47 protein-coding genes and 1 riboswitch (1 of these 48 running past the window's edge) are annotated in these 42860 nt (G+C 75.1%); of the genes, 23 read left to right on the forward strand and 24 right to left on the reverse strand.

Translation table 11 applies throughout. From position 1 onward, the window contains the following. A protein-coding gene (locus ABZ493_RS11925) for an ABC transporter ATP-binding protein (RefSeq protein WP_430582383.1) crosses the window boundary here: on the reverse strand, window positions 1-397 show its 5' end (the start). Its footprint begins 1418 nt before the window's first position; the window shows 397 of its 1815 coding nt (coding positions 1-397); the start codon lies at window positions 395-397; its stop codon lies beyond the left edge, outside the window. Between the two features lie 54 nt (window positions 398-451). On the opposite strand from ABZ493_RS11925, the gene ABZ493_RS11930 reads away from it, so the two are divergent. Beyond that, complete coding sequence (locus ABZ493_RS11930; RefSeq protein ID WP_430582384.1) at window positions 452-841, forward strand: DUF3817 domain-containing protein; 390 nt, start codon at window positions 452-454, stop codon at window positions 839-841. Next, window positions 838-2070: a ThiF family adenylyltransferase gene (locus ABZ493_RS11935; RefSeq protein WP_430582385.1), complete on the forward strand. Its 1233-nt coding sequence runs from the start codon at window positions 838-840 to the stop codon at window positions 2068-2070. The genes ABZ493_RS11930 and ABZ493_RS11935 overlap by 4 nt, the downstream gene beginning before the upstream one ends. On the opposite strand, the gene ABZ493_RS11940 is transcribed toward ABZ493_RS11935, so the two are convergent. The 4 genes from ABZ493_RS11940 to thiO form a co-directional block, all read right to left on the reverse strand. Then, window positions 2067-2501, reverse strand: coding sequence for an NUDIX domain-containing protein (locus ABZ493_RS11940; RefSeq protein ID WP_430582386.1), 435 nt, complete (start codon window positions 2499-2501; stop codon window positions 2067-2069). The two genes, ABZ493_RS11935 and ABZ493_RS11940, sit on opposite strands and share 4 nt — an antisense overlap. A 40-nt stretch (window positions 2502-2541) precedes the next feature. Further along, window positions 2542-3384, reverse strand: a complete 843-nt coding sequence (locus tag ABZ493_RS11945) for a thiazole synthase (RefSeq protein ID WP_430582387.1) — start codon at window positions 3382-3384, stop codon at window positions 2542-2544. 30 nt (window positions 3385-3414) lie between these two features. After that, entirely contained in the window at window positions 3415-3660 is a 246-nt protein-coding gene (gene thiS / locus ABZ493_RS11950) for a sulfur carrier protein ThiS (protein WP_430582388.1), read from the reverse strand. Beyond that, entirely contained in the window at window positions 3657-4907 is a 1251-nt protein-coding gene (gene thiO, locus ABZ493_RS11955; protein ID WP_430582389.1) for a glycine oxidase ThiO, read from the reverse strand. Before thiO ends, thiS begins: the two co-directional genes overlap by 4 nt. Then, window positions 4897-4999: riboswitch (TPP riboswitch) on the reverse strand. It overlaps the preceding gene by 11 nt. A 31-nt stretch (window positions 5000-5030) precedes the next feature. Here thiO and thiE point away from each other — a divergent pair. From thiE to guaA, 4 genes are all read left to right on the forward strand, one after another. After that, window positions 5031-5690 carry a thiamine phosphate synthase gene (gene thiE / locus ABZ493_RS11960; protein ID WP_430582390.1) on the forward strand — a complete coding sequence of 220 codons (660 nt, stop codon included), beginning with the start codon at window positions 5031-5033 and terminating at the stop codon, window positions 5688-5690. Between the two features lie 137 nt (window positions 5691-5827). Next, entirely contained in the window at window positions 5828-6496 is a 669-nt protein-coding gene (locus ABZ493_RS11965) for a hypothetical protein (RefSeq protein WP_430582391.1), read from the forward strand. After that, entirely contained in the window at window positions 6493-7155 is a 663-nt protein-coding gene (locus ABZ493_RS11970; protein WP_430582392.1) for an OmpA family protein, read from the forward strand. The genes ABZ493_RS11965 and ABZ493_RS11970 overlap by 4 nt, the downstream gene beginning before the upstream one ends. A gap of 50 nt (window positions 7156-7205) precedes the next feature. After that, window positions 7206-8789 (forward strand): glutamine-hydrolyzing GMP synthase, encoded by a 1584-nt coding sequence (guaA, locus tag ABZ493_RS11975; RefSeq protein WP_430582393.1) that lies wholly within the window; start codon window positions 7206-7208, stop codon window positions 8787-8789. Window positions 8790-8926: 137 nt separating this feature from the next. On the opposite strand, the gene ABZ493_RS11980 is transcribed toward guaA, so the two are convergent. Together ABZ493_RS11980 and ABZ493_RS11985 are read right to left on the reverse strand one after the other, a co-directional pair. Beyond that, on the reverse strand, window positions 8927-9478 hold the full coding sequence (locus ABZ493_RS11980) for a hypothetical protein (protein WP_430582394.1): 552 nt from the start codon (window positions 9476-9478) through the stop codon (window positions 8927-8929). Between the two features lie 126 nt (window positions 9479-9604). After that, a complete protein-coding gene (locus ABZ493_RS11985) occupies window positions 9605-10777 on the reverse strand; it encodes a glycosyltransferase family 4 protein (RefSeq protein ID WP_430582395.1) in 1173 nt (390 codons plus the stop codon). A gap of 129 nt (window positions 10778-10906) precedes the next feature. Between ABZ493_RS11985 and ABZ493_RS11990 the strand changes: the two genes are divergently transcribed. Then, complete coding sequence (locus tag ABZ493_RS11990; RefSeq protein ID WP_430582396.1) at window positions 10907-11620, forward strand: hypothetical protein; 714 nt, start codon at window positions 10907-10909, stop codon at window positions 11618-11620. A 62-nt stretch (window positions 11621-11682) separates the two neighbouring features. Here the strand turns inward: ABZ493_RS11990 and ABZ493_RS11995 are convergent, their stop codons facing one another. After that, entirely contained in the window at window positions 11683-12222 is a 540-nt protein-coding gene (locus ABZ493_RS11995; protein ID WP_430582397.1) for a hypothetical protein, read from the reverse strand. After that, window positions 12219-13727 carry a PspC domain-containing protein gene (locus tag ABZ493_RS12000; protein WP_430582398.1) on the reverse strand — a complete coding sequence of 503 codons (1509 nt, stop codon included), beginning with the start codon at window positions 13725-13727 and terminating at the stop codon, window positions 12219-12221. The genes ABZ493_RS11995 and ABZ493_RS12000 overlap by 4 nt, the downstream gene beginning before the upstream one ends. A gap of 137 nt (window positions 13728-13864) precedes the next feature. On the opposite strand from ABZ493_RS12000, the gene ABZ493_RS12005 reads away from it, so the two are divergent. Both ABZ493_RS12005 and ABZ493_RS12010 read left to right on the forward strand, forming a co-directional pair. Further along, complete coding sequence (locus ABZ493_RS12005; protein WP_430582399.1) at window positions 13865-15178, forward strand: PspC domain-containing protein; 1314 nt, start codon at window positions 13865-13867, stop codon at window positions 15176-15178. A 68-nt stretch (window positions 15179-15246) separates the two neighbouring features. Then, window positions 15247-15861 (forward strand): LuxR C-terminal-related transcriptional regulator, encoded by a 615-nt coding sequence (locus tag ABZ493_RS12010; protein WP_429728764.1) that lies wholly within the window; start codon window positions 15247-15249, stop codon window positions 15859-15861. Here ABZ493_RS12010 and ABZ493_RS12015 read toward each other — a convergent pair. The 5 genes from ABZ493_RS12015 to ABZ493_RS12035 are packed head-to-tail and all read right to left on the reverse strand — an operon-like array spanning window position 15827 to window position 20731. Continuing rightward, window positions 15827-16570 carry a CbiX/SirB N-terminal domain-containing protein gene (locus ABZ493_RS12015; protein ID WP_430582400.1) on the reverse strand — a complete coding sequence of 248 codons (744 nt, stop codon included), beginning with the start codon at window positions 16568-16570 and terminating at the stop codon, window positions 15827-15829. The two genes, ABZ493_RS12010 and ABZ493_RS12015, sit on opposite strands and share 35 nt — an antisense overlap. 56 nt (window positions 16571-16626) lie before the next feature. Next, entirely contained in the window at window positions 16627-17976 is a 1350-nt protein-coding gene (gene cobA, locus ABZ493_RS12020) for a uroporphyrinogen-III C-methyltransferase (RefSeq protein WP_430582401.1), read from the reverse strand. Next, window positions 17973-18824: a phosphoadenylyl-sulfate reductase gene (locus ABZ493_RS12025; RefSeq protein ID WP_430582402.1), complete on the reverse strand. Its 852-nt coding sequence runs from the start codon at window positions 18822-18824 to the stop codon at window positions 17973-17975. The genes cobA and ABZ493_RS12025 overlap by 4 nt, the downstream gene beginning before the upstream one ends. Further along, window positions 18821-20551 carry a nitrite/sulfite reductase gene (locus ABZ493_RS12030; RefSeq protein ID WP_430582403.1) on the reverse strand — a complete coding sequence of 577 codons (1731 nt, stop codon included), beginning with the start codon at window positions 20549-20551 and terminating at the stop codon, window positions 18821-18823. The genes ABZ493_RS12025 and ABZ493_RS12030 overlap by 4 nt, the downstream gene beginning before the upstream one ends. Window positions 20552-20602: 51 nt before the next feature. Further along, the gene (locus ABZ493_RS12035; RefSeq protein WP_430582404.1) at window positions 20603-20731 is read right to left on the reverse strand and encodes a hypothetical protein; all 129 of its coding nucleotides are present in this window, start codon (window positions 20729-20731) and stop codon (window positions 20603-20605) included. Between the two features lie 224 nt (window positions 20732-20955). Between ABZ493_RS12035 and ABZ493_RS12040 the strand changes: the two genes are divergently transcribed. Together ABZ493_RS12040 and ABZ493_RS12045 are read left to right on the forward strand one after the other, a co-directional pair. Further along, window positions 20956-21327 carry a hypothetical protein gene (locus tag ABZ493_RS12040; RefSeq protein WP_430582405.1) on the forward strand — a complete coding sequence of 124 codons (372 nt, stop codon included), beginning with the start codon at window positions 20956-20958 and terminating at the stop codon, window positions 21325-21327. 28 nt (window positions 21328-21355) lie between these two features. Next, window positions 21356-21838 (forward strand): DUF456 domain-containing protein, encoded by a 483-nt coding sequence (locus ABZ493_RS12045; protein WP_430582406.1) that lies wholly within the window; start codon window positions 21356-21358, stop codon window positions 21836-21838. Window positions 21839-21877: 39 nt separating this feature from the next. On the opposite strand, the gene ABZ493_RS12050 is transcribed toward ABZ493_RS12045, so the two are convergent. The 4 genes from ABZ493_RS12050 to ABZ493_RS12065 all read right to left on the reverse strand — a co-directional run bounded on the left by ABZ493_RS12050 (window position 21878) and on the right by ABZ493_RS12065 (window position 24438). Next, a complete protein-coding gene (locus tag ABZ493_RS12050; protein ID WP_430582407.1) occupies window positions 21878-22345 on the reverse strand; it encodes an HNH endonuclease signature motif containing protein in 468 nt (155 codons plus the stop codon). Between the two features lie 44 nt (window positions 22346-22389). Further along, the gene (locus tag ABZ493_RS12055; RefSeq protein ID WP_430582408.1) at window positions 22390-23598 is read right to left on the reverse strand and encodes a DUF222 domain-containing protein; all 1209 of its coding nucleotides are present in this window, start codon (window positions 23596-23598) and stop codon (window positions 22390-22392) included. A gap of 66 nt (window positions 23599-23664) precedes the next feature. Continuing rightward, on the reverse strand, window positions 23665-24006 hold the full coding sequence (locus tag ABZ493_RS12060; protein ID WP_430582409.1) for a YnfA family protein: 342 nt from the start codon (window positions 24004-24006) through the stop codon (window positions 23665-23667). Between the two features lie 48 nt (window positions 24007-24054). Continuing rightward, entirely contained in the window at window positions 24055-24438 is a 384-nt protein-coding gene (locus tag ABZ493_RS12065) for a VOC family protein (RefSeq protein WP_430582410.1), read from the reverse strand. Window positions 24439-24570: 132 nt separating this feature from the next. On the opposite strand from ABZ493_RS12065, the gene ABZ493_RS12070 reads away from it, so the two are divergent. From ABZ493_RS12070 to ABZ493_RS12085, 4 genes are all read left to right on the forward strand, one after another. Next, on the forward strand, window positions 24571-25113 hold the full coding sequence (locus tag ABZ493_RS12070) for a GNAT family N-acetyltransferase (protein WP_430582411.1): 543 nt from the start codon (window positions 24571-24573) through the stop codon (window positions 25111-25113). Further along, entirely contained in the window at window positions 25110-27812 is a 2703-nt protein-coding gene (pcrA, locus tag ABZ493_RS12075; protein WP_430582412.1) for a DNA helicase PcrA, read from the forward strand. Before ABZ493_RS12070 ends, pcrA begins: the two co-directional genes overlap by 4 nt. A gap of 43 nt (window positions 27813-27855) precedes the next feature. After that, entirely contained in the window at window positions 27856-28458 is a 603-nt protein-coding gene (locus ABZ493_RS12080) for a hypothetical protein (protein WP_430582413.1), read from the forward strand. Between the two features lie 201 nt (window positions 28459-28659). Next, on the forward strand, window positions 28660-29313 hold the full coding sequence (locus tag ABZ493_RS12085; protein ID WP_430582414.1) for a hypothetical protein: 654 nt from the start codon (window positions 28660-28662) through the stop codon (window positions 29311-29313). 14 nt (window positions 29314-29327) lie between these two features. Here ABZ493_RS12085 and ABZ493_RS12090 read toward each other — a convergent pair whose 3' ends face one another. Together ABZ493_RS12090 and ABZ493_RS12095 are read right to left on the reverse strand one after the other, a co-directional pair. Continuing rightward, window positions 29328-29882, reverse strand: coding sequence for a Clp protease N-terminal domain-containing protein (locus ABZ493_RS12090; RefSeq protein WP_430582415.1), 555 nt, complete (start codon window positions 29880-29882; stop codon window positions 29328-29330). Continuing rightward, the gene (locus ABZ493_RS12095) at window positions 29882-30091 is read right to left on the reverse strand and encodes an RNA polymerase subunit sigma-70 (protein WP_429727962.1); all 210 of its coding nucleotides are present in this window, start codon (window positions 30089-30091) and stop codon (window positions 29882-29884) included. The genes ABZ493_RS12090 and ABZ493_RS12095 overlap by 1 nt, the downstream gene beginning before the upstream one ends. A 337-nt stretch (window positions 30092-30428) precedes the next feature. Between ABZ493_RS12095 and sucC the strand changes: the two genes are divergently transcribed. The 4 genes from sucC (at window position 30429) to purN (ending at window position 34607) form a co-directional block, all read left to right on the forward strand. Then, window positions 30429-31598 (forward strand): ADP-forming succinate--CoA ligase subunit beta, encoded by a 1170-nt coding sequence (gene sucC / locus ABZ493_RS12100; RefSeq protein ID WP_430582416.1) that lies wholly within the window; start codon window positions 30429-30431, stop codon window positions 31596-31598. 37 nt (window positions 31599-31635) lie between these two features. Next, on the forward strand, window positions 31636-32532 hold the full coding sequence (gene sucD / locus ABZ493_RS12105) for a succinate--CoA ligase subunit alpha (RefSeq protein WP_429766179.1): 897 nt from the start codon (window positions 31636-31638) through the stop codon (window positions 32530-32532). A gap of 113 nt (window positions 32533-32645) precedes the next feature. Beyond that, the gene (locus tag ABZ493_RS12110) at window positions 32646-33893 is read left to right on the forward strand and encodes a DUF6350 family protein (protein ID WP_430582417.1); all 1248 of its coding nucleotides are present in this window, start codon (window positions 32646-32648) and stop codon (window positions 33891-33893) included. A gap of 57 nt (window positions 33894-33950) precedes the next feature. After that, window positions 33951-34607 carry a phosphoribosylglycinamide formyltransferase gene (gene purN, locus ABZ493_RS12115; protein WP_430582418.1) on the forward strand — a complete coding sequence of 219 codons (657 nt, stop codon included), beginning with the start codon at window positions 33951-33953 and terminating at the stop codon, window positions 34605-34607. A gap of 9 nt (window positions 34608-34616) precedes the next feature. Here purN and ABZ493_RS12120 read toward each other — a convergent pair whose 3' ends face one another. Continuing rightward, window positions 34617-35198 carry a helix-turn-helix domain-containing protein gene (locus tag ABZ493_RS12120; RefSeq protein ID WP_430582419.1) on the reverse strand — a complete coding sequence of 194 codons (582 nt, stop codon included), beginning with the start codon at window positions 35196-35198 and terminating at the stop codon, window positions 34617-34619. 83 nt (window positions 35199-35281) lie between these two features. Here ABZ493_RS12120 and ABZ493_RS12125 point away from each other — a divergent pair, with 83 nt between their 5' ends. After that, window positions 35282-36595, forward strand: coding sequence for an MFS transporter (locus tag ABZ493_RS12125; RefSeq protein WP_430582420.1), 1314 nt, complete (start codon window positions 35282-35284; stop codon window positions 36593-36595). Between the two features lie 57 nt (window positions 36596-36652). Here the strand turns inward: ABZ493_RS12125 and ABZ493_RS12130 are convergent, their stop codons facing one another. Continuing rightward, window positions 36653-37690 carry an SDR family NAD(P)-dependent oxidoreductase gene (locus tag ABZ493_RS12130; RefSeq protein WP_430582421.1) on the reverse strand — a complete coding sequence of 346 codons (1038 nt, stop codon included), beginning with the start codon at window positions 37688-37690 and terminating at the stop codon, window positions 36653-36655. 81 nt (window positions 37691-37771) lie between these two features. Here ABZ493_RS12130 and ABZ493_RS12135 point away from each other — a divergent pair, with 81 nt between their 5' ends. Together ABZ493_RS12135 and purH are read left to right on the forward strand one after the other, a co-directional pair. Next, a complete protein-coding gene (locus ABZ493_RS12135) occupies window positions 37772-38344 on the forward strand; it encodes a helix-turn-helix domain-containing protein (protein WP_430582422.1) in 573 nt (190 codons plus the stop codon). A 150-nt stretch (window positions 38345-38494) separates the two neighbouring features. Further along, on the forward strand, window positions 38495-40129 hold the full coding sequence (gene purH / locus ABZ493_RS12140) for a bifunctional phosphoribosylaminoimidazolecarboxamide formyltransferase/IMP cyclohydrolase (RefSeq protein ID WP_430582423.1): 1635 nt from the start codon (window positions 38495-38497) through the stop codon (window positions 40127-40129). Between the two features lie 74 nt (window positions 40130-40203). Here purH and ABZ493_RS12145 read toward each other — a convergent pair whose 3' ends face one another. Then, the gene (locus ABZ493_RS12145; RefSeq protein ID WP_430582424.1) at window positions 40204-41514 is read right to left on the reverse strand and encodes an FAD-dependent oxidoreductase; all 1311 of its coding nucleotides are present in this window, start codon (window positions 41512-41514) and stop codon (window positions 40204-40206) included. A gap of 73 nt (window positions 41515-41587) precedes the next feature. On the opposite strand from ABZ493_RS12145, the gene ABZ493_RS12150 reads away from it, so the two are divergent. Further along, window positions 41588-41950 (forward strand): DUF3017 domain-containing protein, encoded by a 363-nt coding sequence (locus ABZ493_RS12150; protein WP_430582425.1) that lies wholly within the window; start codon window positions 41588-41590, stop codon window positions 41948-41950. Between the two features lie 9 nt (window positions 41951-41959). Here the strand turns inward: ABZ493_RS12150 and ABZ493_RS12155 are convergent, their stop codons facing one another. Next, window positions 41960-42625: a hypothetical protein gene (locus tag ABZ493_RS12155; protein WP_430582426.1), complete on the reverse strand. Its 666-nt coding sequence runs from the start codon at window positions 42623-42625 to the stop codon at window positions 41960-41962. Window positions 42626-42860 lie beyond the last annotated feature (235 nt).

Genomic DNA, 42860 nt, shown 5'->3' on the forward strand with positions numbered 1-42860 from the left:
TGGGGAGCTTGCGGGTGATGGCGTGCCCGGCCCGCGAGGCCTTGTAGCCCACGAGCTGGGAGAACGACAGCGAGGCCCGCACCCAGTTCTCGACGTCCCAGATGTGGTTGAAGACGCCCGCGACGACGATCACGGCGGCGGCGCCGAGCATCGCGCCGCACCACGCGAACAGCGGGCCGCCGAAGCCCGGCGACAGGCCCTCGTCGATGGCGCGGCCGATGAGCAGCGGGGCCGCGGCCGACGCGAGCATCGCCACCACGCCCGCCACCAGGGACTTCGCGAGCACGTCGCGTTGCCGCCACCCCTGCCAGGCCAGCAGCCGGGCGGGGGACGTCAGGGGAGGGCTGCCCACGTCGGGCAGGGGGAGGGGACGCACGGTCGTCCAGCCTACGAACATTCCCCGACGCCCTGCCACGAATTAACCGCACCGTTTCGCGCCTACGATGCTGGGGTGAGCACCCCGCAGCAGACCCCCACGACCAGCCAGGCCGAGGCCGCCATCCGCAAGGCGCGCGGCGCCCTGAAGCGGTACCGGTTCATGGCGATCCTCACCGGTGTGATGCTGCTGATCCTGTGCGTCGAGCTGTTCTTCAAGTACGTGGTGCCGGTCGAGCTCGTCGTCGACTACCTGGGCTGGGTGCCGTTCGCGCACGGCTGGATCTACGTGGTGTACCTCGTCACGGTGCTCGACCTGTGGTCCAAGATGCGCTGGGGCTTCGGCCGTCTCGCCACCATGGTGTTCGCCGGTGTCGTGCCGGTGATGTCGTTCATCCTCGAGAAGCGCGTCCACGCCGACGCCGACGCCAAGCTCGTGGCGCTCGAGGAGCGGTACGCGGCATGACGTCGCTCGCCCCCCTCGTCGCCGCGGGCCCGGAGCTCGACGCCGCGCGGCTCGCCCGGTACGCCCGGCACCTGCCGCTGCCCGGCGTCGGGCCCCAGGGGCAGCGCCGGCTCGCCGCCGCGCGCGTGCTCGTCGTGGGGGCGGGGGGCCTCGGCAGCCCGGCCCTGCAGTACCTCGCCGCGGCGGGCGTGGGCACCCTCGGGGTCGTGGACGACGACGTCGTGGACGTCTCCAACCTGCAGCGCCAGGTGGTGCACGGGACCGCCGACGTCGGCCGGCCGAAGGTCGAGTCGGCGCGCGACCGGCTCGCTGACCTCGCGCCCGACGTCGAGGTGGTGGCCCACGCGGTGCGGCTCACCCCCGAGAACGTGCTGGAGATCGTCGGCGGGTACGACGTCGTGCTCGACGGCGCGGACAACTTTCCGACCCGCTACCTCGTCTCCGACGCGGCCGAGATCCTCGGCGTGCCGGTCGTGTGGGGCGCGATCCACCAGTTCGACGGCCAGGTCGCCGTCTTCTGGGGCGCGCCGGTGCTGGCCGACGGGGCCGGTGAGGAGACCAGGGACCGCGGCGTCACCTACCGCGACGTCTTCCCCGTCCCCCCGCCGCCGGGCACCGTGCCCGACTGCGCCACCGGCGGCGTGCTCGGCGCGCTGTGCGGCACCGTCGGCTCGGTCATGGCCACCGAGGCGGTCAAGCTCATCACCGGCGCGGGCACCACGCTGCTCGGCCGCATCGCCGTCTACGACGCCCTCGAGCTGTCGTGGCGGCAGCTCGCCGTCCGCCCTGACCCGACGCGCGAGCCCGTGGCGGAGCTGCTGGCCGACGACGCCGCGTACGCCGCGTTCTGCGGCCTGCCCGCCCCGGTGGGCGGGTCGGCCGACGTCGACGCCACGGCTGGTGGCCTGGGGCCCGCCAGCATGACCGCCGTCGACGCCGCCGCGCTGCTCGCGGGCGAGGCTCCCGTGGCGCTCGTCGACGTCCGCGAGGACTGGGAGGTGCAGGCGCTGCCGGTCGCGGGCGCGACGGTGTCGCCGAGCGGCGCCTTCCTCGGCGGGGGAGCCGGCGCCGCGGCGGCGATCTCCGCGCTGCCCGCCGACCGCCCGGTGCTGCTGGTCTGCGCCGCCGGCGCCCGCTCGGCCCGCGTGGCCGACGTCGCGCGCGCCGCCGGCGTCGACGCCCGCTCCGTCGAGGGCGGTGCGCCCGCGCTGCTGCTGGCGGCGCGCTAACGCCCCGCGGGTGCGTCCCCGGCGCCCTCGGCCGCGATCCTGAGGAGGGACCGGGCGTCGGGCTCGCGCCACGCGCCGAGCTCGGGCGCGGGGACCCACTCGAGGCCCACCATGCGCGGGCACGTGCAGTCGAGCTCCGGGTCGACACCGAGCGTGGGGTCGCCGGCCGCGACCGCGGTGGCGAACACCGTCGTCGTGCCGCCCGGTTCGGCGATGTCGGCGACGTGCTGCGCGCTCAGCACCGTGAGGCCGACCTCCTCCCGGACCTCCCGTGTCACGGCCTGGGCGGGCGTCTCGCCCTGCTCGATTCCTCCGCCGGGCGGCGTCAGGTAGGCGGGCCCGTCGTGCCGACCGTGGGGTCCCCGGGACCGTTGCCGGACGACGAGGAGCCGGCCCTCTCGCTGGATCAGTGCCGCGACACGGTGACGCACGCCGGCAGTCTTCCACGGCAGCGGGGCTGTCGGCGCTCGCTCAGAGCGCCAGGTCGAGGCGGCCGTCGGGGGAGGAGCTGGCCAGCGCGCCCTCGCGGCGGGGGATGCGGCCGGCCCCCGCGGCGAGGCGGCCGGACTCGACGGCGAGGCGCATGGCGTGCGCCATGCGGACCGGGTCGGCGGCGCGCGTGACGGCGGTCGCGAGCAGGACGCCGTCGCAGCCGAGCTCCATCGCGAGGGCGGCGTCGGACGCCGTGCCCACCCCGGCGTCGAGGATGACCGGCACGCGCGCGGCGGACGCGATCGCCTCGATGTTGCGCGGGTTGAGGACTCCCAGGCCGGTGCCGATGGGGGCGCCGAGCGGCATGACGGCGGCGCAGCCGACGTCCTCCAGCCGGCGCGCGAGGATCGGGTCGTCGTTCGTGTACGGCAGGACGACGAACCCGTCGCGCACCAGCCGGTCGGCCGCCTCGACGAGGCCGAGGGGGTCGGGCAGGAGCGTCACGTCGTCGGCGATCACCTCGAGCTTGACCCAGTCGGTGCCGCACGCCTCGCGCGCGAGCTGCGCCGTGAGCACGGCCTCGGCGACCGAGAAGCAGCCCGCCGTGTTGGGCAGCGCGCGGATGCCGAGCCGCTCCAGCAGCCCCCAGATGCCGCCGTCCTCCGCGCCCGTGCCGCCGGGGCGCACCGCGACGCGTCGCATCGCCACCGTGGTGAGCCCGGTGCCGGACGCGACCAGCGCGTCCTCGAGCGTCATGAGGTTCGACGCGCCGCCCGTGCCCATGACGAGGCGCGAGCCGATCTCCGTGCCGGCGACCACGAGCGGGTCGACGAGCGGGTGCGCGACAGGGGCGGACGTCGCCGCGGCGGGCGTGCTGGTCATGCTTCCTCCATACCTTCTGCGTGCTTCAGGTCAGCCGCCCTGGACGGCGGTGACGATCTCGACCCGGTCGCCGGGCGCGATCCGGGTGCCGGCCCACAGGCCGCGGGGGACGACCGCGTCGTTCACGGCCACGGCGATGCCCTGCACCGTGCCGTCCGCGACGAACGCGGGGACGAGGGCCGCGACGACGGCCTCGACGCCGTCACCGTGCGGCCCGTCGAGCGCGTAGGCCTCGCCGTTCACGACGGCGGTGCGGGCGGCGGGGATGGCGGTCATCGGGCGGCTCCTTCGGGGAGTGGACTGTCGGCGGGACGGTCGGCGGGCGCGAAGCGGCGCGGGTCGGCGGCGGACAACGCGTCGTCGGGGGGAGGAGCTCCGGTCAGCGCGGCGAGCACGGCGTCGGCGGTGAGCGGCGCGAGCAGCACCCCGTTGCGCCCGTGCCCGACGGCGGCGAGCAGGCCGGGCACGGCGGTGGCGCCGACGAGCGGCAGGTTGTCGGGGGTCGCCGGGCGGGCGCGCGGCGTGACGTCGACCAGCGCGGCCTCGTCGATCCCGGGCACGAGGGCGCGTGCGTCGCGCAGCAGGGCGAAGACGCCGCCGGCCTCGGCGCGGCGGTCGTCGGGACGCTCCTCGCTGGTGGCGCCCACGACGATCTCGCGGTGCTCGGGCCCGCTGCCCGGTCCCGTGCCGGTGCCGGCCGCCCGCGGCACGACGTACACCGACCGCCCCTGCACCGTGCCGCGTACCACGTGCTCCAGCGCCAGGCCCGGCGGGGCGTCCAGGCGCACCGTCATGCCCTTGACGGGGCGCACCGGGACGCGGACCTCGGGCACGCCGTCGAGCAGCGACGCCGTCATCCCGTGACCGGTCGCGAGCACGACGGCGCCCGTGGCGTGCCGCGCACCGGCGCCGTCGTGCACCGCCACGACCCGGCCCGCGGCGTCGCGCTCGAGACGCACCGCGGCGCGGCGGACCAGGGCGGGGCCGAGTGCCGCGCACAGTGCCGCGTGCGCCGCTCGCGGGTCGACGGCCAGGTCGCCGTCGACGACGGCCGCACCGGCGAGCCGTGGCCCGAGGTACGGCTCGCGCCGTCGCGCGTCGGCGACGGGGACCTCCGCGGACGCGAGGCCCCACTCCCGGTGCAGCGCCAGCACGCGGCGCAGCAGCGCGAGGTCGTCGGCGTCGTACGCGACGGCGAGAGACCCGGCGCGCAGCAGCGGGACGTCGTGGCCGGTCGCGGCGGCCAGGTCGGCGGCGAACGCGGGCCATCGGGCGGCCGACGCGACGTTGAGGCGGGCGAGCTCCCGCTCGCCGAAGTCGGCCTCGCTGACGGCCGCGAGCATCCCCGCGGCCGCGCGGGTGGCGCCGTCGCCGGGCGACGGGTCGAGCACTGTGACCGCGAGGCCGGCGTCCGCGGCCCGCCAGGCCACGGCGAGGCCGACGATCCCGCCGCCCACGACGACGACGTCGCGGGCGGACGCGCCCGCGGGAACGGATCCCGGAGCGGGTGCAGAGGTGGGCATGTGCGCTCCCTTCGCTGGCATGACCCAGATCAGGTTCGACGGTCGGCTCCTACGCCCTCTCAGCCCCGAGCGGGGCTCCCGTGCGCGGCCACTGTAACCCGGGCCGTGGTTACCCTGGCCGGCGTGACCACGACCACGCCCGCTGCCGACGCGGCCCGCGCCCGCCTCGCCGACGCCCGCCTCTACCTGTGCACCGACGCCCGCGAGGACCGGGGCGACCTGGAGGACTTCCTGCACGCGGCGCTCGCGGGCGGCGTCGACGTGGTGCAGCTGCGGGACAAGACGCTCGACGTCGCGCGCGAGCTCGAGCTGCAGGGGATGGTCGCCCGCGTCGCCGCGGAGCACGGCGCGCTCTGGGCCGTGAACGACCGGGCCGACGTCGCGCAGCTCGCCGGCGCGCCCGTGGTCCACATGGGGCAGCGCGACCTGCCGGTGCCGGCGGTGCGTTCGCTGCTGGGACCGGACCCGGTGCTGGGCCGCTCGACCCACTCCGCCGCGCAGGCGGCCGAGGCGGAGGCCGATCCGGACGTCGACTACTTCTGCGTCGGCCCCCTGTGGGCCACGCCCACCAAGCCCGGCCGCGCGGCGGTCGGCCTCGACCTGCTGCGCGAGGTCGCCGCGACCCGCCCGACGACGCCGTGGTTCGCCATCGGCGGCGTCGACGCCGAGCGCCTGGACGCCGTGCTCGACGCCGGCGCGTCGCGCGTCGTCGTCGTGCGTGCCATCACCCAGGCACCGGACCCCGAGCGCGCCGCTCGGAAGCTGCGCGAGCGGCTGGGCTGACCCCGGCGCCCGAGGCCTGTGACCTGGGGAGTTCTCCCCATGGATGCCCCGGGCGGACCCCTGCCGGCGCGTGCCAGAGTGGGGCCCCTGCCCCCACCACGGCCGGGTACTGGCCGTGCCCCGACCCTGGAGGACGCATGTCCGCACGGACCGCACGCGCCCGCACCACCGCAGCACTCGCCCTCGCCGGCACGCTCCTGCTCGCCGGCTGCACCGGCAGCCCGAGCGACGACGAGGCCGGCGCGACGGGCGAGGCCGCCACCGCGGAGCAGGCCGCCGCCGACCCGGGCACCGCCACCGTCGCCGACCAGGTGATGGCGGAGCAGAAGATCGCCACGCCGCACGGCGGCGGCGACGCGTGGGGTGGCGAGCTCACCGTGACGCTGCGCTCCGTCGAGGTCGGCGCCGAGAACATGACCGTGCGGTGGGCGCTGCGCTGGGACGACGACGAGTCGCCCGCCGACGCCGGCGCCAGCTACTACGACCTGGGCGTCGTGCCCGCGACGACCGTGACCGACCGCACGGCCCTCAAGGCCTACAAGCCCTACTGCACCGAGGGGGCCTGGCAGCTGGACAGCGACGACGCGGCGCAGGCGTCGCTCGCGCAGCTCAGGTGCCGCGAGTCGATGCTGGTGTCGCCGCTCGAGAACATCACCTTCAAGTTCCCCAACCACGGGACGATCGAGGCGTCCGCCGTGCTGCCCGCCCCGGACGGCGAGCCGGCGACCGTGGACGTGCTGCCCGCGGAGGGGCTGCCGCTGTTCACGGACGCGACGGTCACCTACGGCGACGGGGCCGCGCAGTGACGCTCCGGGCCCGGGGAGCCGCCGTCGCGGCGCTCGCCGTGCTGCTCGCGGCGGTCGCCGCGGGACCGGCCGGCGCGGAGACGAGCCCGAGCGCGTCGTCGGACACCACGACCTCGGCCGACCCGGAGCTGATGATGGCGGCGCACGAGGCGCTCGCGGAGCAGGACGCGAAGGTCGAGGCGGCCGAGCTCACCGACGCGATGCGCGCGGACTCGACGCTCGACCTGCGCGCGCCGGACTCGACGTTCGACCTCCGGCCGGACGACTCCACGACGGTGCTGGAGAAGACGCAGGAGAAGGAGGACGACACGGTCGTGACGCTCACCTCCGACCTGCTGTTCGACTTCGGCAAGGCGGAGCTGACGCCGGAGGCGGAGAAGGCGGTGGCCGACCTGGCCGCAGACATCCCGCAGGACGCGACGGTCCGGGTGGACGGGTACACCGACTCGATCGGCACGGACGCGAGGAACCTCAAGCTCTCCGAGCAGCGCGCGAACGCGGTCGCCGACGTGCTCGAGGCGGAGCGGCCGGACCTGGCCCTGAAGGTCAAGGGCCACGGCGAGGCCGACCCCGTCGCGGACAACGAGGTGAACGGCGAGGACAACCCCGCAGGGCGCGCCCTGAACCGGCGCGTCGAGGTGACCTACCCCACCGCGTGACCCCGTGGACGGGCCGGGGAGGGGGAGCGTCCGGCGGCTAGGATGAGCCGGTGACGTCTCCCGCCACCACCCCCACCCCGCGCCCGGTCCTCGTCGTCGACTTCGGCGCCCAGTACGCGCAGCTCATCGCGCGCCGCGTGCGCGAGGCCAGCGTCTACTCCGAGATCGTGCCGCACACGTTCACCACGGAGCAGATGCTCGCCAAGAACCCGGCGGCGATCATCCTGTCCGGCGGCCCGTCGTCGGTGTACGCCACGGGCGCGCCGTTCGTGGACCCGGCGCTGTTCGAGGCCGGCGTGCCCGTGCTCGGCATCTGCTACGGCTTCCAGGCGATGGCGCAGGCGCTCGGCGGCACCGTCGCGCAGACGGGGCAGCGGGAGTACGGCGGCACCGAGGTCGAGGTCTGCGAGGCGGGCGTGCTGCTGGCCGGCACCCCCGACCACCAGACCACCTGGATGAGCCACGGCGACTCCGTGCACGCCGCGCCCGAGGGGTTCCAGGTGCTCGCGACGTCGTCCGGCTCGCCCGTCGCCGCGTTCGAGGACACCGGCCGCCGCCTGTACGGCGTGCAGTGGCACCCCGAGGTCAAGCACTCCGCCCACGGGCAGGCCGTCCTGGAGAAGTTCCTCTACGAGGGCGCGGGCCTCAAGGCCGACTGGACGCCCGGCAACGTCATCGCCGACCAGGTCGCCGCGATCCGCGCCCAGGTGGGCGACGCGCGCGTCATCTGCGCCCTGTCCGGCGGCGTCGACTCCGCCGTCGCCGCGGCCATCGTGCAGCGCGCCGTCGGCGACCAGCTCACCTGCGTGCACGTGGACCACGGCCTGCTGCGCGAGGGCGAGGTCGAGCAGATCGAGCGCGACTTCGTCGCCTCCACCGGCGTGCGGCTCATCATCCGCGACGAGAAGGAGCGGTTCCTCACCGCCCTCGCCGGCGTGAGCGACCCCGAGACGAAGCGCAAGATCATCGGCCGCGAGTTCATCCGCGTCTTCGAGGACGCGCAGCGCGACATCGTCGCCGAGGCGGGAGCCCACGGCGAGGAGGTCAAGTTCCTCGTGCAGGGCACGCTGTACCCGGACGTCGTCGAGTCCGGCGGCGGCGAGGGCGCGGCCAACATCAAGAGCCACCACAACGTGGGCGGCCTGCCCGACGACCTGCAGTTCGAGCTCGTCGAGCCGCTGCGCACCCTGTTCAAGGACGAGGTCCGCGCGGTGGGCCGCGAGCTCGGCGTGCCGGAGGAGATCGTCGCCCGCCAGCCGTTCCCCGGCCCCGGCCTCGGCATCCGCATCGTCGGCGAGGTCACCGCCGAGCGCCTCGAGACGCTGCGCAAGGCGGACGCCATCGTCCGCGAGGAGCTCACCAAGGCAGGCCTGGACGACGAGATCTGGCAGTGCCCCGTCGTGCTGCTGGCCGACGTCCGCTCCGTCGGCGTGCAGGGCGACGGCCGCACCTACGGCCACCCGATCGTGCTGCGCCCGGTGTCCTCCGAGGACGCCATGACCGCCGACTGGACGCGCCTGCCCTACGACGTGCTGTCCGTCATCTCCACCCGCATCACCAACGAGGTGAGCGAGGTCAACCGCGTGGTGCTCGATGTGACGAGCAAGCCGCCGGGCACGATCGAGTGGGAGTGAGGGTGTCGGGCGTGGTGCGCGGCGGGTGTCGTTCGTTCGAATGATTCGCTCGTGCCTCGCTCGGCTCTCACGAACGACACCCGCCGCGCATCACGCCTGCAGGTAGCGGCGGGAAGCCGGCTCCCGTCGCGTCCCCGTCAGGAGATGGCGAACGAGCTGGCCCGGTTGTTCAGCGAGCCCAGCCGGCTGTTCACGTCGATCCAACCGGTGCTGGCGCCGTTCTTCGACGCGCCGTCGAACAGCTTCACGTCGCAGCGGTTGTAGGTCCGCACGGAGCTCACCTTGTTCGACATCGCGCCGAGGACGGAGCCGCCCTCGTTGTCGGTGGTCTTCGCCGTGCAGCCCACGCGGTACTTCGGGTTGTAGATCACGACCTGGCGGCCGCTGAAGCTGGCGCCGTCGTAGAGGCGGGCCACGACCAGGCCCTTGCCGATCGGGTAGTCCTTGCAGCCGAACGTCCCGTCGACGACGGCGCAGTACAGCGTGCCGGCGGCGGCGGTCGCCCGGACCTCCTGGACGGTGACCGGCGAGTCGCTGGTCACCCTCTCGACCTGGACGGGTGCGCCGCCGTCGTCGGGCGCCGCGGTGGCGGTCGGGGCGGTCATGCCCAGGGCCGCGATCGCCGCGAGCCCGCCCACGACGGCGGCGAGCCGTGCGCGGCGGGTGCGGGTGTGTGTCGTGATGGTCATCGTTGCTCCTCACGTCAGCCGGCGATCCCCTCGTCGCCGGTCATGGTGTGACGAGGAGTCGCACGGCGACGGTGATACGCCGAGGCACCGATCCGTCCGTGACCATGCCCGACGGCGGCCGGTCGGTCAGCGCGTGAGCGAGGCCGCCGTGCGGTACGCGGCGTCGACGTCCGTGAGGACGCGGGGCCAGGACGTCGCGAGCTCGGCCGTGCGGTTGTGGGCGATGATCGCGTCGAGCAGGGCGGGGTCGTCGGCGAGGCGGACGAGCGCGTCGGCCATCGCGGCGTCGTCGTCCACCAGCAGGGCGTCGCGCCCGTCGACCAGGCGCTCCGCGACGCCCGACTGCGAGCGACTGACGACGGCGAGGCCCGCGGCCTGCGCCTCGAGCGCGGCGATGCCGAACGCGTCCTGGACCGCCGGGGCGACGAAGACGTCCGCGCGGACGTAGAGCCGCTTGAGCTCCGTCGGGGTGAGGCGGCCCACGAGGCGCACGGTGTCGGAAAGCCCGTGCTCCCGCACCCAGCGGCGGGCCTCGGCGAGCTGCGGCCCGTCCCCGCCGATCGTCGCGACCAGGCGCCCCGGCGCCCGCTCCACCGCGGCGCCGATCGACTCCAGCATCGGCAGCACGCGCTTGCGGGGCGCGAACCGGGTGGCCGACACCACGTGCACCTCGCGCCCCTCCGCCCGCTCCCCGCGCTCGACGCGCGGCAGCCGCCAGGCGTCGACGTCGATGCCGTTGCCCAGCACCGACACCCGGTCCGCGGCGGCGTCGGACCCAAGACGCCGGCCGACGACGCGGCGCAGGGGAGCGGCGGTCATCTCGCTCACCGCCGACCACTGCACCGGCCACGCCGCCCACCGGGTCACGCGGTCGAGCGCGGCGAACGCGCGCTCCCAGTCGCCCCACACGCTGTGCACCGTGAGCAGCGCGGGCAGCCCGAGCCGCGTCACCGGGCGGAGCGCCAGCTCGACCGTGGGGGCGAGCACGCCCATGTGCAGGTGCACGGCGTCGGGCCGCCGGCCACCGGCCTCGAGCTCCCGCAGCCGCGCCAGCACGTGCGCCGTCGAGCGCGGGTGGACGGGGTAGCCCCCCGGCACCCGGGCGGCGACGCGGTGCACCACGACGCCGTCGTCGCCGGGCCGGGTGGTGACGCCGCGCTCGCCGGGCGCTCCCGGCGTCGTGGTGATCACCTCGACGTCGTGCCCGGCCTCCGCCTGCCGGCGCGCGAGCCGGGCCACCTGGGTCTCGATGCCGCCGAGCAGCGGGAGGTAGGAGTCGGAGACGTGGACGATGTGCACCGGCTCATCCTGCCATCGGCAGCGCGGCCACCTGCGGCTTCGCCGAGCCGAAGCCGGGCGGTGGCGCTACCGTGCGAGGAGCGGTACCTCCAGCGCACGCGCCACGGCACACCTGAGGAGAGGTGCGACATGTCGAGCACTGTCACCGTTCAACCGACCAAGGGCGTCCGCGGGATCGGGATGATCACCCTGATCGCGGGCATCGTCATGATCGTGCTCGGCGTGGGCGTCTGGGTGGTCGTCTCCCAGACCCTCTCCGCCGAGGAGATCACCGTCTCCGACGACGCGAACATGTTCGCGGGCCAGCACGTCGCCGGGCCGTTCACCGCCTACGCGCAGGCGGAGGTGATCGACAAGCACGCCACCGAGATGGCCGACGGGAAGACGTACGCCCAGCTCGACCAGGACGACCCGGTCCGCGACAGCGTCATGGACGCGTCGTTCCTGCGCGCGTCGCTGTTCACGTCCGTGGTGGCGTTCGGCGTCTGCGCGCTCGTCATCGGCCTGGGCATCGTGTTCATCCTGCTCGGCAGCGCGCTACGCAAGCTCGCGGGCGGGCCCCAGGTAGTGATCGACTCACCCTCGCTGACGTCCGAGGGCGGCCTGTCGCACGCCGCGCACCGCGCCGACCCGGTCGAGCCGGAGCGGCGCACCGCCCCGACGACGCCCGCCCCGCCGCCCGAGCGGCCGAGTACGCGCACTTCTCCGGAGTCGCCGTCGACGGGGACCTCGGAGCCGCCGCCGGCCTCGCCCTCGGTCCCGCCGTCGGCGTCTCCGTCGACGCCGCCCGAGAACCCGCCCGCCGCGCCGCCGGCAGGCGGCAGCGGCTCGCCGTCGGCCTGAGCCCGACGAGCACGACGACGCGGCGGTGACCCGAGGGTCGCCGCCGCGTCGTCGTGCGGGGGTCAGCGGACGGTCGTCGCGCGGCGCCGGCGGCGCACCGCGCTGACGACCGAGCCGATCACCAGCAGGGCTCCCGCCGCGGCCAGCAGCACGATGGCGGCCAGCTCGACGTCGATGCGCGCGCCCGCGGCGTTGGCCAGGAGGCCCACGCCGAAGGCCACGACGAGGAAGCCCCACACGATCGTGCTGGACCGCGGGCCTGCGCTGGCGTGCGGCTCGTCCACGGGGCCCGCCGGTGCCACCGGCGCTGTGGGCGTGGTCTCGGCCGGCTCGGACGAGGCCCACTCCGACGAGGCCGGTTCGGGCGTCGCCGGCAGCGTGGACGCGCGTTCGGTGAAGGCGGGGTCCGCGTGCCGCTCCGGCTGGTCGAAGATCGACAGCGGGTCGTCCGGCCCGGCCGCGGGGAGCGCGCGGGTGGCGCCCGACGTGGGGAGGGCCCGGGTCTCGTCCGGCGCCGGGAGTGCCTGGGTCTCGTCGGCCGCGGGCAGTGCCTGCGTCTCGTCCGGCTCGGGGCCGGGCACGGTGGGCTTGTCGTCGCTCATCGGGACTCCTCGATGGTCAGGTTGCCGGCGCGCACGCCGACGTCGAGCAGCAGGCGGGCGCCGTCGGCCTCGCGCGCCTCCTCGGTGGAGAACCGCACGGGACCGTTGGTGTAGGTGTTGACGGAGCGGTCCTGGCCGTCCACGAGCCACTCGGCGTTGCCCGCGATGACCTCGACGTCGGCCTCCACGGCCGTGCCGTCGGGGATCAGGACGGTCGCGTTGCCGGCAGAGATGGTGACGGGGACGACGACGGGGTCGCCCGGCGGGACGCCGTTGAGGTCGAGGTCGGTGAGGTCGACCGTGGCGTCGCCGAAGCGCACGTGCACGCCCTCCTCCGCCTCGGCGGTCGTCGTCGGGTGCAGGGTGCCGTCGCTGACGACCGCGGCCGATCCCGGCTGGGGGTCGTCGTCCCAGAAGTCCCAGGAGCTGCGGTCGCCGGCGAACGGCCAGGTGATGACCCCGGCGATCAGCGCGAGGATCGCGAGGAACGTCAGGCCGCCGCCGCGCCGGCCGCGCAGGCCCGTCACGACGAGCCCGAGCCCGAGGACCACGATCGACGCGCCCAGCCACGTGGGGCCGAGGGGCAGGTCGAGGTTCCCGGTGCGGTCGGCCACGAGGAGCAGGGCTCCCGCGAGCAGCACCAGACCCAGGACGATGCCCACCGCGGCGGCGCCGGGGCCACGGCGCACGGGACGCGGGGGTCGCGGCGGACGCGCCGCGACGACCGGGGGAGCCGGAGCGGCCGGAGCGGGCGCGGCGGCCCAGGCGCCGGAGGGCGCGGCGGCAGCCGCGGCCCAGGAGCCGGAGGGGCTCGCGGGGTCGGCCGGCGCCTGCGGCGCCGCCGGCGTCGTCAGGTACGGCGCCGGGGGCGCGGGGGTGAAGGAGCTCGTGGACGAGGGCCCGCTCGCGGCGGGGCCGTCGGTCGTGCCCGGCGCGGGCGCGGCGGGGTACGGCGGAGCCGCGGGGTACGGCGGCGCGGGCGGGGCGCCGGGACCGCCGTTCCGCGGCCGGCGGTCGCGGATCAGCTTGATGACGAGCCAGACGATCCCGACCCAGACGGCGATCCACAGCAGGCCGCGGATCCACTCGATGCCGAAGCCCCACCACCCGAGTCCGTTGTTCCACGCGAAGCCGACGATGAGCGCGACGACCGCCCCGAGCAGCGCGACGTCGAAATCGCCGCGGAACGCCTGCTGCAGGTGGATGCGGCCGTCCCGCTCGGGGAGCAGCGCCCACGCGATCGCGTAGATGACGATGCCGGCGCCCGTGAGGAAGAAGCTGAGGATGAGCAGGCCCCGGACGAGCAGCGGGTCGAGGCCGAACCGCTCGGCGACGCCGCCCGCGACGCCGCCGACCCACCGGTTGTCGGACCGGGTGAGGCCCATGCGGCGGATGGAGTCGAAGAAGCCGTCGCCGGTGCGGCGCGGCGGGGCGCCGCCCGGGGCGGGGGCGCCGCCTGCTCCGGGCTGCGGCCCGGGAGGCTGGGGGAGGTCGTCGGTGCTCATGGCTCCATCCTGACGACGGGGCGGCCGCACCGGCATCGGGTGCTGCCCTGACACGACCCTGATTCGGGGGACCGCGCCACCCTGAAACCTCGGGATCCCGCGCCCCGGGGCGGCCCTGACGTGCCAGGATCGGGAGCATGACCACCGAGCGACCCCCGCGCCTCCCGCTGCGCCGGCCCCCGCAGGGGCGGGTGCTGGCCGGCGTGGCCGCGGGTCTCGCCGCCCACCTGGGCCTCCCGGTCCTGGTGGTGCGCCTCGCCTTCCTCCTGCTCACGCTGGTGGCAGGGGCGGGCGCGGTCGCGTACGTGTTCTGGTGGGTGACGGTGCCGTCGGGTGACCCGCGGCAGGCAGCGGAGACGACGCCCGCGGCGCAGCAGCGGCTCGCGCCGCGCCTGCGCCTGGGAGGGCCGGTGGCCGCGTTGCCGGTCCGGGACGTCCTCGTCGGCGCGGCCCTCATCGCGGGCGCGTTCATCCTCGTCGCGATCCGCGCGGGCTGGGACGTGGGCGCGTCCTGGGTGCTGCCGGCCCTGGTCGCCGTGGGCGGCCTGGCGCTCGCCTGGAGCCAGCTCGACGCCGCGCAGCGCAGCCGGGGCACCGACGGCGCCCCCGCCACGCGGCGCTCGACGTTACTGCTGCGCCTCGTGGGCGGCGTCGTGCTCGTCATGGTGGGCGTGCTGCTCCTCATCGGTCAGGACGCCCCGGTGCAGGTGCTGCTCCAGGCGGGCGTGGCGTCCCTGGCCGTCCTGGCCGGCGCGGCGCTCATGCTGGCGCCGTGGTGGCTGCGGCTGGTGCGGGAGCTCGGCGACGAGCGCGCCGCCCGCGCCCGCGAGGCCGAGCGCGCCGATATCGCCGCGCACCTGCACGACTCCGTGCTCCAGACGCTCGCCCTCATCCGCTCGCGCGCCGACGACCCGGAGGCCGTGGCCCGCATGGCCCGCGCGCAGGAGCGCGAGCTGCGCGAGTGGCTGTACACCGACCGCACCGCCCCGGGCACGTCGCTCGCGGCCGAGCTGCGGGGCCTCGTGGCCGAGGTCGAGGACGGCCGTGCCGTCGAGGTGGAGACCGTCGTGGTGGGCGACTGCGTCCCCACGGAGGAGACGTCGGCCCTGCTGCAGGCGTCGCGCGAAGCCCTCGTCAACGCGGTCGTGCACGGCAGGCCGCCCGTCATCGTCTACCTCGAGGTGACCGACGCCGCCGTCGAGATGTTCGTCCGCGACCGCGGCGACGGCTTCGAGATGGACGACATCGCGCCGGACCGGTTCGGCGTGCGGGAGTCCATCCTGGGACGGGTGCACCGCCGCGGCGGCACCGCCGACGTCACCAGCCGCCCGGGGTGGGGTACCGAGGTGCGACTCAGGATGCCGCGGGACGGCCATGCCCCGGCGCCAGACCCGCACGAGACCGCCGAGAGCGCCGAGACAGGTGCCGACAACGAAGGAGCACGCACGTGACCACACCCACCGACGCGCCCCGGCAGCCAGCGGGGCCGGTCCCCGTGGTGCTCGTCGACGACCACCACATGTTCCGCACCGGCGTGCGCGCCAGCCTGGACGGCCGGGTGCAGGTGGTGGGCGAGGCGGCCGACGTCGACCAGGCCGTGGCCGTCGTGCACGAGCACCGGCCGCCCGTCGTGCTGCTCGACGTGCACCTGCCGGGCGGCAACGGCGGGGGCGGGGCGGAGGTCGTCCGCCGGTGCGCGGACCTCCTCGGCGAGACGCGCTTTCTCGCCCTTTCCGTGTCGGACGCGGCCGAGGACGTCGTGGCCGTCATCCGCGCGGGCGCGCGCGGGTACGTCACGAAGAACATCTCCGCGTCGGACCTGTCCGGCGCCGTGGTGCGCGTGGCCGGCGGGGACGCCGTCTTCTCGCCCCGGCTCGCGGGCTTCGTGCTCGACGCGTTCGGCACCGCCGCGGGCGACGTCGCCGTCGCCGACGACGAGCTGGACCGCCTGTCGAAGCGCGAGCAGGAGGTCATGCGGCTCATCGCGCGCGGCTACTCGTACCGCGAGGTGGCCAGCGAGCTGTTCATCTCCATCAAGACGGTCGAGACGCACGTCTCTGCCGTGCTGCGCAAGCTGCAGCTCTCCAGCCGCTACGAGCTCACGCGGTGGGCCGCGGCGCGCCGGCTGCTGTGAGCGCGGCGGCGCGGTAGCGCTCGACGACGACGTCCACGAGCTCGGCGGGCGCGTCCTCGTCCGCGACCAGGAGCGGCGCGGTCGTGACGTCCCCGCCCGCGCGGGCGGCGAGGTCGGCGAAGAAGCCGGGGGCGAGCAGGTAGGACGCGACGACGACGCGGCGCCCCGGGCGCTCCGCGCGGGCGGCGTCGACCACCTCGTGCACCCGCGGGGTCGCGTTGGCGATGTAGCCGACGGTGACGCGGCGGCCGAGGCGCTCGCCCAGGCGGGCGGCGGTGGTCTCGCAGTCGGCCACGGCGCGCGCGTCGCTCGACCCGGCGGCGGCCAGGACGACCGTGTCGTCGTCCCGCAGGCCCGCCTCGGCGAGGCGCTGCCCGAGCACGTCGACCAGGCGGTCGTCCGGCCCGAGCGCCCCGCCGAGCGTGACGTCGTCGCCGCCCGCGACCGCGGCGTCCACGTCCTCGCGCAGGTCGACGTGCACGTGGTACCCCGCCGACAGCAGCAGCGGCACCACGATCGACCCCGACGGCGCGTCCCGCAGGCCCGCCAGGCAGGTCGGGACGTCCGGCTGCTGCACGTCGACGAAGCCGGCGTGCACGGGCAGGTCGGGGAGGCGGGCGGCCACCGCCTCGACGAGGGTCGCGACGGCGCCCGCGCCGGTGGCGGACGCCGTCCCGTGCGAGACGGCGAGCAGCGCGGGAGCGGTCATGCGGTCGACCCTAGGACCGGTGTCGTCCGCCGCCGTTTCGCCCGCGTGAACCCCCGTCACGACGACCTCACGACGGAGGCGGCGACGGTGTGAGCGGACGCCGGGCCGGTCCACGCGGGGCTGCGCCGCACGACGTCGCCCACCACGGTCACGGCCGGCGCCTGCACGCCGACGGCGCGCGCCCGGTCGGCGATGTCGGCGAGCGTGCCCACGGTGGTGCGCTGGCGGGCGCCGAACCCGTCCTCCACGACGGCGACGGGCGTGTCCGCCGGACGGCCCGCCGCGACGAGCGCGCGGGCGGTGTCCGCGAGCCGGGTGACGCCCATGAGCAGCACGAGCGTGTGGTCGGTGCCACCGGGCACCTGCCCGACGTCGTCGTGCCCGGTGAGCACGCTGAACCCGCGGGCGAGCCCCCGGTGCGTGACCGGGATGCCCGCCGCCGCCGGCACGGAGACGGCGGACGTCACGCCGGGCACGACCTCCACCTCGATCCCGGCGGCGCGGCAGGCGTCCAGCTCCTCGCCCCCGCGGCCGAAGACGTACGGGTCGCCGCCCTTGAGGCGCACCACGTCGCGGCCGGCGAGCGCGTGGCGCACCAGCAGCGCGGTGATCTCCTCCTGCGGCACGGGGTGGTGCCCGGAGGTCTTGCCGACGTCGACCACCTCGACCTCGTCGCCCAGCCCGGCCAGGAGGGACCGCGGCGCCAGCCGGTCGACGACGACGACGTGCGCCGCGGCGAGCAGCCGCCTCCCGCGCACCGTGATGAGGCCGGCGTCCCCGGGGCCGCCGCCCACGAGGGCCACGCGGCCGGGCCGCGTCGCGGCACCGTCGGCCCCCTCACCGGCGTCGCGCACGGCACGCAGCGGCAGGCTGCCGTCGTCGAGCCCGGCCACGACGGCGTCGCGCACCCGCACCGCGCGGCGCGGGTCGCGACCGGCGGTGACGGCGACGGCGAGGTCGCCGGCCGGGCGGCCGGCGGCGTCGGTGACGGGCGTGCGCGCGACGGCGGGCACCCAGGCGGAGCCGAGCCCGGCGTCGCCCGCGGTGACGCAGAAGGTCCGCAGCAGCTCGGCGTCGGCGGCCACGCGCGCGTCGACGTCGGGGTCGCCGGTGGCCGTGTGCACCAGCCACGCGCCGTCGAGGTCGCCGTCGCAGTACCCGCGGGTGATCCGCTCGATCGCGCCCGCGGCGACGAGCGCGGCGAGCTCGGGCACGACGTCGGGCGCGATCACGCGCACGCGGGCGCCGGCGGCGAGCAGGCCGCGCACGCGCCGCAGCGCCACGGGGCCGCCGCCCACCACGATGACGAGGCGGCCGGCGACCCGCAGGCCCAGCGGGTACGTGTCGTGCGGCGGGGCGGGCCGCGGAGCCCGCGACCCGCTCGAGGACGCCCTGTTCCGGCTCATACGTGCAGCCCGCACTCGTCCTTGTCCCGGCCGGCCCAACGGCCGGCGCGGGCGTCCTGCCCGGCCTCGACCCGCTGGGTGCAGGGCTCGCAGCCCACGGACGGGTACCCGTCGTCGAGCAGCGGGTTCACCACCACGCCGTGTGCGCGGGCGTACTCCTGGACCTCCTCGTCGGTCCAGGCCGCGAGGGGGTTGATCTTCACGACGCCGTTGCGCTCGTCGAAGGTGACCAGGGGCGCGTTCGCGCGGGCCGCGGTCTCGCCGCGGCGGACGCCGGTCGCCCAGGCCTCGTAGCCCTGCAGGGCCTGCCGCATGGGAGCCACCTTACGCATGGCGCAGCACGCCTCGGGGTCCCGGTCGTGCAGCCGGGGTCCGTGCTCCGCGTCCTGCTGGGCGACGGTGAGCTCCGGGCGGACGTCGACGACGTCCACGTCCATCTCGATCTCGACGGCGCCGCGCGTGCCGAGCGTCTCCGCGAAGTGGTACCCGGTGTCGCCGAAGAGGACGTCGACGAACGGGAGCTGGCGGGACACCAGGTGCGCCAGCACGAGGTCCTGCATCGACGACGCGACCGCGAGGTACGGGCCGAACTCGCGCACCGCCCACGCGACGACCTCCACGGCCGTGGCCTCGGGGCGGTCGCCGTCGGCGTGCAGCTGCGCCTGCCCGCGCTCGACGACGTGGCGCAGCTCCTCGACGGAGCGCCGGTGGCGGGACGCGCGGGCGTGCTGCCGCGCCGCCCGGGACTCCTCGCGTGCCGCCGCGCGGGCGCGCACCTCGGCGAGCCGGCCGCCGCCCGCGGGGGAGGCGAGCAGCGTCACCGGGGAGGACACCTCGACGGCGGTCACCGCAAGGCCTCCTCGTCGGCCCGGTGCGCCCACTGCGCGAACGTCTCGGCGCCGTCGTGCTCGGCGTCGTACCGCCGCACGACGCGCTCCACGTACTCGCCGACCTCCGACGCCGGCACCTTGAGGCCGCGGACCGTGCGGCCCAGCCCGCCGGCGTCGCGGCCCTCGCCGACCAGGCCGCCGCCCAGGTGCACCTGGAAGCCCGGCATCTGCTCGCCGTCGACGGTGATGATCTGGCCCTTGAGCCCGATGTCCGCGGTCTGGATCCGGGCGCAGGAGTTGGGGCAGCCGTTGACGTTGAGCTCGATCGGGCGGTCGAGGCGCGCGGTGACGTCGCCGAGCCGGTCCTCGAGCTCGCCGATCACACGCGCTGCGGTGTCCTTGGTGTCGACGATGGCGAGCTTGCAGAACTCGACGCCCGTGCAGGCGATGGTCGAGCGGCGGAACAGGCTCGGCCGGGCGGTGAGGCCCAGCGGCTCCAGGCCGTCGAGCAGCTCGTCCACGCGGTCGCCGGGCACGCCCAGGATCACGACCTTCTGGTGCGCGGTGAGCCGGGCGGAGTCCGCGCCGACCCGCTCGATGAGGTCGGCCAGCCCGGTGAGCGTGTTGCCGCCCACGCGCCCGACGACGGGCGCCGCGCCCACGTAGAACCGGCCGTCATTCTGCTCGTGCACGCCGACGTGGTCGCCGGGCCGCGTGGCCGGCGCCGGGGCGGGCCCGTCGGGCAGCGCGTAGCCGAGGTACTCCGTCTCCAGCACCTCGCGGAACTTCTCGGTGCCCCAGTCCGCCAGGAGGAACTTCAGGCGGGCCTTGTTGCGCAGCCGCCGGTAGCCGTAGTCGCGGAAGATGCGGATGACGCCGTGCCAGACGTCCGGCGCCTGCTCCTCGGTGACGAACACGCCGAGCCGCTCCCCGAGCCGCGGCGTCGTGGACAGCGCGCCGCCCACCCACAGGTCGTAGCCGGGCCCGAGCTCCGGGTGCTCGACGCCGACCAGCGAGATGTCGTTGATCTCGTGCACCACGTCGAGGCTCGGGTGGCCCGTGATCGCCGTCTTGAACTTGCGCGGGAGGTTGGCGAGCTCCGGGTCGCCGATGTACCGGCGCTTGATCTCGAGGATCACCGGGGTGGGGTCGATGATCTCGTCGGCGGCGATGCCGGCGACGGGGCTGCCGAGGAAGCCGCGGGGCGAGTCGCCGCAGGCCGTCGTCGTCTCGAGGCCCACCGTGTCGAGGCGGCGCCAGATCTCCGGCACGTCCTCGATCGCGATCCAGTGGTACTGGATGTTCTGCCGGTCCGTGATGTCGGCCGAGCCGCGCGCGAAGTCCGCCGAGATGCCCCCCAGCACCCGCAGCGCCTCGGGCGTGAGGGCCTGGCCGTCGGAGCGGACGCGGAGCATGAAGTACTTGTCCTCGAGCTCGTGCGGCTCGAGCGTCGCGGTGCGGCCGCCGTCGATCCCGGGCTTGCGCTGCGTGTACAGGCCCCACCAGCGGAACCGGCCGTGCAGGTCGTCGTCGGCGATCGAGTCGAAGCCCTCGTGGGCGTAGATCGACTCGATGCGCTCGCGGACCCCGAGGGGCGCCGCCTCCTGCTTGAAGACCTCGTTGTGGTTGAGGGGCTCGGTGCCGTCCACCTTCCACTGCCCGTTCGGGCGCGCGGCGCGCGGCGGGCGGACGCGGGCGGTGGTGTCGTCGCTGGTCGGGGCGGGTGCGGTGGTCTGCGTCGTCATCTGGGGGAGTTCCTCGGGTCCTCGGGGGCGGGACGCGCGACGACGAGCGACTCAGCGGGGGTGGGCCGAGGACCGACGGCGCGCGCCGGTGCTCAGGAGCCGCGCGGGGGCGGCGGGGCTGAGGTAGGGCGCGATCAGCGACAGCAGCACAGACAGCTGCGCATGCTGCGACGCACGCACGCCGACATCTCGTGACGGGACGTCACGAGGAGGCGGTGCGTGGCCGTGGTCATGGGCACGACCGTAACCGCTGCGGGCGGGGTCGCGCGAGAGCAGGTCCACATGCTGGGACCACATGGTGGGACGGCGCCGGGAACGCTGGCGCCGGGCCGCCCGGGTGTGATGTGTGACCGGTTGCGGACACCGGTGTCAGATCCCGCTCCGCGCGCGGCTAGGCTGCCCGCATGGAGTTCCTCTACCACGTCTTCGTCGCCCTCCACTTCGTGGGCTGGGCGATCGTCCTCGGTGGCTACATCGCGTCGATCAAGAGCCCCGGCCTCTACCGCGGCGTCTTCCACGGCGCCGCGACCGCGCTCGTCGCGGGCGTCCTCATGGTCGGCATCGCCGAGATGGGCGACCTGTGGGCGGACGGCGGGCCCAGCATGGCCAAGATCGGCGTCAAGCTCGTGATCGCGCTGATCATCGCGGTGCTGGCGTTCGTCGCCAAGCGTCAGGGCTCGAAGGGCGACAACGGCACCGGTGCCGTGGCCCCCGGCCTCAAGCACTCGATCGGCGCCCTGACGCTGGTCAACATCCTGGTCGCCGTCTTCTGGTGACCGTCCACGTGCCCCCGGGGCGGTCGCGGTGAGCGTCCTGGGGGAGGTGCTGGTCGGGCTGGCGATCGCCGTCGGCCTGGTCGGCATCGTCGTGCAGGTGCTCCCCGGCAACGTGCTCGTGCTGGGGAGCATCCTCGTGTGGGCGTGGGTCACCGGCGGCACGACGGCGTGGGTGTGCTTCGCCGTCGCCGCCCTGGCGGTCGTGGCCGCCGAGACCGGTCAGTGGCTGCTCGCCGGGCGCCACATGCGCCGGGCCGACGTGCCGTGGGGCACGCTCGCGATCGCCGGCCTCGCGGGGATCGTCGGGTTCTTCGTCGTCCCCGTGGTGGGGCTCTTCCTCTTCTTCGCCGGCGCCGTCTTCCTGATCGAGCTGGCCCGACGCCGCGACGCGGCCGTCGCCTGGACAGCCACGCGAGCGGCGCTCAAGGCCACGCTCATCACCATCGGCGTGCAGCTCGCCGGCGGCGTCGTAGCCACTCTCGTGTGGGTCGTCGGGCTGTTCCTCACCTGAGCACCGCTGGCGCGCGCTTCCGTCCGGTGTCTGCGCGGCTCAGGAGAGCGGGGGCCCGGGGGCGGGGATCCCGGGGCCGTGCGGTATCGCCCGGTGTCTGGTGGTCTCGGGTGGTTCGGGTGTCGTGGTGTGTCGGCGGCCGGTGGGGGAGGTCCATTCGAGGGTGTCGCCCATGCCCGTGGTCTCTCGTTGCCTGACGTGCCAGCCGGTCTGGTGTTTCAGGACGTGGTGGCGGCGGCAGAGCGCGGCGAGGTTGGCGGCGCTGGTGGTGCCGCCGTCGGCCCAGGCGACCGTGTGGTCGAGGTCGGACTGTTGTGCGGGGTGGGTGCAGCCGGGGAAGCGGCAGGTGCGGTCGCGTGTGCGGACGAGGGCTTTGAGGTCGGCGGGGACGGTGTAGGTGGTGCGTCCCACGGACAGGACGGTGCCCGATTCCGGATCGGTGAGGATCCGCCGCAGTGCGGGTGCGAGGGCGGTGAGCTGTCGGGCGGTGTCGGGGTCGATCGGCACGTGACCGTCGAGGAGCGCGGGGGCGTCGGTGATGCCGAGCAGGGTCAGGACCGGGACGGTGACGGTGACCTGGGGCCGGATCGAGCGGGCCAGCGTGGCCAGCAGGTTGGCCTCGTGCCGGGTCTCAACGTCGTGAAGGTCACCGTGGGCGCTGGCGTCCGCGTGGCGGTGTCGTTGCTGCGCGCGCTGTCGTGGCGCGGTTCATTGTCGTGTCGCGCGGCTTGTCGGGCGGGGGCAGGTGGTGCGCCGTGGTCGAGGGTGCCGTCGTCCAGGAGGAGGGCGGCGAGGGTGTCGGCGCGGGCTTGGGCGAGGGTGCGCGGGTCGCCGTCGGCGACCAGGTGCCTGCCGGATCTGGTGAGGCGGTCGTGGGCGGCGTGGGCCAGGGGTGCGGGCAGGTGGGCGACCAGCCAGGCCATGCCGTCGTGGCCGTCGTCGAGGTAGACGGCGCGTTGTTGGGCGGCTTCGGTGTGGCGGACGTCGGCGGGGACGGGGTGGGTGGTCTCGCGGGCGCGGCGTGCTCGGCGGGCGACCTGCGCGGGGGTGCAGGTGACCGTGCGCGCGGTGGCACCGGGACCGTCGTCGGGGCTGATCACGGCGGCCAGCACGGAGCGTTCTACATGGGCTGCCTGGTCGGGGTCGAGGTCGGCGACGTGCTTGGTGATAGCGGTGGCGTGCGCCCACGACAGGCGGCCATCGGACAGCGCCTGCAGGGTGGCGGGGGCCTTGGCGGTGAGGGTGCGGGCGTGGTCGGTCAGGCTGCCCGCGGCGTGCTCGCCGATGTGCAGGGTGGTGGCGATCTCTGCGGTCACGGCGCGGTGGGCGAGCTCGAGCCTGCGGGCGGAGGGTGCGCGTCGGGCGGTGGGGTCGTCGGGATCGAGCAGGTCGGTCTCCAAGGCCTCGGCCAGGCGGATCGCGTCCGCGAGGAGCGAGGCGCGCTCGGCGTGCAGGGTCGCGACCCGGGTCTCGTTCGCGGCGAGCCGGTCCAGCACCCGGTCCAGGTCTGCCAGCGTCGGCCGCGCTGTCCGCGTCACTGTCGGTGTCGGCCGCGCGGTTGAGGGCTGCGGTGGCTCGGTGTCGTGCTCGCGGGTGTTCTGCCTGCCGGTCTCGAGACGTCGTGCCTCGTCGTCGAGCAGCTCGCTGATCGACGGCGCCCACGACCGTGGCATCGCGGCGAGCCGGTCCGCCTCCGCGCGCAGGCCCTCGCTCGTGCCGGCATCGGTGCCGGTCACGGGGTCGGGAAGCGTCGTCGTCATGCCCTCAACCTAGCAGGATTCGAACACCTGTTCTATAGGTTGCCGACATCTGTGGACGCCGATCGACTACGCGTGGACGGTGCGCGGCGCGTACATGATCACGGCGACCCCCGCGAGGCAGATCAGGGCGCCCACGACGTCCCACCGGTCGGGACGGAAGCCGTCGACGACCATGCCCCAGACGAGCGACCCGGCGACGAACACGCCGCCGTACGCGGCGAGGATCCGGCCGAAGTTCGCGTCCGGCTGGAGGCTCGCGAAGAACCCGTACGCGCCGAGCGCGACGACGCCCGCGCCGATCCAGACCCAGCCGCGGTGCTCGCGCACCCCCTGCCACACCAGCCAGGCGCCGCCGATCTCGAAGACGGCGGCGGCGAGGAACAGCAGGATCGAGCGCAGCACGGTCATGCGCAGGAGTCTCCCGCCCCGACGGCATCCGCCGCGAGCCCGGGGAGCTCAGCCGGCCGGGTTCTCGGTGGCGTACAGGGTGTTCCCGTCCGGGTCCCGGAAGGAGAACATCGGCGGGGCCGTCCCCCACAGCAGGAGCTCGTCGACGTCGGCCCCCGCGTCCGTCAGGGCTGCGTGGGCGGCCCTGGCGTCGGGCGTGACGAGCCGGATCCCGGTGTCGACGCCGGCGGGCAGCCCGTCGCCCTCCCGCACCAGCGCGAGCGACGTCGCGGCGCCCGGCGCGGCGACGTCGACCCACCGGAAGCCGGGCTGCAGCTCGGCGTCGAAGCGGACCTCGAGCCCGAGGGGCCCGGTGTAGAAGGCGAGCGCGGCGTCCTGGTCCCGGACGGGCACCGCGACGGTCTGGACCCCGGTGAATCGTGCTGCGGCCACGGTGGACCTCCTCGGGCGATGGCCCGGCGCCGGCCGCGCCGGGTGCGGTGCAGGGATGATGGGTGCCGGGGGCGGATCTCATCGGTGCGCGGCTTAAGGTGTCGGGCGGTAGCGACGGCACGAGGGGGAACCATGACCACGCAGGACGCGGCGGCACTGCACGACGATCGGTGGACGGTGCGCGTCGCGACGCTCGACGAGCTGGATGCGCGGACCGCGTACGAGGCGTGGCGGCTGCGGCAGGACGTGTTCGTCGTCGAGCAGGAGTGCGCGTACCCGGACCTGGACGGCCGCGACGCCGAGCCCGCGGCGCGGCACGTCGTCCTGCTCGACGGCGGGCAGGCCGGTCGCGTGGTCGCGACGGCGCGCGTGCTCGACGACGGCGACGTGCAGCGCATCGGTCGCGTGGTGTGCCACCCGGACGTGCGCGGGACGGGCGCGTCGGGAGTGCTCATGCGCGTCGCCGTGGAGGTGTCCACGGCGGCGGCGCCGGGCGCCGACGTCGTGCTCGGCGCGCAGTCGCCGCTGACCGGTTTCTACGGGCGGTTCGGCTTCGTCCCCGACGGCCCCGAGTATCTCGAGGACGACATCCCGCACACGCCGATGCGGCTGTGCCGCGGACGGGTGGGCGGCACCGAGATGTCGGCTGCGGAGCCTACGCTTGGTCCACGATGACCTCCCTGTTCGACAGCCTGTCCCTGCCCGGGTTCGACCACGCCGCGAAGGACGACACGGCGCGCCTGCCGTCCACCGCCCCGCGCTGGGACGACGACGCCGCCGACCCGTCCTCCGGCGCGCCCGCGTGGGTGCGCGACGCGGCGTCGGAGGCGCACGACGGCGGCGCGGACGCCGGGCGTCCGCGGTCGCGCGGGGCGTTCTCGCACCTGGACCCCGAGGCGTTGCTGGAGGGGCTGAACCCGCAGCAGCGGGCCGCCGTCGAGCACGCGGGCTCGCCGCTGCTCATCGTCGCGGGCGCCGGGTCGGGCAAGACGCGCGTGCTCACGCACCGCATCGCCTACCTGCTGGCCACGGGCCGCGCGCGGGCGGGGGAGATCCTCGCGATCACGTTCACCAACAAGGCCGCGGCGGAGATGCGCGAGCGCGTCGAGCACCTGGTGGGCCCGGCGGGCGGCCGGATGTGGGTCTCGACGTTCCACTCCGCGTGCGTGCGGATCCTGCGCAAGGAGGCCAAGACCCTCGGCCTGCGCTCGAGCTTCTCCATCTACGACGCCGCGGACAGCCAGCGGCTCATCACGCTGGTGACGCGCGAGCTGGACCTCGACGCGAAGAAGTACCCGGCGCGCTCGCTGGCGCACAAGATCAGCGACCTCAAGAACGAGCTGATCGACCCGGAGGCCTACGCGCAGAGCTCCGGCGTCGACGCGACGGAGGAGGGCTGGCGCGAGCGCGCCGCGTCCGGGGGGCTCGCGGACGGCGGCGCGCCCGAGTTCGACACCGTGCTGGCCGACGTCTACCGGCGCTACCAGCAGCGGCTGGCGCAGGCGAACGCCCTCGACTTCGACGACATCATCATGACGACGGTGAACCTGCTGCAGGCGTTCCCGAACGTCGCGGAGCACTACCGCCGCCGGTTCCGGCACATCCTGGTGGACGAGTACCAGGACACCAACCACGCGCAGTACATGCTGGTGCGCGAGCTGGCCGGCGCGACGGCGGACGGCCCCGGCGTCGACGGTCTCGACCCCGCCGAGCTCACCGTCGTCGGCGACGCCGACCAGTCGATCTACGCGTTCCGCGGCGCCACGATCCGCAACATCGTGGAGTTCGAGGAGGACTACCCGGACGCCACGACCATCCTGCTGGAGCAGAACTACCGCTCCACCCAGACGATCCTCACGGCCGCGAACTCCGTCATCTCGCGCAACCCGGACCGCAAGCCGAAGCGGCTGTGGACCGACGCCGGCGCGGGGGAGAAGATCGTCGGCTACGTGGCCGACGACGAGCACGGCGAGGCGCGGTTCGTCGCCGAGGAGATCGACCGGCTGGGCGACTCCGACGGCGTGCGCCCCGGCGACGTCGCGGTGTTCTACCGCACCAACGCGCAGTCGCGCGCGCTGGAGGAGGTGCTGATCCGCGTCGGCCTGCCGTACAAGGTCGTGGGCGGCACCCGGTTCTACGAGCGCCGCGAGATCAAGGACGCCGTCGCCTACCTGCGGGCGCTGGCGAACCCGGACGACGACGTCAACCTGCGTCGGGTGCTCAACGTGCCCAAGCGGGGGCTGGGGGACAAGGCCGAGTCGCTCGTCGCGTCGTTCGCGGACCGGGAGCGGATCTCGTTCGGGGCCGCGCTCGAGCGTGCCGAGGAGATCGGCGGCATGACGTCGCGCACGTCCAAGCCGCTCACGGCGTTCCGCGACATGATGCGCGAGCTGCGCGCCCTCGTCGACGACGGCGAGCCACCCGCCACGATCCTCGGCGCCGTCCTGGACCGCACGGGCTACCTCGCGGAGCTGCGCGCGTCGGACGACCCGCAGGACGCCTCCCGCGTCGAGAACCTCGCCGAGCTGCACGCCGTCGCGGCCGAGTTCAGCGAGCTCGACCCCGAGGGCGATCTCGCCGACTTCCTCGAGCGCGTGTCGCTGGTGGCCGACGCCGACCAGATCCCCGACGAGGACGTGGCCGACGGCGAGGCCGAGCAGGAGCCCAAGGAGGACCAGGGCGTCGTCACGCTCATGACCCTGCACACCGCCAAGGGCCTCGAGTTCCCCGTCGTCTTCCTCACGGGCATGGAGGACGGCACGTTCCCGCACATGCGGTCGCTGCACGACGACTCCGAGCTCGCCGAGGAGCGGCGGTTGGCGTATGTCGGGATCACGCGCGCCCGGCAGCGGCTGTACATCTCCCGGTCGGCGGTGCGGTCCGCGTGGGGCGCGCCCAACGAGTTCCCGCCCAGCCGGTTCCTCGAGGAGGTCCCCGAGGACCTGTGGGACTGGCGGCGGCGCGAGTCGTCCACCCAGTACCTGCGCCGCGGCGGGTCGGCCTGGGGCGGCGCGGCACGGAACGGCGCGGCGCGCGGCGGGGCCCGCGGTGGCTCGTCGGGCGGCACCTGGTCGCCGCAGCGGAGGTCGCCGTCCGAGGGCGTCGGCGGCCGGATCGGCCGCCCGAAGGACGCTGGCACCACGACTGCCGGCACGACGGCGGGCACGGGCGCGACGTTCGGCTCGGCCACCCCGCGCAAGGACGCGGACGTCCCGTCCCTCGACGTCGGCGACAAGGTGACGCACGACGCCTACGGTCTCGGCACGGTCGTGTCGCTCGAGGGCAGCGGCCCGAACTCGGTCGCGCGCATCGACTTCGGCGCGGACGGCACCAAGCGGCTGCTGCTGCGGTACTCGCCGGTCACGAAGCTCTGACGGTGGCCGGGCGGACGCCCGTCGCCGCTGGCATGGTGGCCGTGTGCTGCTCGACGCCAGGACGCTGCGCGGGCTCGCCGACGGGACCGTGACGCACACCTACCGCCGGTGGGCGGTGGTGCGCGTGCGCGCCGGGTCGACGATGCGCACGAGGGTGGGCGTCGTCGAGGTCACGTCGGTGGAACCGGCGACCCTCGGGAGCGTCGACGACGCCGACGCCCGGGGCGCAGGATTCCGCTCCGCCGACGCGGCCCGCGCCTGGCTCGAGAAGCGCGGCGAGGGCGAGCCGTACCGGGTGGGCCTGCGGCTGGTCGGCCCAGACCCGCGGGTCGCGCTGCGCGAGGACGACGACCTCGACGAGGCGGCCGTCGACGCGATCCGCACCCGCCTCGCGCGGATGGACCGCGCCGCCCCGGAGCCCTGGACCCGGGCCTACCTGGAGCTCGTCGCGGCGCGGCCCGCCGTCGTCGCGCGCACCCTCGCCGCCGACCTCGGGATGGAGCGCGACCCGTTCAAGATCCGCGTCCGCCGGCTCAAGGAGCTGGGACTCACCGAGAGCCTCGACGTCGGCTACCGGCTCTCGCCGCGGGGGCGCGCCTACCTGGCGGCCACGGCGGAGGGCGACGCCCCCGTCTCGCGGCCCTAGGAATGCGCTCCGTCCGGTGCCGATGGGGACCGCTCCCCATCGCACCGTCGTCCCGCCGGCCCTACGGTCGTCGCGACCGAGGACGACGGGGCGGCGACGGACAGGCCGGGCGCGGAAGCCCCGCCAGCTCGCTCGACGGCGCGGCGGAGACGCTCGCCGACGCCCTCCGCACCGTTCGACCGAGCCGACGAGGACCCGCGCATGATCCAGCACCCCGCCCCCCGACCGACCGTGCGGGCGCCGGAGCCCGCGAACCTGGTGCGCCTGACGGGGCACGAGCTGATGACCCTGTTCCGCGTGGCGACCCCGCCCGAGGCGCAGCTGACGCGCGAGGCGCTGCAGCTGCCCGCCCTCCCGGACGGGGACCCGTTGCTGCGCGCGGGGTTCAGCTCCCTCGTGCTGCGCGGGCTGGCGCGCGACGACCACGGACGGCTGGTGCCGGTGGGGAACCTCGCGGCGCTGTGCGCCGTGCTGTTCACCGCCACCCAGTGGACCGAGGCGGTCGGGACGGTGGGCGACCAGCGTCACACGGCGCTGATCGTGCGCTCCCCGCACGGCAGCGCGATCCTCGAGTCGCGGCCCACCGGCATCTGGCAGGCGCTGCCGGTCGCCCCGGACGTCGCGACGGCGCGGGCCGCCGCCGGGTACGTGGCCGCGAGCTTCGGCGCGCTCACCGGGCGCCCTTTCGGCGGCGTGGTGACGGTCGCGGACGCGCGCGGGGCGCGGACCGCCGGGGTGCGGGTCGACGACGACGGCACGTGGACGCTCGTGCACGGCCCGGTCGACGCCCTCCACGGCCCGGAGCGGGTCGCCGCGGACGCGGCGTTCGGCCTCCTGGAGGCGGCGCTGAGCTGAGACCGTGCGGCGCCTCAGGCCGCCCGGGCCTCCCGCTCGGCCGCGGTGCGCAGCGCGGCGACGTCGGAGCCGGCGTCGTGCAGCGCGGCCTCCAGCAGCCGGCCGCCGGGGCAGTCGGAGCGCAGCACGCCGAGCAGCAGGTGTCGGTCGTCGATCCCCTTGTCGCCGAGGCGGATCGCCTCGCGCAGGGACAGCTCGAGCGCCTTGCGGGCGTCGGCGGTGAACGGCCAGTGCTTGCGCCGGCGGGTGCCCCGTCGGGCGGCACGGTCAAGCGCTCCCGAGCCGAAGGTCTCGTCGGCGCGCCGGCTGACCTCGTCGAGGTCGATCCCGACGGCGGCCAGCGCCTCCGCGTCGAGCACCTCGCCGCGTCGCACGGCGTCGCGCGCGAGCGCCGCGACGTCGTCGGGCCGGAGCCCGCAGGCCTCGAGGGCGGCCGGCACGTGCCCCGCGCCCGAGGCGAGCGTAACCACCAGGTGCCGGGTGTCGATCGACTCGGAGCGCTCGCGCTCCGCCACCTCGACGGCGCCCTGCACCGCGGCGCGCGCGTCCTTGGTGAACCTCTCGAACATCAGATCCTCCTGCCGTGCTTCTTGTGGACCGCCTGCTTGCTCACGCCGAGCGCGTCGGCGACGTCCTGCCACGACCAGCCGAGCTGTCGCGCACGCTCTACCTGGAGCGTCTCGAGCCGGTCGGCCAGGTCGCGCAGCGCGCGGACGGCGCGGAGCCCTTCCGTGGGGTCGTCGCCGGCGGCCGCGCCGACGAGCGTCTTCTCCGTCATGCCGTCAACTATGGTTGACGCCTGGATAGCTGTCAACCCAGGTTGACGCGGGCCGACGGAATTGTCAGAGCCACACGGAGGTATAGGTGGTCCTGGCTCTGACAGCTCGCGGTGCTCGTGAGCTGTCAGAGCCACGTCGAGATATAGGCGGTCCTGAGTCTGACAACTCGGGCGGCGGCGTGTGGGATCGGTCACCTGCGGCGGGGGATTGCCGGGCCGCGGTTCCCGGCGTCGTGCGGGTCGGACTACCCTGTTCGGGGATGTCTTGATGTCGAGACATCCGTTCGTGCCGGCCTCTGCCGACCCAGGGGCACCACCGATGGAAGGACGCAGCAGGGTGGACCTGTTCGAATACCAGGCTCGCGACATCTTCGAGAAGCACGGCGTGCCCGTGCTCGGCGGCGTCGTCGCGACGACGCCCGAAGAGGCTCGCGCAGGTGCAGAGAAGCTCGGCGGCGGGACCGTCGTCGTCAAGGCCCAGGTGAAGGTCGGTGGCCGCGGCAAGGCCGGCGGCGTCAAGCTGGCCCACTCCCCGGCGGAGGCCGAGGAGAAGGCCACCGAGATCCTCGGGATGGACATCAAGGGCCACACGGTCCACCGCGTGATGATCGCGCAGGGCGCCAAGATCGCCGAGGAGTTCTACTTCTCCGTGCTCCTGGACCGCGCGAACCGCAACTACCTCGCCATGTGCTCCGTCGAGGGCGGCATGGAGATCGAGCAGCTCGCCGTCGAGCGCCCCGAGGCGCTGGCCAAGGTCGCCGTCGACCCGATCGTCGGCATCGACGAGGCCAAGGCGCGCGAGATCGTCGACGCCGCGAACTTCGCCGACGACCTCAAGGCCCCGGTCGCCGACGTCATCCAGAAGCTCTGGACGGTCTTCACGGCCGAGGACGCCACGCTCGTCGAGGTGAACCCGCTGGTCCGCACCGAGGACGGCTCGATCGTCGCCCTCGACGGCAAGGTCTCGCTGGACGACAACGCCTCCGAGGTGCGCCACCCGGACCACGAGGCGCTCGAGGACAAGGCCGCGGCGGACCCGCTGGAGGCCAAGGCCAAGGAGAACGGCCTCAACTACGTCAAGCTCGACGGCGAGGTCGGCATCATCGGCAACGGCGCGGGGCTCGTCATGAGCACCCTCGACGTCGTCGCCTACGCCGGCGCGGAGCACGGCGGTGTGAAGCCCGCCAACTTCCTCGACATCGGTGGCGGCGCCAACGCCCAGGTCATGGCCAACGGGCTCGACGTCATCCTCAACGACCCGCAGGTCAAGAGCGTGTTCGTCAACGTCTTCGGCGGCATCACCGCCTGCGACGAGGTCGCCAAGGGCATCGTCGGCGCGCTGGAGATCCTCGGCGACGAGGCCACCAAGCCGCTCGTCGTGCGCCTCGACGGCAACAACGTGGACCTCGGCCGCGCCATCCTGCGCGAGGCGAACCACCCGCTGGTCACCCTGGCCGAGACCATGGACGGCGGCGCGGCCAAGGCCGCCGAGCTCGCCCACCTCTGAGCGCCCCGCCGACGTCGAAAGCAGAGATTCGAGAACAATGTCGATCTACCTCAACAAGGACAGCAAGATCATCGTCCAGGGCATCACCGGCGGGATGGGTGCCAAGCACACCGCCCTGATGCTCGACTCCGGCGCGCAGATCGTGGGCGGCGTGAACGCCCGCAAGGCCGGCACCACCGTGACCCACAAGGACCACGAGGGCAACGACGTCACGCTGCCCGTCTTCGGCACCGTCAAGGAGGCCATGGCGGAGACCGGCGCGAACGTGTCGGTCCTGTTCGTGCCCCCGGCGTTCACCAAGGACGCGGCCATCGAGGCCGTCGACGCCGAGATGCCGCTGATCGTCGTCATCACCGAGGGTGTCCCGGTGCAGGACTCGGCCGAGGTCTTCGCCTACCTCCAGGGCAAGAAGACCCGCATGATCGGCCCGAACTGCCCCGGCATCATCACGCCGGGCGAGTCGCTGGCCGGCATCACGCCGCACACCATCACCGGCAAGGGCCCGATCGGCCTCGTGTCGAAGTCGGGCACCCTGACCTACCAGATGATGTACGAGCTGAAGGACCTCGGGTTCTCCACCGCCATCGGCATCGGCGGCGACCCGGTCATCGGCACCACGCACATCGACGCCCTCGAGGCCTTCGAGAACGACCCGGAGACCCAGGCGATCGTCATGATCGGCGAGATCGGCGGCGACGCCGAGGAGCGCGCGGCCGCCTACATCAAGGAGCACGTGACGAAGCCGGTCGTCGGCTACGTCGCCGGCTTCACCGCCCCCGAGGGCAAGACCATGGGCCACGCCGGCGCCATCGTCTCCGGCTCGGCGGGCACCGCGCAGGCCAAGAAGGAGGCCCTCGAGGCCGTGGGCGTGAAGGTCGGCAAGACGCCGTCCGAGACCGCCGAGCTCATGCGCGAGATCCTCAAGTCGCTCTGACCTGAGGGCGCTCCGGCGCCACGCGACGCCCACGACGGCGCTCGCCCCTGCGGGGGCGGGCGCCGTCTGTGTGTCTGCGGGGTTCTGCCCGCGGCGCGGGTGACGATGGGCCGGTGAGCGCACCACCCGGCACCCGCCCCACCCGGACCGTCGACGGCGACGGCCCCACGCGCCGCCTCGGGCGGGGGAGCGAGCGGTTCGCGGCCGCGACGTCGGGCGCGTGGGCCACCGTGCAGGGCGTCGTGCTCTCCGGGGCGGTCGTCGTGCTGCTCGCCGTCGTGGGGGTGCTGGGCGGGTCGCCGGACTCCGCGTGGACCGGGGCCGTCGGCGTCGCCACGGGGCTGTGGCTGCTGGGGCACGGCGTGCCGGTCGACGCCGGCTCCGGCGTCATCACCCTGGTGCCCCTCGGGATCGGCGCCCTGGCGGTCTTCACCACCTACGTGTCCGTCAAGCGCTCGGCGCTGCCCACCCTGGCTGCCTGGGCGGGGGCGACCGTCACCTATGCCGCCGCGACCGTGGCCCTCGCCGCCGCGACCGCGGGCGTGGCGGGCGGTGAGGGGCTCGCCGCCGCGGCGCCCCGGCTCGCCCTCGCGGCGCTCGGTGGCGCCGTCGTGGGCGGCGCCGGCGCGGCCCTCGGCATCCTCGTGCCGCCGGACCGGCCCGAGGTCGTCGTCCCCGGTGGCCTGCTCGACCGCACGGTGCCCGACGTCGCGCGGCTCGGGCTGCAGGCGGGCACGGTCGCGCTCGCCGCCCTGACCGGGCTCGGGGCCGCGCTCACGCTGGTGTGGGTCGTGGCCGGGCGGGCGACGTCGGAGGACGTCGTGACCGGGCTCGACCCGGGCTGGATCGGCGGCGTCGTGTTCGCCGTCGCGCAGCTCGCGCTGCTGCCCAACCTCGTGCTCTGGGCCGCCTCGTGGCTGGCCGGGACCGGGTTCGCCGTCGGTCAGGGCACCCTGTACGCCCCGGGCGGCACCGAGACGGGCCCGCTGCCCGCGGTGCCGCTGCTGGGTGCGCTGCCCGGCCCGGACTGGTCCGGCCCGACCGCGACGGTCGCGGGGCCGCTCGCCGTCGTCGCCTGCGGCGCGCTCGCTGGCTGGTTCGCGTGGCGGCGGCTCGACCCCGACCGCGTGCGCTGGTCCGACCTGGCCCAGGTGCTCGCGGGGACGGTGGTGCTCGCGGGCGTCGTGACCGGGCTGCTGCAGCACTGGGCCGGGGGAGCGGTCGGCGCCGGCCGCCTGGCGCAGGTGGGCGCCGACCCGCTGCTCACCGGGGCGGTGGTGGCCGTCGAGGTCGGGGTCGGGGCGGCGGTCGTGCTGGCGTGCGCGCACCTGCAGGTCGGCACGCGGCTTCGGCGGGAGTAGGCCGGGGCCTCGTCCCGAGCGCGACGGTCGGCGGGGACGCGCGGGTAGGGTGACGTCGTGCAGACCCCGTCCGGCCACCCCGTCGCGTCCACCTCCACCCAGGGCACGGCCCAGGCCCGGCTGGTGGTCCTCGCCTCCGGCGGCGGCTCCAACCTCGCGGCGCTGCTCGCGGCCCACGACGACGCCGCGTACGGCGCCCGCGTGGTCGGCGTCGTCTCCGACAAGCCCGGCGCCGGGGCGCTCGACCTGGCCCGCGACGCCGGCGTCGCGTCCGTCGTCGTCGCCCCGCAGGACTTCGACGACCGTCCCGCCTGGAACGACGGCGTGGCCGAGGCCGTCGCCGTCTTCCGGCCCGACTACGTGGTGCTCGCCGGGTTCATGCGCATCCTCGCGCCCTCGTTCGTCGAGCGGTTCGCCGGCCGGATCGTCAACACCCACCCCGCGCTGCTGCCGTCGTTCCCCGGCGCGCACGGCGTGCGCGACGCCCTCGCCTACGGCGTGAAGGTCACCGGCTGCACCGTGCACGTCGTCGACGCCGGCGTCGACACCGGCCCGATCCTCGCCCAGGCCGTCGTGCCCGTGCTCGACAACGACGACGAGGCGTCCCTGCACGAGCGGATCAAGGTCGCCGAGCGCGCCCTGCTGGTCGAGACCGTGGGCCGCGTCGCGCGCGAGGGGCTGCGGGTCGACGGTCGGCGCGCCGTCGTCGGGTGACGTCGCCGCTCAGGATCCCTCGGCGTCCCGGGCGGCGTCGCCGCGGGGGTCGTCCCGCGGCGCGATCGCAGTGAGCAGCTGGTACACCTCGCGCGGGACGAGGGGCTCGTCGCGGGACGCGGCCACGCTGCGCTCCGACCACCGGTTGAGGAGCTGCGAGAGCTCGAGGATGAGCTCGTTCGCCTCCTCACGAGTGAGCATCATCGTGGTGAGCATGAACGTGCGGCCGGCGTCGAGGGTCTCCTCGTGGCTGCCGTGCGCGAACACCTCCGAGAGCCACTCGACGGTCGGGCGCAGGATGAGGTCGGCCGCGTCGCCGGCGGCGGGCTTCACGTTGTAGCTGGTCGCGACGTTCTTCCAGACGCGGTCCCGCTTGTCGCGGGCGTGCTCGGGGGCCTCCGTGATCATCCCCGCCCGGGCCAGCACCCGGAGGTGGAAGCTCACCGAGTTCGCGGGGTGACCGATCGCCTCGGCCAGGTCGGCAGCACGCGCGTGACCGGCCGCCGCGAGCTGCATGAGGATCCGCTGCCGCACCGGGTTGGCGATGGCGCGCAAGGACTCGGGATCGCTGATCTCCATGGTCTCCAGCACGGGTCGAGCGTAGCAAGATTCCCGCAATACCTAATGCGCAATAGCTATTGCGCAAGATGTGTTGCGAGTCTACGGTCGTGCCCATGACCGAGACCCAGGCGGCCGCGTCGCCGTCCACCGCGAGCGAGACCGTCCCCGTCGACCCGGCCCGGGCGCTCGCGCCCCTGCGCCGCAACCGGCCCTACATGCTGCTGATGACAGGCCTCACCGCACAGTCGCTGGGCGGGAGCGTCACCAGGTTCGCGGTGCCGCTCCTGGCGTTGCAGCTCACCGGGTCGCCGACCGCCGCCGGGGTGATCGCGGCGGTGGGTCAGAGCGGCGCGCTGCTCGCGGCCCTGCCTGCCGGCGTCGTCGCCGACCGGACGGACCGGCGTCGGCTGGTTGTCGTCGCCGCGAGCGTCGCCGCCGTCCTGTGGGCGACGGTCGTCGTCGCGGGGATCACCGGTCGGCTCACGGCGTGGCACCTCGCCACGGTGCTCTTCGGGGCGGCGGTCGCCACGGCCTTCCTCGACCCCGCGATCAGCGGGGCGTTCCGCGCAGTCGTCCCGCCGTCGCAGCTGCCCACCGCCTACGCCGTCGCGCAGGGTCGCGACGCCTTGGCGGGGATCCTCGGGGGGCCGCTGGGCGGCGTGCTGTACGGCGTGGCGCACGTCGTGCCGATGATCGGGGCGGTCGTGGGAGAGGCGGTCACGGCGCTCTGCGCGGCCTTCGTCAAGGAGCCGCTGAACGGTGACGTCGCGGACCAGCGTGCCCTGCGCCCCGTCTTCGCGCTGCGGCAGGGGCTCCGCTTCGTGTGGTCGCTACCCCTGTTCCGGGCGTGCCTGGGGATGTTCGTCGTCGTCAACGTGGCGCTGACCGGGATGCTCATCGCCATCCACCTCGAGCTCGCGGGATCCGGCACCTCGCCCGTGCTCATCGGCGTCCTCGACATGGTCGCCGCGGAATCGATGCTGCTGGGTGCGGTGATCGCGCCCCCGCTCGTGGCGAGGCTGCGGCTCGGGGTCCTGACGGTGGCGGCGCTCGGGCTGCTCGTCGCGGCCTTCGCGGCGATGGCGGTCGTGCAGGAGTACCTCGCGTACGTCGTGCTGATCGGCGTCGGGGTGCTGCTGGTGCCGGCCGTCAACGCGGCGATGGCGGGCTACACCGCCGCGATCACGCCGGGGGAGATGCAGGGGCGCCTCGCCTCCGTGCTGGGGCTGAGCGGGGTGGCGGCCATGCCGCTGGCGCCGCTGGTCGGCGGCACGCTGCTCGACGCGGGCGGCATCGGCGTCGTCCTGGGGGTGCTGGTCGCGCTGCTCGCGGCGACGACGGTCGCGCTCGGTCTCGTGCACTCGCTGTGGCGGGTCGGCACGCCGGACACCTGGGCCGACGACGTCCTCCCGATGCCCGGCGAGTGACCCCGTGAGCTGTCAGGGCCAGCGCGATCGACCACGCGCTGGCCCTGACGCGTCGGGTCAGACGGCGGACCAGCCGCCGTCGGACGCGAGGATCGCGCCGTTGAGGTTCACCGCGTCCGTGGACAGCAGGAACGTGATCGACGCGGCGAGGTGCTCCGCCGTCGCGATGCCGGGGATGTTGCCCATGTACCGGCCGAGGCGCGCGCCGCCGAACTCGGCCTGGGTCGGCACCTGGATACCGGTCGCCACGCCGCCCGGGGCGACGGCGTTCACCTGCACGCCCGTGCCCGCGTACATCACGGCGGACGACTTGGTGAGGCCGACGACGGCGTGCTTCGACGCCGTGTACGCGGCGCCCGCGGCGGACCCGCGCAGCCCGGCCTCCGAGGCGACGTTGACGATGCGGCCGCGGCCGGCGGCGAGCATCCCGGGCAGGACGGCGCGCATGAGGCGCATGGTGCCGTCGACGTTCACGCGCATCACGCGCTCCCAGGTGGCGTCGGTGAGCTCGTGCACCGCGCCCATGTCGTCCATGATCCCGGCGACGTTGGCGAGCGCGTCGACCCGGTCCCCGGCGGCACGCACGATCTCCTCGACCGAGTCGGGCGACGTGATGTCGCCCGCGACGGCGACGACCTCGGCGCCCGGCACGACGCCGGACAGCGACTCCGCGAGCTCGTCCAGCTTCTCCTTCGCCAGGTCGACGGCGACGACGCGGCCGCCCTCGCGGGCCACGCGGGACGCGACGGCGCGGCCGATCCCCGATGCCGCACCCGTCACGACGACGGTCTGGCCGGTGAAGCGGCCGGGCGTGACCTGCTCGGCCCAGGCGGCGGGGGCCGGGGTGCCCTCCGCGGCGGACCCGGACGAGGCGTCGTCCGGCGCCTGCTCGCGGTACGCGGCGACGAGACCGTCGACCATCTCCGCGGGGAACTGGCCGTTCGACAACGCCACGAGCTGCTCGAGCGGGAGGCCGCGCGCCGGGGCGAGCGCCTCGGCCGACGCGCCGGCCTGCTCGAGGACGGCGCCGAGGATGCGGCCTCCGACGGGGTGGTCGAGCCACTCGCCGACGGTCGAGGATGCGGACAGGGCCATGGTGCTCTCCTTGCTGGCGGGTCCCTCACGGGCTGCGGTCGTGCTAACCGGACAATGCTGTCCGGTTGCTAGTCTATTCCGGTGCCCACCGCTCGGAGCAACCCGCGCCCCTCCCCCCGGAGCAACCCCGGTCCCGCGGCGGCGCCCCGCAACCGCGCGGCGCTCCTCGAGGCGGCGCACGCCGTCTTCGCCGAGTCCGGCACGGCCGCGCCGCTGAGCTCGATCGCGCGCCGCGCGGGCGTCGGGCAGGGCAGCCTCTACCGCCACTTCCCGGACCGCGTCTCGCTCGTCGCCGCCGTCGTCGAGGAGAACGTGGACGCGCTGGAGGCGGCGTCGGCCGCGGGCGCCGCGCTGCCGGAGCTCCTCGGCCTCGTGACCCGGCACGCCATCGAGTCCGTGGGCGTGGTCGACCTGCTGGCCGAGGACCGCCCCGCGCGGATGGTCGAGCTGCGCGACCGCGTCTCCGCGGTGCTCGCCTCGCGCCACGGCGCGGCGCTCGAGGCCGGCCAGGTGCCGCCCGGTACGACGGTCGACGACCTCATGCTCGGCGTGGAGCTCGTGGCCGGCGCGCTCACCCGCCGCCCCGCGGCCGAGCGCGCGCCGATGGCCGCACGGGCCTGGAAGCTACTGGGCATCGAGGTCGCGCTGCCGTGACCGGTCCCCGCGACGTTCGGTAGACTCGCCGGGGCCGTGACTGGCGAGGGTGGGTCACCACCGGGGAGCGGCCGAGACGTCCCGCCATGCGCGCCGCCCGCCTGGGTGCGAGGGTCTTTCCGCGAGAACCCGCCCGAGGAGAAGACACTCATGTCCGGTGCACCGACCGCCCCCGACGTCCAGCTCGCCGACGACGCCCAGCGCCCCGTGCGCCGCGCGCTGCTCAGCGTCTACGACAAGACCGGCCTGACCGAGCTCGCCACCGCCCTGCACGCTGCGGGCGTCGAGCTGGTCTCGACCGGCTCCACCGCCACGAAGATCGCCGCCGCCGGCGTCCCCGTCACCCGCGTCGAGGAGCTCACGGGCTTCCCCGAGTGCCTCGAGGGCCGCGTCAAGACGCTGCACCCGCGCGTGCACGCCGGCATCCTGGCCGACACCCGCAAGGCCGACCACCTCGCCCAGCTCGCCGACCTCGGCATCGAGGCCTTCGAGCTCGTCGTCGTGAACCTGTACCCGTTCGCGGCCACGGTCGCGTCGGGTGCCGGCCCGGACGAGGTCGTCGAGCAGATCGACATCGGCGGGCCGTCGATGGTCCGCGCGGCGGCGAAGAACCACCCGAGCGTCGCCGTCGTCGTCGACCCGGCGCGGTACGACGACGTCGTCGCCGCGGTGCAGGGCGGCGGCTTCACCTTCGCGCAGCGCAAGCGCCTCGCCGCCGCCGCGTTCGCGCACACCGCGCAGTACGACGTCGCCGTGGCCTCCTGGTTCGCCAGCGCGTACGCGCCGGACGAGACGGCCGTCGAGTCCCACATGCCCGACGTCACGGGCGCGGCCTTCGAGCGCGCCGCGGTGCTGCGCTACGGCGAGAACCCGCACCAGAAGGCCGCGCTCTACACGCGGACCGACGGCGGCACGGGCCTCGCGCAGGCCACGCAGCTGCACGGCAAGGCGATGAGCTACAACAACTACGTGGACGCCGACGCCGCCTGGCGCGCCGCGCACGACCACGAGGGCCCGGCCGTGGCGGTCATCAAGCACGCCAACCCGTGCGGCATCGCCGTCGGCGACGACATCGCGCAGGCGCACGCCCGCGCGCACGCCACCGACCCGGTCTCGGCGTACGGCGGCGTCATCGCGGCCAACCGCGTGATCACGAAGGCCGCGGCCGAGGGGATCGCGCCGATCTTCACCGAGGTCGTCGTCGCACCCGGGTTCGAGCCCGAGGCGCTCGAGATCCTGCAGAAGAAGAAGAACGTCCGTCTGCTCGTCGTCGACACCCCGCCGCGTGCCGTCGCCGAGAACCGCCCGATCTCCGGCGGCATGCTGGTCCAGGAGGTCGACCGGTTCCAGGCCGAGGGCGACGACCCCGCGTCGTGGACCCTCGCCGCCGGCGAGGCCGCCGACGAGGCCACCCTCGCCGACCTGGCGTTCGCGTGGAAGGCCGTCCGGGCCGCCAAGTCCAACGCGATCCTGCTCGCCGCCGACGGCGCCGCCGTCGGCATCGGCATGGGCCAGGTCAACCGCGTCGACTCCTGCCGCCTGTCCGTCGAGCGCGCGAACACGCTCGCCGAGGGCGACTCCGGGCCGGTCGAGCGGGCGCGCGGCGCGGTCGCCGCGTCCGACGCGTTCTTCCCGTTCGCCGACGGCCTGCAGGTGCTGCTCGACGCCGGCGTCCGCGCCGTCGTGCAGCCCGGCGGGTCCATCCGCGACGCCGAGGTGATCGAGGCCGCGCAGGCCGCCGGCGTGACGATGTACCTCACCGGGACGCGCCACTTCGCGCACTGACGCTTCGCCGACGGTTCTGATCGCGGACGTTTTCGGCTTCATCACGTTCGCGATCAGAACCGTCGGCCGGCGGGCTACGGTCGGTCGGCGACGGCGGACTTCAGCCGGACGGCGGGGTCGGTGGCCTTCGCCAGGTCCAGGCGCAGCGGCTCACCGCGGCTCATGAGCCGGCGCACGCCGCCCACGTCGCGCGGCGAGTCGACCAGGAGGACGGCGCGGACGGTCACGACGCCGTCGGGCGCGCCGCCGAGCTCCGGGTGCTCCGCCGGGTCCAGGTAGAGCGCTGCCCACGGGCCCTCGCCGGGGGTGCCGCGCAGCACCACGGGGGAGGCGTCGGGCCCGGTGGTGACCGGCAGGCCCAGCAGCGCCAGGTCGTGCCCGAGCTGCTGCGAGAAGACGTACGGCGCGTGCCCGGTGCCGGCCGGCTCGACGCCGAGCATCGCGCGCACGGTGGGGTCGGGGTCGTGCAGCGCGGCCGACCAGTGCCCGCCGGGCACCGTGCCGAACACGGGGTGCGCGCGCGACGCGACGTCGCCGACCGCCCAGACGCGGGGATGCCCGGGGACGCGACCGTCGCCGTCCACGAGGAGCGCGCCGCGCGCGTCCAGCGGCAGCGCGCCGGCCAGCCAGCCCGACGCCGGCCGCGCGCCCACCGCGGTGAGCACGAGGTCCGCCGGGACGTGCTCGCCGTCGGCGAGGACCACGCCGGAGCCCTCCACGGCCGCCACGGCGGCGCCCGTGCGCAGGCGCACCCCGGCGTCCGCGTACCAGCCCGCGAGCAGCCCGCCGACGTCGGGTCCCAGCTGGCGCGACAGCGGTGCGCCGGCCGCCTCGAGCACCGTGACGTCCGCGCCGGCGCCCGCGGCTACCCCGGCGACCTCCGCGCCGATCCAGCCGGCGCCCACGATCGCCAAACGCAGCCCGGCATCGTCGCGCAGCGCCGCTCGGAGGCGGTCGGCGTCGGCGGCGGTGTGCAGCAGGGACGACGCGCCGAACCCCGGCGGGACCAGCGGCACGGAGCCCACCGCGAGCACGACGGCGTCGGCCGCGACCTCGCCCCGTGCGGTCGTGACGACCACGCCGTCCGGTCCCGGGGCCAGCGACAGGGCGGGCTCGGCGAGCCGCACGTCGTCGGCGAGCGCCTCGACGTCGACGCCGAGGTCCGCGCTCAGCCACACCGGCTCGGGCCGCGTCAGCAGCTCCTTGGAGAGCGGCGGGCGGTCGTACGGGGACACGCCCTCCGCGCCGAGCAGCGTGATCCGCCCGTCGAAGCCGTGCGCGCGCAGCGCGGCGACGGTCTGCGCGCCGGCCAGGCCGGCGCCCACCACGACGACGGAACGGGGGACGGGGGAGGCGAGCGTGGCGTCGGGCGTCGGGTCGGGCACGGTCCTCACCGTAACCCTGCGGGCGTGGAGGTCCGGTGCTCGCCGTGGCCCCACGACGGTAGGCTCGGCTGCCGTGGATCCCCGTGCGCTGCCCGACCCTCCGCGTGACCCCGGAGGGACCGAGCCCGCGCCCACGTGGCACTCGGTCGGGGCGAAGGGTGAGGAGCCCGCGCGCCCCCTGCCCGGACCTGAGCGGGCCATCGTCACCGTGCTCGTCGGCATCGTGCTCGCCGTCGTGCTCGGTGTGCTCGTGGGGGCGCGCGTCGGCACCGGCACCATCGCGCTGACGCTGGCGGTGGCCGGCACCTGGCGCGCCACGTCGTCCACCGGGCCCGTCGGCCTCGTGGTGCGCAGCCGCGGGTTCGACGTCTTCCTGTGCTGGGGCGGTGCGGTCGTCATCGGCGTGCTCGCACTCACCGCCCCCGGCCTGGGCTGAGGGCGCCGGTCAGCCCGCCGCTCCCACGAGGCTCGTGGTCAGCGGGTCGTCGAAGGTGACCGCGCACGTCACGACCCTGCTGCCTGCCAGCCACTCGGTGTACCGAGGGGCCAGGGTCCAGATCTCCAGGGGCGGCCCGCTGTACTCGCCGCCGACGAACTCCGTCCAGGCGCTCGCGCACATCTCCCGGCCGACCGACCAGATCGTCGCGTCGTCCACGGCGTCCGCGAGGGTGAGGCGATCGTCGGCGAACACCTGGCCGGTGTGCGGCTCGTCGCAGAACCCGGCGACGGGCACGTACATGTCACCCCGCTCCACGAGGGGCTCGGCGTCGAAGCACGACGGCGACGGGACGACGCCCAGGTACGTCGGACCGCCGTCGGCGGACGAACCGTCGTGGCCGGGCTCGGGCGTCGGGGACGGCGTGGGCACGCCGTCCGCCGGCTGTGCCGCACACATGACGTGCGGCGACGACTCCCACCCGTCCTCGTCGGTGAACCACGACCACCAGGGCACGTCCTGCGGACTCCGGCCGAGGGCGTGAAGGGCGGCGTCGCAGGTCGCGTCCGCGACGCCCTCGCCGGTGGCGCTCCCCGGCCAGGCCGTGCCCGCCGGGGCGTCACCGGCGTAGTACACGGCGTAGGCCGAGGACCGGGCACAGGGGACGAGGGGCACCAGCGTGACGAACTCGCTCGCCTCGAAGCAGTCCCCGGGTGCCAGCAGGGTCCACGGCTTGGCCCGCGCGAAGCTGACGTCGTCCCCCAGCCCTTCGCCGCGGGGGTCGCGAGAGGGGGCCTCCTCGGGGGCCGGGGAGGCCGGCGATCCTTCTATGTCCTGTCAAGCCGGGGTCGGGTTCGTGAGGTCGGGGTCGTAGCGCGCGGTGGCGTTGAGGGCGCGGTAGATCTGTCGG

Source organism: Isoptericola sp. NPDC019482 (genome assembly GCF_040632295.1).
Classification (GTDB): Bacteria; Actinomycetota; Actinomycetes; order Actinomycetales; family Cellulomonadaceae; genus Isoptericola.

Coding starts and splice junctions, on each gene's coding strand:
- ABZ493_RS11935 (WP_430582385.1), top strand. CDS start 838: ATGACGTCGCTCGCCCCCCTCGTCGCCGCGGGCCCGGAGCTCGACGCC.
- ABZ493_RS11945 (WP_430582387.1), bottom strand. CDS start 3,384: ATGACCAGCACGCCCGCCGCGGCGACGTCCGCCCCTGTCGCGCACCCG.
- thiS (WP_430582388.1), bottom strand. CDS start 3,660: ATGACCGCCATCCCCGCCGCCCGCACCGCCGTCGTGAACGGCGAGGCC.
- thiO (WP_430582389.1), bottom strand. CDS start 4,907: ATGCCCACCTCTGCACCCGCTCCGGGATCCGTTCCCGCGGGCGCGTCC.
- ABZ493_RS11965 (WP_430582391.1), top strand. CDS start 5,828: ATGTCCGCACGGACCGCACGCGCCCGCACCACCGCAGCACTCGCCCTC.
- ABZ493_RS11980 (WP_430582394.1), bottom strand. CDS start 9,478: ATGACCATCACGACACACACCCGCACCCGCCGCGCACGGCTCGCCGCC.
- ABZ493_RS11990 (WP_430582396.1), top strand. CDS start 10,907: ATGTCGAGCACTGTCACCGTTCAACCGACCAAGGGCGTCCGCGGGATC.
- ABZ493_RS11995 (WP_430582397.1), bottom strand. CDS start 12,222: ATGAGCGACGACAAGCCCACCGTGCCCGGCCCCGAGCCGGACGAGACG.
- ABZ493_RS12000 (WP_430582398.1), bottom strand. CDS start 13,727: ATGAGCACCGACGACCTCCCCCAGCCTCCCGGGCCGCAGCCCGGAGCA.
- ABZ493_RS12005 (WP_430582399.1), top strand. CDS start 13,865: ATGACCACCGAGCGACCCCCGCGCCTCCCGCTGCGCCGGCCCCCGCAG.
- ABZ493_RS12010 (WP_429728764.1), top strand. CDS start 15,247: ATGTTCCGCACCGGCGTGCGCGCCAGCCTGGACGGCCGGGTGCAGGTG.
- ABZ493_RS12015 (WP_430582400.1), bottom strand. CDS start 16,570: ATGACCGCTCCCGCGCTGCTCGCCGTCTCGCACGGGACGGCGTCCGCC.
- cobA (WP_430582401.1), bottom strand. CDS start 17,976: ATGAGCCGGAACAGGGCGTCCTCGAGCGGGTCGCGGGCTCCGCGGCCC.
- ABZ493_RS12030 (WP_430582403.1), bottom strand. CDS start 20,551: ATGACGACGCAGACCACCGCACCCGCCCCGACCAGCGACGACACCACC.
- ABZ493_RS12040 (WP_430582405.1), top strand. CDS start 20,956: ATGGAGTTCCTCTACCACGTCTTCGTCGCCCTCCACTTCGTGGGCTGG.
- ABZ493_RS12055 (WP_430582408.1), bottom strand. CDS start 23,598: ATGACGACGACGCTTCCCGACCCCGTGACCGGCACCGATGCCGGCACG.
- ABZ493_RS12060 (WP_430582409.1), bottom strand. CDS start 24,006: ATGACCGTGCTGCGCTCGATCCTGCTGTTCCTCGCCGCCGCCGTCTTC.
- ABZ493_RS12070 (WP_430582411.1), top strand. CDS start 24,571: ATGACCACGCAGGACGCGGCGGCACTGCACGACGATCGGTGGACGGTG.
- pcrA (WP_430582412.1), top strand. CDS start 25,110: ATGACCTCCCTGTTCGACAGCCTGTCCCTGCCCGGGTTCGACCACGCC.
- ABZ493_RS12085 (WP_430582414.1), top strand. CDS start 28,660: ATGATCCAGCACCCCGCCCCCCGACCGACCGTGCGGGCGCCGGAGCCC.
- ABZ493_RS12090 (WP_430582415.1), bottom strand. CDS start 29,882: ATGTTCGAGAGGTTCACCAAGGACGCGCGCGCCGCGGTGCAGGGCGCC.
- ABZ493_RS12095 (WP_429727962.1), bottom strand. CDS start 30,091: ATGACGGAGAAGACGCTCGTCGGCGCGGCCGCCGGCGACGACCCCACG.
- sucD (WP_429766179.1), top strand. CDS start 31,636: ATGTCGATCTACCTCAACAAGGACAGCAAGATCATCGTCCAGGGCATC.
- ABZ493_RS12125 (WP_430582420.1), top strand. CDS start 35,282: ATGACCGAGACCCAGGCGGCCGCGTCGCCGTCCACCGCGAGCGAGACC.
- ABZ493_RS12130 (WP_430582421.1), bottom strand. CDS start 37,690: ATGGCCCTGTCCGCATCCTCGACCGTCGGCGAGTGGCTCGACCACCCC.
- purH (WP_430582423.1), top strand. CDS start 38,495: ATGTCCGGTGCACCGACCGCCCCCGACGTCCAGCTCGCCGACGACGCC.